Here is a 55,670-nt window from a genome sequence, read left to right as displayed (position 1 = left end):
CTCCACTGGCGGCTGGCGTGAGCCGGCACCGCAGCAGAGCTTCGGTGCGCCCGCGCCACAACAGAACTTCGGCGCGCCACCTCCGGGTTATGGCCAGCAACAAGCGGCCCCGGCAGCCGGCAGCAGCTTCCTCGGCGGCGCCCTGAAAACGGCGGCCGGTGTGGCGGGTGGCGTGATGCTGGCGCAAGGCATCAGCAGCCTGTTCCATCACAACCAGCAGCCGCAGGAAATCGTCGAAGTCATCAAGGAAGAGCCGGCTCAGGTCAACGACCAGAGCAACAACGGCTGGGGCGATGATCAGCGCATGGCCAACAACGATTCCTACGGTAATGACCAGGGCGGCTTTGCCGACACCGACTACAGCGACGACAACTCATCGTTCTTCGATGACGACGATTCCTTCGTCTGATTCACCATTCGTCCGGGGCGCCTGATCGCCCCGGGCCGATTATTCGCGGAACCTTCCTTCGGGCTGGCATACTGAGCGCCTTTTTCGGGCCTGGTGCCTGATCCGGCTCATGCGCGTCAGCGCTCACAGGAACTCCGGTGAAAAAAATCGCAGTGTTCGCCGATGTGCAGAACCTCTACTACACCGTGCGTCAGGCCTATGGTTGCCACTTCAACTACGCGGCGCTGTGGGCGGATGTCAGCCAGCACGGGCAGATCGTCGAGGCCTACGCCTATGCGATCGACCGGGGTGACAGCAAACAGCAGCAGTTCCAGCAGATCCTGCGCAACCTCGGTTTCACCGTGAAACTCAAACCCTACATCCAGCGCAGCGACGGCTCGGCCAAGGGCGACTGGGACGTGGGCATCACCCTCGACATCATGGACGCCGCCGACCACGTCGACGAAATCGTCCTGGCCTCCGGTGATGGCGATTTCGACATGCTGCTCGAACGCATCATCAACAAACACGGCGTGCAAGCGGTGGCCTACGGCGTTCCCGGCCTGACCGCCAACTCGCTGATCCGTGCCGCCAGCCGTTATGTGCCGATCGAAGGCGCACTGCTGTTGAAAAATTGAGCCCTGCTCAAGAATTGATTTGGACGGAGTACCACCCGGTTTGGAACGCATTGCAGTCATCGACTTTGAAACCACCGGCATCTCGCCGAGCAGCAGCTGCCGGGCCACGGAAATCGCCGTGGTCATGCTGGAAAACGGCCGCATCGTCGAGCGTTACCAGAGCCTGATGAACGCCGGCGTCCGCGTCCCGGCCTTCATCGAACAACTCACCGGCATCAGCAACGCCATGCTGCGCACTGCGCCTTCGGCCGAACAGGTGATGAACGAAGTCAACGAATTCGTCGGCTGCACGCCCCTGCTGGCGCACAACGCCGCCTTCGACCAGAAGTTCTGGGACTTCGAACTGGGGCGGATCAAACGTACCCGTTTGCAGAATTTCGCTTGCTCGCTTTTGTTGGCCCGCCGTTTGATGCCGGCGGCGCCGAATCACAAGCTCGGTACGCTCACTACCTTCGCCCAACTGCCGCACACCGGCCAGGCGCACAGGGCGATGGCGGATGCGGAGATGGCGGCGAATTTGCTGGCGCATCTGGCGGATGAGTTGCGGCGCAAGCATGGGGTGCGGGAGCTATCGCACGACTTGCTGTGCAAATTGCAGAAAGTCCCGGCTGCCAAGGTCGGCGAGCACCTCCAGCGCTATCGCTGATTTTCAGGCAAACACATTTCCCTGTTGATCGTTCCCACGTCGAGGCGTCGAACCGTCCGCGTGGGAATGCAGCCCGGGACGCTCCGCGTCCCTTCCAAAGCCGAACGCGGAGCGTCCGTTGAGGCATTCCCACGCAGAGCGTGGGAACGAGCGGGACGGGAAGGTTACTTTCCGTTCCCTTCGATATGCCCCAACGGCACCCGCTTCTCTATCGCACTCGACAACACGATCGACGTCTTGCTGAACCCGAATTTCGCCACCCGGTTGATCAGCTCTTCCAGCTCGGTCATCGAGCCCACGGCGGCCTGCATGATCACGCACGGGTCGCCGGTGACGCGGTGGCATTCGGTCAGTTGCGGAATTCTGATCAGTTCGTCGTACACCTTCGGATTGCCGTGCTGGTTCAGGCGCAGTTCGATGACGCACTGGATCGGCAGGCCGAGCTTGGCCATGTCGACTTTGGCCGAGTAGCCGGTGATGACGCCGCTGGCCTCGAGTTTAGCCACGCGCTCGGCGACGGCAGGGGCGGAGAGGTTCACTTTGCGGGCGAGGTCGGCGTAGGACGCGCGACCGTTTTCGAGCAGGGCGCTGAGCAGCATGCGGTCGTATTTGTCCAAGGTCAGACTCCTGAAATTGCCAGACTTTCGAAATCGCGGTTTTGGCCGTCGATCTCCGTGTTTTCGAAAGTGTACCGGCGCTATAAACAGGTTTTGTAACTTATTTTTAGCGGTTGGCCTTTCTAGAATAATCAATCCCCTGAGTCTGACTTTCGAGCTGCCCATGTCTGCCTTGCGCCGTTTTTCCTTGCCCTTGATCGCCGCGTTTTTTGCGTTGTACGTGATTTGGGGATCGACCTATCTGGTGATCCGCATCGGCGTCGAGTACTGGCCGCCGCTGATGCTCGGCGGCGTGCGCTTCGTGATTGCCGGCACTCTGATGTACGCGTTCCTGCGCTGGCGCGGGGCACCGGCGCCGACCTGGGCGCAATGGAAAGCGGCGGGGATCATCGGGATTTTGTTGCTGAGCTTCGGCAACGGCGCGGTGACCTTGGCCGAGCACAGCGGCGTGGCGTCGGGTGTCGCGGCGCTGGCGGTGGCGACGGTGCCGCTGTTCACTTTGCTCTGCGGTTATCTCTGGGGGGCGCGCAACACCCGCTTGGAGTGGGCCGGGGTGGTGATGGGGATTATCGGTATCGCGATGCTCAACATGGGCTCCAACCTGCAATCGAGTCCGCTGGGCGCGGCGCTGCTGATTTTCGCGGCAGCGAGTTGGGCGTTCGGTTCGGTGTGGAGCAAACACCTACCGCTGCCTCAGGGCGCAATGGCCAGTGCCGTGGAAATGCTGGTTGGTGGGGCGGTGTTGCTGATCGGCAGCGCGGCCAGCGGTGAACACCTGCAGGCCATGCCGCCGCTGGAAGGCTGGTTGGCGTTGGCGTACCTGATCTTCTTCGGCTCGATCATCGCCTTCAACGCTTACATGTATCTGTTGAAAAACGTTCGTCCGGCGGCGGCCACCAGCTACGCCTACGTCAATCCGGCGGTGGCGGTGTTGCTGGGGATCGTGTTTGTCGGCGAGACCATAGGCATCGAAGAAGCGCTGGCAATGCTGGTGATCATCGGCGCGGTGGTGCTGATCAGTCTGCCGCAGTGGCGGCGTCCGGCGCGGTCGCCGGTGGTCAGCGAGCCGGCTGCCGCAGCGAAGGTCATAGCGACGGAGCAGCGTGCGAATTAGGGTAAACTGCGCGCCATCGCATACTCGTTTTGCACAATCTGCTCTGATTTTTCCTACGGTACTCCCATGACTTTCGCCACCCTTGGCCTGATCGAACCCTTGCTGCGCTCCCTCGAGAAGCTCGGCTACCAGACCCCGACGCCGGTGCAGGCGCAAGCCATTCCGGCCGTGCTGGCCGGTCGCGACCTGATGGCCGCGGCCCAGACCGGCACCGGCAAGACCGCCGGTTTTGCTTTGCCGCTGCTGCAACTGCTGGCGATGGAAGGGCCGAAAGTCACCGCCAACTCGGTGCGTGCGCTGATTCTGGTGCCGACCCGCGAGCTGGCCGAACAAGTCCACGAAGCCGTGCGCCAGTACGCTGAAAACCTGCCGCTGCGTACTTATGCAGTGTACGGCGGCGTCAGCATCAACCCGCAAATGATGAAGCTGCGTGGCGGCGTCGATCTGCTGGTGGCGACTCCGGGCCGTCTGCTCGATCTGTTCCGTCAGAACGCGCTGAAGTTCAACCAGCTGCAAACTCTGGTGCTGGACGAAGCCGACCGCATGCTCGACCTGGGTTTTTCCGAAGAGCTGGCGAACATTTACCGCGCGCTGCCGAAGAAACGTCAGACGCTGCTGTTCTCCGCGACCTTCTCCGATGACATCCGCCTGCTGGCCGGGCAGATGCTCAACGATCCGCAGAGCATCGAAGTCAGCCCGCGCAACGTGGCCGCCAACACCGTCAAGCAGTGGGTGGTGACGGTGGACAAGAAGCGCAAGCCGGAACTGTTCGTGCACCTGATGCGCAAGAACAAGTGGAAGCAGGTGCTGGTGTTCGCCAAGACCCGTAATGGTGTGGACGCGCTGGTCGAGAAACTCCAGGGCCTGGGCGTGAACGCCGACGGCATCCACGGCGACAAGCCGCAAGCGACCCGGCAGCGGGCGCTGGATCGTTTCAAACTGAGCGAAGTGCAGATTCTAGTGGCCACTGATGTTGCTGCCCGTGGTCTGGATATCGAAGACCTGCCGCTGGTGGTCAACTTTGATCTGCCGATCGTGGCCGAGGATTACATTCACCGTATCGGCCGTACCGGCCGCGCGGGTTCGACCGGTGAGGCGATCTCGCTGGTGTGTGCCGATGAAGTGAACATGTTGTCGGCGATTGAAATGCTGACCCGCAGCACGTTGAAGCGCGAGGTTGAGCCGGACTTCGTGCCGGAGCACCGTGTGCCGGACACCGATGCCAGTGGTCAGGTGATCAAGAAGCCGAAGAAACCGAAAAAGCCCAAGGCTTCCGGTGGTGGCGGTGGCAAGCGCAATCTGGGCAAGTGGGTGGACAGCGGCGAGACTCAGGCGCCGGAGCCTTCGATCAAGCCTGTGCGCAAGGTGCCGGTGTTCAATACCGGGCCGCGTAAGCGTAAGCCTTAAGCGTCAGACAGGGTCGTTCCCGCGCAATGCGGGAACGATCAGTTACGCTGTTTCAACCAGTCCAGCATTCCAGCTCCGGCCGCCCGGCCACTGGCAAAACACGCCGTCAGCAAATACCCTCCAGTCGGCGCTTCCCAATCCAGCATCTCCCCCGCACAAAACACCCCCGGCAACGCCTTGAGCATCATCCGCTCATCCATCGCTTCAAACGTCACGCCACCGGCACTGCTGATCGCCTCATCCAGCGGTCGGGTTTTCACCAGCGTCAGCGGCAAAGCCTTGATCGCTCTGGCCAACAACGCCGGATCAGCAAACGTCGCCGCATCAGTGAGTTCTCGCAGAAGCGCCGCTTTCACCCCATCAATCCCGACCTGACTGTGCAGATGCTTGGCCATCGAGCGCGAACCCCGTGGTTTGCTCAACGCCGCCTGCAATTTATCCACAGGTCGGCCGGGCAGCAGGTCGATGTGAATGGTCGCGGCACCGTGCACATTGATCGCCTCACGAATCGGCGCTGACAGCGCGTAGATCAGGCTGCCCTCGATGCCGGTCGCGGTGATCACGCATTCACCCAAACGCGGAACATCGTCGTTCAAACCGATGGCGATGTTTTTCAACGGTGCTCCAGCGAATTTGCTGACCATCAACTCGCTCCAGGCCTGCACCTCGAAGCCGCAGTTACTCGGCTGCAACGGCGACAGTCCTACGCCGCGTTGCTCCAGCGGCAGCATCCACGCGCCGTCGGAACCCAGTCGCGACCAGCTGCCGCCGCCGAGGGCGAGCAGGGTGGCGTCGGGGGAAAAGGTTTTCTCGCCTTCCGGGCTGTCGATGCGCAGCGCGCCGTTTTCGTCCCAGCCGAGCCAGCGGTGGCGGGTGTGGATAACCACGCCGCTGTCGCGCAGGCGCTTGAGCCAGGCGCGCAGCAATGGCGCGGCTTTCATGTCGGTGGGGAACACCCGGCCGGAGCTGCCGATGAAGGTTTCGATGCCCAGTTCGTTGATCCAGCGGCACAGTGCGTCGGCGTCGAACGCGCGCAGCAGCGGGGCGATGTTCGGGGCGCGTTCGGCGTAGCGCGAGAGGAATGCCGGGTAGGCTTCGGAGTGGGTGATGTTCATGCCGCCGACCCCGGCCAGCAGGAACTTGCGGCCCACCGAGGGCATGCCGTCGTACAGATCGACGCGGACTCCGGCCTGGCTCAGCACTTCGGCGGCCATCAGGCCGGCGGGGCCACCGCCGATGATGGCGACGTGAGCGGGAAGGGCGGCAGAAGTCTGGGTCATGGCAGCGGCAATAGCGTGGCGGAATAAGCCGCGCATTCTAGCAGCAGCGACCATCGTCAGGCCTGATCAAAAAACAACCAGCGCGCTGCAAGCCATGTTCAGCGTGGGCTGTAGTCCCTTTCGCTCAGGTTATCCACAGGCCGTTCCACAGCCACTGTGGGTAACGCAGCACAACTCAATGACAACCCGATGACTGCCAGACGCGCTGCGCACTGTGATGCAAGATGCCGTGGCGGCGGGCGAGGGCCTGGCGATCCTTGCTGTATCCGCCGCCGATCACGCCGACCACCGGGATGTCGCGGCCCAGGCAGTGGCGCATCACGCTTTCGTCGCGGGCGGCGACGCCTTCGTCAGTCAGTTGCAGATAACCGAGGGCGTCGTCCTTGTGCACGTCGACGCCGGCGTCGTACAGCACCAGATCAGGCTGATACAGCGGCAGCAGATAGTTGAGCGCGTCGTCGACCACTTTCAGGTAATCGGCATCGCCCATGCCGTTGGGCAGCGGAATGTCCCAGTCGCTTTCGGCCTTGCGTGCAGGAAAGTTCTTTTCGCAGTGCAGGGAAACGGTGATTGCTTCCGGGGTGTTGTGCAGAATCCGTGCAGTGCCGTCGCCCTGATGCACGTCGCAGTCGAAGATCAGCACCCGGTTCACCCGGCCGCTTTGCAGCAAATAGTGACTGATGATCGCCAGGTCATTGAAGATGCAGAAGCCGGCGGGGTAATCGTAGTGGGCGTGATGGGTGCCACCGGCGAGGTGACAGGCCAGGCCATGTTCCAGGGCTTTCTCTGCCGCGAGAATCGAACCGCCGACCGCCCGCACCGTGCGTCGGGCCAGGGCTTCGTTCCACGGCAGACCGAGGCGCCGCTGGTCTTCGCGGGACAACTCGCCACTCATGTAGCGTTCGATATAACCGCGGTCATGGGCCAGGGCGAGAATGTCGGCGGGGCACAGTTCAGGGCGCAGCAGGTCTTCGTCGCGGGTCAGGCCGCTGTCCACCAGGTGATCGCGCAGCAGGCGGAACTTGTCCATGGGGAAGCGGTGTTCCGCCGGGAATTCCGGGCTGTAGTCTTCGTGGTAGATCAGCGGCAACGGCATGGTGGACTATTCATAAAGGCTGCAGGAAAGAGTGCAAAGCCTAACAGCGATGTAGACTGACGGCATCAAGCGGAGGGGCGGGATGGAACCGATACTGGAGCTGGAAAGCGCAAGGCTGCTGATGCGCCAATGGCAGGACGAGGATTTGCCGGCGTTCGCGGCAATGTGCGCCGACCCGCAGGTGATGCGCTACTTCCCCGCGCCCTTGAGCCGGCTGGAAAGCGCCGCGTTGATCGGCCGGGTGCGCGGGCATTTTGCCGAGCACGGTTATGGCCTGTGGGCGCTGGAGCGCAAGGACAGCGGCGAGTTCATCGGTTTTACCGGGCTCGGCGTGGTCGGCTTCGATGCGCCGTTCACCCCGGCGGTGGAAATCGGCTGGCGGCTGGCCAAGGAACACTGGGGCCTCGGTTATGCCAGCGAGGCGGCGTGGACCGCGCTGCGCTGCGGTTTTGACCGGTTGGCCCTGAAGGAAATCGTGTCCTTCACTGCGCAGAGCAATCTGCCGTCGGAAAAAGTCATGCAGGCGATCGGCATGCATCACGATCCAGCCGACGATTTTGATCACCCGAAACTGGCGGTCGACCATCCGTTGCGTCGACACGTGTTGTACCGCATCACCCGGGAGCAATGGCTGCAGACCCTGCATGGCTAAGCCGACACGGACGTTTACAATGGCGCGATCAGTGGCTCGCGCCAGAATCTGAATTGGCCGTCGCAGTCAGGACTGCGCGGCATAGCGTTGTGTGAGGAGAGTCTGAATGAGCCAAGTGTTGGAAGATCTGGTGGATCTGCTGACCCTCGAACCGATCGAGGAAAACCTGTTCCGTGGTCGCAGTCAGGATCTGGGCTTTCGCCAGTTGTTCGGCGGCCAGGTATTGGGCCAGTCGCTGTCGGCGGCCAGTCAGACCGTTGAAGAAGCGCGTCATGTGCATTCGATGCACGGTTATTTTCTGCGTCCGGGCGATGCCAAGTTGCCGGTGGTCTACTCGGTGGACCGCGTGCGGGACGGCGGCAGTTTCAGCACCCGCCGCGTGACCGCGATCCAGAAGGGCCACCCGATTTTCACTTGCAGCGCGTCGTTTCAGTACGACGAAGAAGGCTTCGAACACCAGAGCCAGATGCCGCAAGTGGTCGGCCCGGAAAACCTGCCGTCGGAGCTGGAACTGACCCAGCAACGCGCGCACCTGATCCCGGAACACATGCGCGAAAAGCTGCTGTGCCCGAAGCCGATCGAAGTGCGCCCGGTCACCGAAAAAGACCCGTACAACCCGCAACCGGCGGATCCGGTCAAGTACGTGTGGTTCCGCGCCGACGGCGCCTTGGCCGACATCCCGGCGCTGCACAAATACCTGCTGGCCTACGCCTCGGACTTCGGTCTGCTGACCACCTCGATGCTGCCCCACGGCAAATCGGTCTGGCAGAAAGACATGCAGGTCGCCAGCCTTGACCACGCCTTGTGGTTCCACAACGATCTGCGCGCCGATGACTGGTTGCTCTACGCCATGGACAGCCCGTGGGCCGGCAACTCGCGCGGGTTCTCCCGTGGCAGCGTGTTCAACCGCGCCGGACAACTGGTGGCGTCGGTGACTCAGGAAGGCCTGATCCGTCATCGCAAGGACTGGGCATGAGTCTGGCGGATGTGCGGCACTGGGTGTTCGACATGGACGGCACCCTGACCGTCGCCGTGCATGACTTCGCGGCGATTCGCGTGGCGCTGGCGATCCCGCCGGAGGACGACATCCTTACCCACCTCGCGGCATTACCTGCCGATGAAGCGGCGGCGAAACATGCGTGGCTGCTGGAACATGAGCGGGATCTGGCGCTCGGCTCGACCCCGGCGGTCGGCGCGGTGGAGCTGGTGCGCGACCTGCACGCCAAGGGTTATCGCCTGGGCATCCTGACCCGCAATGCGCGGGAGCTGGCCCATGTGACGCTGGAAGCCATCGGCCTGGCCGACTGCTTTGCGGTGGAGGATGTGCTGGGTCGCGAGGAAGCGCCGCCGAAACCGCATCCGGGCGGTTTGCTGAAACTGGCCGAAGCCTGGCAAGTGCCGGCGAGCGAGATGGTGATGGTCGGAGATTACCGCTTCGACCTCGACTGCGGTCGGGCAGCGGGTACGCACACGGTGCTGGTAAACCTGCCGGATAATCCGTGGCCGGAGCTGACCGATTGGCATGCGAAGGATTGTGTGGAGTTGCGGCGAATGTTGTTCGCTTGAAAAAAAACGGGGGCTTCGGCCCCCGTTTTTTATTGCTCGAACAGTGCTTTCTGGCCTTCCGGCGAGGTCAGCATGCCGTCGCCGTTATGCCCGACGCCGGGCACTTCGACCAGGCGCTGATTGACCCCTTCAGGGTGACGACGCAGCAAGTAACCGAAAAACAACTTCCCGCGCTCCAGTCGATAAGCCCCTTGGGCTTTGGCGGCGCAGCTCTTGTCCAGCGCCGGGTGCTGCGGGTCGGTGTCCTGCTGGCCCAGCAGATAAATCACCTCGCGTTTGACGTAACGCCCTTCAAGCTGCGCGGGCGTTTGCCCACCCGAGTAGATCGGTGGATCCACCAGACCGTACTTCCAGCGGTTGAAACCCGGGCACTTGGCATGATCGAAGGCCACCGGACGTTGCTCATTGAAGTAGGCGTAGGACGACGGGTTGGCGACTACATAACGCAAGCGAATGCCTTCGGTCTTGAGCGCCGGCTGTTCCTGGGCCAGCAGCGCATAACGCTGCACCACCTGGGCACCGCCGGAGTGACCGAAGATCACGATCTGCTTCACGTCCGGAAACTGCTTGCGATCGCTCAGCCTTCCGACGATTTCGTCCAGTGCGGCGTAGGAACTGAGCGGGTTCGGCCCTGTGGATAACCCGCCGCCCATCCAGTCGTTGCCTTGCCAGCGCAGCACACTGGCGGGTAACGAGTAGAGCGACACATCGCTTTCGTTGAGAAACTGTGGAGCGATCACCAGGGTGTTGGCGGTTTGCCCGGCCAGTTCCGCCGCGACTTCACCGCTTTTGCGATAGGTCTCGGCGTTGCGCAGGCGGCCATGAATCACGATCAGCACGCGCTCGATTTTCGCCGGCGCCGGGCCGATGCCCACCGCCATTTCGCCGGCCTGCAATTGCAGGCGCCCGGGACTGATTGCGTCGACGCCGGCCGCTTGGGCGGTGCCGCCGATGAACAGTAAAGCCAACAGCCATTTATGCATTTACAGGTTTTTCGCCGCAAAGGTATCGCACTGGCCGACCTGGCCCTGGGCGAATCCGGTTTTAAACCAGCGCACCCTTTGCGCCGACGTACCGTGAGTAAACGAGTCCGGTACCACACGGCCCTGACCCTGTTGTTGCAGGCGATCATCACCGATGGCGTTCGCCGCGTTCAAGGCTTCTTCGATGTCACCCGGTTCCAGCCAGTTCAGACGTTTCTGCGCGTTGTAGGCCCAGACCCCGGCCAGACAATCGGCTTGCAGTTCCTGACGCACCAGCAGCCCGCCGTCACCTTCCATCTGCCGGCCGTGCTGGCGGGCTGTCTGAATTTTCGCCGAGACGCCGAGCAGCGTCTGAACGTGGTGTCCGACTTCGTGAGCGATTACGTAGGCCTGGGCGAAGTCGCCGGCAGCCTTGAAGCGCTGGGCCATTTCCTGGAAGAACGCCATGTCCAGATAGACTTTCTGGTCTGCCGGGCAGTAGAACGGGCCGGTGGCCGAGGTCGCCAGACCGCAGGCGGAATTGACCCGGTTGCTGAACAGCACCAGGGTCGGATCCTTATATTGCCGGCCGGCCTGCTGGAAGATCGCGCCCCAGGTGTCCTCGGTGTCGCCGAGGATCGAACGCACGAATTCGGCCTGTTCATCGTTGGCCGGCGGTGCCTGACGGGTTTGCGAAGTAGGGGCCGATTGTTCGGTCATCTGCCCGGTGAGCTGGCCGAGGATCTGTAGCGGGTCCTGGCCGGTGATCCAGCCGATGCCGACGATCAGCAGGATCGCCCCAAGACTCAGGCCCTTGCCACCGCCGAAGCGCATGCCGCCGCCACCACCCATGTCATCGCCACGGGCATCGACGACGTTGTCACTACGTCGGCCTTTTTTCCATAGCATGTGGGAATCCTCTATCTGTAGGTGGTGATGAGTGTTGCTGGTGTGTGAGTGTGGCGCCAGTCCGGTCGTCCGTCTATTCGCACACACACACACACAAAGGCCCGGCCTCGGGGTGACGAGGTCGGGCCTGTTATTGACGAGCGCGAGCGCCGGGAATTCAATCCGCCGGCGGTTTTCTTTCGCCGGGTCGGGTGTCAGCGGTCGAAGGCATCCCACACCGGCGCGAAGTCCGGGCTCACCTGACGTTCGCGTTTGGACAACGCAGCGATCAGCGCCCGGTCGTCGTCATCCAGTTTGACATTCAGCGAGGCCAGGTTGGCCAGTTGATTGGTCTTGCTGCTGGCCTTGGGAATCGCCGCGACGTTGTCCTGATCCAGCAGCCACTTCAGCGCCACTTGAGTCGGCAGCACGCCGTGTTTTTCGGCGATCTGCTGAATCTGTGGAATCTCCGAGACTTTGTTACGCGCCAGTGGCGTGTAGGCCGTGAGCGCCAGATCATGTTGACGGGCGTAGTCGAGCAGGGCGTTTTGTCCGAGCAGGACGTGGTACTCGACCTGAATGGCTGACAGAGGGATGCCGTATTCCTCGACGACTTTGCGCAGCAGCGGCAGCGGAAAATTCGCTACTCCGATGTTGCGAGCCAAACCTTGCTCCTTGAACGACGCGAGGGTCTCAAGGGTGCGCGGCAGGTCCCAGTCGGTGGTCGGCCAATGGACCATGAACAGGTCGACGTACTCGCTGCGCAATGCCTTGAGGCTGCGATCCAGCGAATGACGCATGGCATCCGATTGCAACTGGTCCCACCAGACCTTGGTGGTGACGTGAATCTGCTCGCGGGGTGTCGGCGTATTCGCCAGGGCCTGTCCGACTGCGTCTTCGTTGTTGTAGGCCGCCGCTGTATCGATGTGTCGGTAACCGAGTTCCAGGGCTTGTTCTACGGCGCGGGTGCATTCGTCACTGAGCATCGGCCAGGTGCCGAGGCCGAGTTTTGGCAGGTTCAGTCCTTGTCTGTTAACGATGTGCTGCATGGTCGATCTCCTGTTCGAAAGCCGTGACGCCCGCCATGTGCCGGGCTGCGATGTAACCGAAAGTCAGCGCCGGGCCGAGGTTGATCCCGCCCGCCGGATAATGCCCGCCCATGATGCTGGCCATGTCGCCACCGGCGGCGTAGAGACCGGCGATGGGCCAGTCTTCGGCGTCGAGCACTTGCGCATGCGGGTTGACCTTGAGCCCGGCGAAGGTGCCGAAGCAGCCCGGCTGCACCTTCACCGCGTAGAACGGGCCGTGTTCGATAGGAGCGACGCACGGATTGGGCTTTTGCGCCGGATCACCCTGTTTGCGGTTGTACGGGGTCGAGCCGCGACCGAACAGCGGGTCTTCGCCGTGCCGCGCGTGGCGGTTGTAGTCGTCGACGGTGGCGCGTAAACCCTTCGCGTCGATACCGCATGCAGCGGCCAATTCCTCCAGGGTGTCGCCGGTTTTCAGATAGCCGCTGCGGATAAAACCTGACACCGGAACCGGAAACGGCCGCGACATGCCGAGCCCGTAACGCCGCTGGAACGCACGGGTGCAGATCAGCCAGGACGCAACCTCTTCGCCTTCTGGGGCGGCGGCGACCATGGCGCTGACGTAGTCGTAATAGCCATTGGCTTCGTTGACGAAGCGCTGGCCGTTGCGCAGCACGCCGATGACGCCCGGTTTGCCGCGTTCGATGATGTGCGGGAAATGGCCGATGCTGCCGTCGGAATGTGGCACCTGCGAGACCGGTGCCCACGCCACAGGAGAGGCCACATCGGTGTTGACCCGGCCCCCGGCGGTTTCGCCCAGTCGCAGGCCATCGCCATTGACTGCCAGCGGAGGCAGCGCCCAATGTTCGTGACCGGTGGGCGTGCGAGGGAACAAGTCCTTGCGCCGCTCGATGTCGTTGGCAAATCCGCCGGCCGCGAGCACCACGCCCTTGCGGGCATGGACATTGACCGGGCCTTTTGTGGTGTGCACGCGAGCGCCGGTGATGCGTGATTCGTCGCGCAGCAGTTCGGTCACCGGCGCCGATTCCCACAGCAGTACGCCGAGGTCTTCGGCGGACTTCGCCAGCCGTGCGACCAGCGCCACACCGTTGACCAGTTGCATCGCCCGGCCGTGCAGCGCCAGGTTCAACAGGTGGCGAGTGAAACGCCGGGTCACGTACCAGGCCGCCGACAACGAGCGGGTCAGATTGAGAAACGCCGACAGGTCCGCGCCGGCCATGATCGGCATGCCCATGAACGATGTTTCGCGCATGGTTGTACGAAGACGCTTGAGCAGGCGCCCGACCTTTCGCCCGTGATAGGGCGCGGCAATCACCGAGCGTCCGCCGGTGCCCGCGCCCGGTGTTTCACCGTGGATGTCGGCGATGGCGTTGCCGTCGGCAAATTGCAGGGCGGTGTGCTGCTCGAAAAACGCAACCATGCGCGGGCCGGCTTCAAGGAAGGCGTCGATCATGGCCGGGTCGTAGTGCTCGCCGAGTTCGTGGCGCAGATAGGTGCGCGGCAGTTCCACGTCTTCCACGATCCCGGCGCGCCGGGCCAGCGGATTGCACGGCACCCACGCCCAGCCGCCGGACCACGCGGTGGCGCCGCCGAACACCGGATCCTTTTCCACCACGATGACCTTCAAGCCATGCCAGGCGGCGGTGACGGCGGCCGACAAACCAGCGGCGCCGGAGCCGACCATCAGAACGTCGCAGTCGATATCGGGAAGGGCAGACATCAGCAAGGGCTCCAGAAATCAGTTGTTTTTAGAATCATGTTCCAGAAAATAACCAGTGCGGGCGAAGCAGATCAACCGACTGACGCCGCAAAGTGGGCGGTTATCGGACGCCGGGTTCCAGATTTCGCATTCCTCGGGATGTCTTCTAGAATCGGCGAAATTTCACCGAGAGCGCATCATGGCCGGCAGTCAAATCGAACGGGTTTTCAGCGTGCTGGAAAGCCTCACCAGTGATCCGCGCGGGCTGCCGATGCAGACCCTGGCCGAGCAACTGGACATTCCGAAGAGCGCGACGCACCGCCTGCTCGCCGAGCTGATCCGCCTGGGTTACGTGCGGCAGAATCCGGAGACGTTGCGTTATCACCTGTCGACCAAACTGGTTGCGATGGGCTTTCAGTACCTGTCGAGCAGCGGGGCCGACATCGTGCAGCCGGTGCTGGATCGCCTGGCCCAGGAAACCGGTGAGCTGGTGCGCCTTGGGGTGATCGACGGCGAGCGCCAGACCTGGATCGCCAAGGCCCAGGGCGCCCGCACCGGTCTGCGTTACGACCCGGACATGGGCCGCGATGCGCCGCTGTTCTACACCGCATCGGGCCATGCGTGGCTGGCGTGCATGAGCGACGCCGAGGCGTTGTCGCTGGTCGAACGCCAAGGCGCGGAGGTGCCGGCGGATATCGGGCCCAACGCGCCGCGCTCCAATATTGAACTGCTCGAACGCCTGCGCGTGGCCCGTGAACAGGGTTATGCCTGTGTGGAAGAAAGCTCGGCGGTGGGCACTTCGGCGATTGCTGCCGTGGTGAAACATCCCGCCGATGGCCGGGTGATCGGCGTGCTCAGCATCGCCGGGCCGAGCGCACGAATGCCGGGGGCGCGATTGCATGAACTGGCGCCGCTGTTGCTGACGTTTACTGAGGAATTGTCGGCAGCCAGTCTGGCCTCGGAGTTATTCGTTTAAGCGAAGCCGTGCGCTGTTCGCCCACTTTTCAGTCGGACGGGTGTGAGAATGTGGAACCGGGTTCTAAATTGTTGATGGAGTGAGTTTTCCCACAACAATCACAAGAGGATCGCACCTTGAACCCGCCCCTTCGAATCGCCCTGATCGGCGCCGGTAACATGGGCCAGCAACATTACCGGCACCTGAAAAATCTCACTGAGGCCACGTTATGCGCCGTGGCTGATCCCGGCCCTCAGGCACCGGCCCTGGCGGCGGAGTGGGGTGTGGCGTATTTCACCGATCACCGTCAGATGCTGGAGCAGAACCGGCCAGACGCCGTGATCGTCGCCAATCCGAATAATCAGCACGTCAGCACTGCGCTGGATTGCCTCGCCGCTGGTGTTCCGGTGTTGCTGGAAAAACCGGTGGGCGTAAACCTGGATGAGGCGCGGGAACTGGTGGCGGCGGTGAAACGCAGTGGCGTGCCGGTGCTGGTTGGCCATCATCGGCGGCACAATCCGTTGATCGTGCGGGCCCATGAACTGGTCAAGGGCGGAGCATTGGGGCGGCTGACTCTGGTGACTGCGTTGTTCCAACTGCGCAAGCCTGACCAGTATTTCGAAACCGCGTGGCGGCGCGAAGAGGGCGCGGGCATGCTGTTGACCAATCTGATTCACGACCTCGATCTGCTGCGTCATCTGTGCGGCGAAGTGCGTTCGGTGCAGGCGATCACCGACCGTGCGTTGCGTGGTTTTGCCAATGAAGACAGCGCGGCGATCCTGCTGCAGTTCGACGGCGGAGCGCTGGGTACGCTGACCGGTTCCGATGCGGTGGCGGCGCCGTGGAGCTGGGAGTTGAACTCCGGGGAAAACCCGGCCTATCCGCGCCAGGCCGATCAACCTTGCTACTTGCTGGCGGGAACGGCCGGAGCCTTGAGCATTCCGCAGCTCAAGCGCTGGCATTACCGCGCCGATCAGGTGGACGCCGGTTGGCACGAGCCGTTGCTGTCGGTCGATGAACCGTTCACGCCTGATGAAGCGCTGCGGTTGCAGTTGCAGCATTTCGTCCGCGTGGCGCGACGGGAGGTTGAACCGCTGGTGAGTGCCGCCGATGCCGCCCGCACTCTGGCGCTGGTCGAGGCCATCCGTGAAGCAGCGGCCAGCGGTCGCGCCACCGAACCTGCGCAGATCGAGGCCTGAACATGAATGAACGAATTCTGTCCCTCGCCAGCCTGACCGTGCTGGAGTTGTCGCCACCCGAGATGGTCGAGGTCGCGGCCCGTGCCGGTTACAGCCATGTCGGCCTGCGTCTGGAGCCGGCGACGCCCGAGGAATATCACTTTCCATTGGTAGCCGATGGCGATTTGCGGCGTCAGACACTGGCGCGTTTGCGTGACACCGGAATCGGCGTGCTCGACGTGGAAATCCTGCGTTTGAAACCGCAGACGGTGGTTGCGGATTTCGAACAACTGCTTAGCGTCGGCGCGGAGTTCGGTGCCAGTGAATTGCTGGTCGCCGGTAACGATCCTGACGAACAGCGGCTCACCGATAATTTCGCGGCACTCTGCGATCTGGCGGCGCCCTACGGTTTGCATCCGCATCTGGAGTTCATGCCATGGACCGATGCGCGCAATCTCGAACAGGCGTTGCGCATCGTCGACAAGGCCGGGCGCGAAAACGGGGCGGTACTGGTCGATGCGTTTCACTTCGACCGTTCCGGATCGCGGCTGGAGGATCTGGACGGTGTGCCGCCCTCGCGGCTGCGCTATGCACAGTTGTGCGATGTTGCCGGGCCGAGGCCGACGGACATGGCCGAGATCTTGCGTCAGGCCCGCAATGAACGACGGTTTCCCGGCGAGGGCGATTGTGACTTGATCGGTTTGTTGCGCAGTCTTCCGGCTAACCTTCCCCTGAGTCTGGAAATTCCCACGGTCAAATTGCTGGAGCAAGGCGTGAGTGGTTTACAGCGGGCGCAAATGGCGATCGACCGGACACGGGAATTGTTGGCCCGGCTATAAGTCTGCTTCAAGGGGCGAGGGCGCACGCGTCCTCGTCACCGTTTATTTTTCATTCAGAGAGAGCCCATGACCGTCAGCACTCCGCTTTCCGGCGTCAACCAACCCTTCAAGGGGATCTTGCTGATTGTCGTGGCAACCTTCCTGTTCTCCAGCCACGACGCGCTGTCGAAATACCTTTCGGGTTTTTATCCGATCGTGATGGTGGTGTGGGCGCGGTATCTGGTGCACACGCTGCTGATGGCGGGGATTTTCCTGCCGCAGTCCGGGCTGCGCGTGCTGCGCACCAAACGTCCGTTGTGGCAGTTGGCGCGGGCGTTGTGCCTGTTGGGCACCAGCCTGTTTTTCACCACAGCGTTGCTGTACATCCCGCTGGCCGAGGCCACGGCGGTCAACTTTCTTGCTCCGGTGCTGGTGACGGCGCTGTCGGTGCCGCTGCTAAAGGAACGGGTGACGCGCGGTCAGTGGATCGCGGTGGTGTGCGGGTTCATCGGTGTGCTGATCATCGTCCATCCGGGCGGTGACTTGTTCACCCCGGCGATTCTGTTGCCGTTCTGCTCGGCGCTGTTTTTCTGCTTCTATCAGTTGCTCACCCGCAAGCTCGCCGAAGTCGACAGCCCGACCACCAGCAACTTTTTCGCCGGGTTGTGCAACACGCTGGTGATGAGTGCGCTGGTGCCGTTCTTCTGGCAGGTGCCGAGCCTGGGGCATGCGCTGTTGATGCTGGCACTGGGCAGTTGCGGGATGACCGCGCACCTGTTTCTGACCCAGGCGTTCCGCCATGCCGCGCCGGCGTTGCTGGCGCCGTTCGGTTACTGCCAGATCGTGTTTGCGGGATTGTTGGGCTGGTTGCTGTTTGCGCACACACCGACCCTGATGACGGTGATCGGGATTGCGGTGATCTGTTGCAGCGGACTGGCGGCAGCGTGGCAGCAGAGCCGGCGCTGAAGACGTGACCGGCCTGAATTCAGGCCGGTCAGTGCAGGAAGGCTACTTAGTATTGAAGGGCTACTCGGTAACGGTAGGAATCTTGCGCGGTGCCATGAAGTACATCCAGGTCAGCGCGATGAAGTACATCGCCGGAATCAGGGTGAACAGCACGGTGTAGTTGTTATTGGTGACGGTCAGGATGTGGCCGACGATCTGGGTCATGAACATCCCGCCGATCGCCGCGCACATGCCGCCGAAACCGAACACCGTGCTCATCATGTGCTTGGGCGTGTAGTCCATCACCAGGCTCCAGATGTTGGCGGTCCAGGCCTGATGCGCGCCGATGGCCAGAGAGATGGCGGCAACCGCGATCCACAGGTTGGCGGAGCCGGCGGCCATCACCACGCCGATGATGCAGCAGGCGAACAGGAACATCGACAGCAGCCGCGCCTTGATCGATTTCATGCCGCGACCGATCAGGAACGAAGACAGAATCCCGCCGCCCACGCTGCCGAAGTCGGCGGTGACGTAGATGATGATCAGCGGAATGCCCATCTGGGTAACGTTGATGCCCAGGTTGTATTGCTGATTGAGAAACGGCGGCAGCCAGTACAGGTAGAACCAGAACACCGGCGCGGTCAGCGAGTAGGCGAGGGCGAAGGCCCAGGTGCCGCGCATGCGCAGGATTTTCGAGAACGGCACGCGGGCCTGTTCCGGTTCGACTTCTTTCTGGATGTATTCCAGCTCCGACTGCTTAACGTTTGGGTGATCTTCCGGGTTGAAATACTTCAGGCCCCAGAACAGCAGCCAGATCCCGCCCAGCGCCGACATGCACAGGAACGCAGCCTGCCAGCCCCACACGTGAAGGATCAGCGGCAGCAGCATCGGGGTGAACATCGCACCGACGTTGGTGCCGGCGTTGAAGATGCCGGTGGCCACGGCGCGCTCGCCGGCCGGGAACCACAGGCGTGTGGTCTTCACACAAGCCGGGTAGTTCGCCGCTTCAGTCAGGCCGAGGATGAACCGGCACACCATGAAGCCCACCGCCGAGGTCGCCAGACCGTGGGCGCCGGTGGCCAGGCTCCAGAGCAGCACCGCGCAGAAGAACACGCGCTTGACGCCGACCCGGTCGATCAGCCGCCCTTGCAGCACAAAGCCGATCGCGTAGCCGACCTGAAACCAGAAGTTGATGTTGGCGTAGTCCATCGCCGTCCAGCTCATTTCCTTGGCGAGGATCGGCTGCATAACGCCGAGGGCGGCGCGGTCGATGTAGTTCAGGGTGGTGGCGAAAAACACCAGCGCCAGCATGCCCCAACGGGTCTTGCCGACGGCCATGGCGCCGCGGATCTTGTCGCCGATGCCACCCGTGGCAGTGCTCATGGCCGGAGCCATGCGGGAAGTCTGTGAAGGAATCATGTGTTCCACCCGTTTTTGGATTTGTTATTTGGTGTGCTTTTCTTGTGCACGCTGCGACCGGTGGTTCAGTTCCGGACTCAAGGTGAGACGGATGTTGGGCAGTGGACGAAAAATCGTCAATTCGCCAAACCGGCATTCTGTTCGATAATCGCACGCAAAACTAACCGGGTAGTACAGTTTAAATTGCTCAATGAAAAACCGGGACCAATAATTCGCTCACCCTATAAAAGCGGCGCAATTTCCGTAGCCGACGTCTCCACCGGGAGTTGAAACATGCAGCGATCCATTGCCACCGTCTCCTTGAGCGGAACCCTGCCGGAAAAACTCGAAGCCATTGCCGCCGCCGGGTTCGACGGGGTGGAGATTTTCGAGAACGATCTTCTGTATTACGACGGCAGCCCCCGGGAAATCCGGCAGATGTGCGCCGACCTCGGGATCGCCATCACGCTGTTCCAGCCGTTCCGCGATTTCGAAGGCTGCCGCCGTGATCGTCTGGACCGTAACCTGGAGCGGGCCGAGCGCAAGTTCGACCTGATGCAGGAACTGGGCACCGACCTGGTGCTGGTCTGCAGCAATGCCTCCCCCGACAGTATTGGCGATCAACAGATCCTCATCGACGACCTGCGCCTGCTGGCCGAGCGCGCCGGCGCCCGTGGCCTGCGTATCGGTTATGAAGCGCTGGCCTGGGGCCGTCACGTCAATACTTATCAACAGGTCTGGGACATTGTGCGTCAGGCCGATCACCCGGCCCTCGGCGTGTTGCTCGACAGCTTCCACACCTTGTCGCTCAAGGGCGATCCACGGGCGATCGCCGAGATTCCCGGTGACAAGATTTTCTTCGTGCAGATGGCCGATGCGCCGATCCTGGCGATGGATGTGCTGGAGTGGAGCCGGCATTTCCGCTGCTTCCCGGGGCAGGGCGAATTCGATTTGCCGGGCTTCCTCGCCCCAATTATTCAGAGCGGCTACACCGGGCCGCTGTCGCTGGAAATCTTCAACGACGGCTTCCGCGCCGCGCCGCCTCGGGCCAATGCGGCCGACGGCTTGCGTTCGCTGCTGTATCTGGAGGAGAAAACCCGCCAGCGCCTGGAGCAGGAAGTGCGGCCTGTGGATAACCGCGACATCCTCTTCGAAACGCCGAAGGCCAGCGAGTACAACGGCATCGAGTTTCTTGAGTTCGCCGTGGATGAAAGCCTCGGCGCCAAGCTGTCGAACTGGCTGGAACGGCTGGGTTTCGTCAAGGCCGGCCAGCATCGCTCCAAGAGCGTCAGCCTGTTGCGCCAGGGCGATATCAATCTGATCCTCAACTCTGAACCCTATTCGTTCGGTCACAGTTTTTTCGAGGCCCACGGCCCGTCGCTGTGCGCCACCGCCGTGCGGGTCAAGGACAGCGCCAGTGCGCTGGCCCGGGCCGTCGCCTATAAAGGTCAGCCGTATCGCGGACTGGTCGGCCCCAATGAACTGGAACTGGCGGCGGTGCGTGCACCGGACGGCAGCCTGATTTATCTGGTGGATCAGGAGGCGGATGTCTACGGCACTGACTTCAATCTGCTGCCAAATGCAGTGGCGCGGGGCGGCCTCAAGCGCATCGACCACATGGCCATGGCGCTGCCGGCAGACAGCCTCGACAGCTGGGTGCTGTTCTACAAGAGCCTGCTGGATTTCGAGGCCGATGACGAAGTGGTGCTGCCCGATCCGTATGGCTTGGTGAAGAGTCGCGCGCTGCGTAGCCGCGACAGTTCGATCCGTCTGCCGCTGAACATTTCCGAGAACCGCAACACCGCGATCTCACACGCGCTGTCGAGTTATCGCGGCTCCGGGGTGCATCACATCGCCTTCGATTGCGACGATATCTTCGCCGAAGTCAGCCGGGCGAAGGAGGCGGGCGTGCCGCTGCTGGACATCCCGCTCAACTATTACGATGACCTCGCGGCGCGTTTCGATTTCGATGACGAGTTCCTCAGCGAGCTGGCGTACTACAACGTGCTGTACGACCGCGATGCACAAGGCGGCGAGTTGTTCCACGTCTACACCGAGCCGTTCGAAGGGCGTTTCTTCTTCGAGATCATCCAGCGCAAGAACGGTTACGCCGGTTATGGCGCGGCCAATGTCGCGGTGCGGCTGGCGGCGATGGCCAAATCACGCAGTGGCGCGATTCGCCAGGCCAAGTTGTAGGAAATTCGTAAACGCGGGATTAAACACGGGTCGCGCGGCTTCCTTCACTGGGGCGCGCGGCCCATAATCGCCAGCCTGTGCAGTGATGGCCGTGAGCCCGCAATGACGATGACTTCAGAACTTTCCGCAGCCCCCGATCTACCAGCGGTAGAGCCGCGCAAAAGTCGCAAGAACAACCCGGAAAAGACCCGCGAGAATATCCTGCAGGAGGCGATCGTCGAGTTCGTCCAGCAGGGTCTGTCCGGCGCTCGCGTCGACGCGATCGCCGAGCGCATCCACACCTCCAAGCGCATGATCTATTACTACTTCGGCAGCAAGGAGCAGTTGTACGTCGAGGTGCTGGAGAAGCTCTACGGCGATATCCGCAACACCGAGAACCGTCTGCACCTGGCCGAACTGCCGCCGGTGGAAGCGATCCGGCGTCTGGTGGAGTTCACCTTCGATCACCACGATCGCAACGTCGATTTCGTGCGGATCGTCAGCATCGAAAACATCCACAACGCCGAGTACGTGAAACGTTCCGACGCGATCAAGGCGATGAACAACACCATCCTCGATTCACTGGGCGAGATTCTGCGTCGTGGTGCTGAAGAAGGGGTGTTCCGTGCCGGGCTCGACGCGCTGGACGTGCATCTGCTGATCAGTTCGTTCTGCTTCTATCGCGTATCGAACCGCCATACGTTCGGTGAGATCTTTCAGATCGACCTGCCGGACGAAAGCATCAAGCAGCGTCATCGCGAGATGATTTGCGAGTCGGTGCTGCGCTACTTGCAGGCGTGACCGAAGTCGAGGGGGCGTCGCCCCCTCACGGTTTTATCCATTCATGCTTTGAAAATGCGCGAGCATTCGCTGCGCATCCGGCACTCTGCCGCTGAACAGTTCAAACGCTTTCACCGCCTGAAACACCGCCATGTTGCCGCCGTCCAGGGTTCGGCAACCCAAGGCGCGGGCGTTGCGCAGCAGTTCGGTTTCCAGTGGGAAATACACGATCTCCGCTACCCACAACTCGGATCGCAGCAACGCCGCCGGCACGGGCATGCCCGGTAATTTGGCCATGCCCATCGGCGTGGTGTTTACCAGGCCATTCGCCTGACTCAGTGTGCTCGCCAGATCATGCCCGGCAACCGCCCGGCCAGCGCCGAAATGCTGGTTGAGGTTGTTGGCCAGGCTTTCGGCGCGCTCTACGTCCACATCAAAAATGCTCAGTTGCTGTACGCCTTCGCTCAATAAGGCGTGGGCCACCGCCGCGCCTGCGCCACCGGCGCCCATCTGGACCACACGTTCGCGGGCGACGTCTGGCAGGCCGCGACGAAAACCTTCGGCAAAACCCAGGCAATCGGTGTTGTGGCCGACGCGTTTGCCGTCCTTCAGCACCACCGTGTTCACGGCGCCGATGCCTCGGGCTTCCGTGGACAATTCATCGAGCAGCGGGATGATTGCCTGCTTGCACGGGAAGGTGATGTTCAGCCCGGTGTAATTCATCCGTTCGGCGGCCTGCAACAGATCGGGCAGGGCGTTGCTGTCCAGTTGCAGTTGATCGAGATCGATCAGCCGGTACAGGTAACGCAGGCCCTGTTCGTCGCCTTCGTGCTCGTGCAGCGCCGGGGTGCGGGAGGCCTGGATGCCGGCACCGATCAGCCCGGCGAGTATCACGTTGTTGCGATTCATGCGGATCACCCCTTCAGCCGCTGGCTGAAATGTTCCAGGGCCAGGCGATAGCCGTGGCTGCCGAAGCCGCACATCACGGCTGTGGCGATGGCCGAGACGAACGAATGGTGACGGAACGGCTCGCGGGCGTGGACGTTGGACAGGTGCACTTCGATCACCGGCAATTCGCTGGCGACCAGAGCGTCGCGGATCGCGACCGAGGTGTGAGTCCAGGCGGCTGGGTTGATCACGATGCCGGCGCAGCGCTGACGGGCGCCGTGAATCCAGTCGAGCAGTTCGCCTTCGTGGTTGGTCTGGCGAAACTCCACGGCCAGGCCGAACTCTTCGGCGGCGCGCCCGCACAGGGCAGAAATGTCGGCCAGGGTTTCGTGACCGTAGGTCGCCGGTTCACGGGTGCCGAGCAGGTTCAGGTTCGGGCCGTTGAGCACCAGAACGATAGGGGGCATGGGGGCAAACTCCACTTATTGTTTTTGGCTTGGGCCGAGGGTTTCGACCTGTGGAGTTAAATTGTACTAGATGGTTACTTTAATCAATTGCTCTGCATCGACAGCCCGGTTTTGTGTGCGGTGATCGCACACTGGTGCAATTCAGTGCGGCAACTTCTCGACCAGAAAATCGATGAAAGCCCTGACCCGCAGCGGCATGTGGCGATTCTGCGGGTACAGCAGCGTGAACGGTCGCGAGCGCCCGTTGTAGGGTTTGAGCACTTCTATCAGCGAGCCGTCGGCCAGTTCTTTTTCGACGATGAAGCGATAAGTCTGGAATAACCCGGCACCGTGCCTGGCCAGGGTCACGCCACCGAGCACATCGTCCGAGCAGCAGAAATTGCCCTCGGCGAGGATTTCCCGTGGCGCGTCTTCGTCGTAAAACAGCCAGGTGATCCGCCGCCCACTGCTGGGTAATTCGTACTGAATGCACTCGTGCTGTTCGAGGTCTTCGAGGGTCTGCGGTGTACCGGCGCGTTTCAGGTAATCGGGGCTGGCAACCATCACCAGCGCCGCATCTTCCAGATGCCGGGCGATCAAACCCGAATCGGGAATCGCCCGCACGCGGATCGCCATGTCGTAGCCCTCGCCGACGAAGTCGATGTTGCGGTTGCTGATGTGCATGTCGACCTTCACCTGCGGGAATCGCGCGCGAAAGGCCGGCAGCAGCGGCAGGATCCGGTGATGGGCGTAAGTCGTAGGAATACTGATACGCAGGATGCCGGACGGTTCCTGCTGCTGGCCCATGACTTCCCGTTGCGCCTCGACCAGTTGCGCCAGTGCCTGGCTGCATTCTTCGTAGTAGCGCCGGCCGCTGTCGGTCAGTTTCACGCTGCGGGTGGTGCGTGCAAACAGCCGCACGCCCAGGCGTTCTTCCATGCGTGATACCGAGCGGCTCACCGCTGCCGGCGTCACCGAAGCCGCCTGCGCCGCGCCGGTGAAACTGCCGCACTCGGCGGCCAGGCAAAACAACTCGATACTGCCCAGCTGAAGATCGTCGAAGTGTCGCTGCATGATTGATTACACCGGGGAATGAGTCTTCGTATGTAGCAAATGCGCGGCCACTGCGAAAGAACTGCTTACCATTTTGCGCGGGGCTTTCCTGAATCCCGCACTAGGCTCGAAAACGTAATGACCATTTGAGGCAGCAATGCCGATGGTCGGAATTGTCAGGGAATGGCAGTTTTCGAAATTCTTTAACCTAACGGATGGGTTAGCATGAAAGTGTGCAGTTACAAGGGATTGTCGGTGGTGATCATGTTGCGAGACGAACATTGTCCGCCCCATGCGCACGTAGATTCAGGTGCATGGAGTGCCCGTTTCAAATTCAGCTTCTGGCACAACGGCGTGGAGTTATGGGATGTGGTGCCCCTGTCGCGTCGGCCACCGATTGCAGTGCTTGAGGGGCTGCGTCAATCGCTGCGTGAAACTGTTCATCTGCGGCGGGCCCGTCGAATCTGGTGGACTCGTCTGCAGACTGCCTGTCTCGATAACCAATGGTGGGACGGGGACTCGAACGAAGTGGCTGTCATGCGCGAAGTCACCGGAGCGACCTTCAGAATCGGATCGGCGTATTACGAACCAGAAGAAAACAAAACCCTGCTGGCCCTGGTTGGTGCTCAGGAAGGTGTGGAGATCGAACTATGAAAACAGTAAAAGCCGGTTTGCATGCTGATCGACCGGTAACGGAAAAGCGTCTCGATGAAGCTGTTGAGCGGGGAGGGCTGCGCCGACGCAGCAGCCTGCAAGCCGTGTCGGTGGCCTTTCAGAAACCATGCCTGGTGATTCACTTCGAGGACGACAGTGGCGTATTGCTGCCAGTAAACCTCTACCGCGAATTCGATGATTTCGAACCAGAAGACTTCAACGGACTGCACGTCGGCTTTGCCGGCACCGCGCTGTGCCATGATGGCAAGGATCTGCAGGTTTCCATCGCCGGCATGATCTCGGCCAGTCAACCATTGATGGCCATGGCCGCCTCGGTGATCGCTTCGCGCAATGGCCGCCAGAGCAGCACCGCGAAAGCCGAAGCTGCCCGGGCCAACGGCAGGAAGGGCGGGCGCCCGCGCAAGATCGATCCCGTGCCATGAACAGGCACAAAAAAGCCGTCGGTGAGGACGGCTTTCTTGTTTCTGGCACCTGCGATCAACGTCGGGTCAGCAGCACGCCGGATTCCATGTGGTGAGTCCACGGGAACTGGTCGAACAGCGCGCAGCGAGTGATGCGGTGCGTGTCGTGCAGTTGGGCGATGTTGGCTGCCAGCGTTTCCGGGTTGCAGGAGATGTACAGGATGTTGTCGAAGCGACGGGTCAGTTCGCAGGTGTCCGGGTCCATGCCGGCCCGGGGCGGGTCGACGAACACGCTGCCGAACTCGTAGCTTTTCAGGTCGATGCCGTGCAGGCGACGGAACGGGCGAACTTCGTTCAGGGCTTCGGTCAGCTCTTCGGCGGACAGGCGCACCAGAGTCACGTTATCCACAGCGTTTTCGGCGAGGTTGCTCAACGCGGCGTTGACCGAGGTCTTGCTGATTTCGGTGGCCAGCACTTTGCGCACGCGGGTTGCCAGCGGCAGGGTGAAGTTACCGTTGCCGCAGTACAGCTCCAGCAGATCGTCGCTGCGATCGTTCAGCGCTTCGTATGCCCAGTTGAGCATCTTCTGGTTCACGGTGCCGTTGGGTTGGGTGAACGCGCCTTCCGGTTGGCGATAGCTGAATGTGCGACCGCCAACTTCGAGTTTCTCGACCACGTAATCGAGGCCGAGCACTTCGCGCTTGCCCTTGGAGCGACCGATGATGCTGACGCCCAGATCCGCCGCCAGTTTGGTCGCCGCCGCATGCCAGTGCTCGTCCAGCGGACGGTGATAGCACAGGGTGATCATCGCGTCGCCGGCCAAGGTGGTCAGAAACTCCACCTGAAACAGCTTGTGGCTCAGCGCCGCGCTGGCCTGCCAGGCAGCCTTCAATTGCGGCATCAACTGGTTGATGCGCAGGCTGGCGATCGGGAATTCCTCGATCAGGATCGGCGTGCGCTTGTCGTCCTGAGAAAACATCGCGTAGTGCCGCTCACCGCCCTCGCGCCACAGGCGGAATTCGGCGCGCAGACGGAAGTTCTGCAGCGGCGAGTCGAACACTGCTGGCTCCGGTGCATCGAACGGGGCCAGCAGATCACGCAAGCGCGTGACCTTGTCTTCGAGTTGTGCGGCGTAGGCCTGGGAATCAAAAGTCATGCGTTGAACCAACCCAGCTTGATCACGAACAGAATCGACAGGATCACCAGCGCCGGGTTCAGCTCACGGGCGCGGCCGGACAGCAGTTTGATTGCAGTCCAGGCGATGAAGCCGAAGGCGATGCCGTTGGCGATGGAATAGGTGAAAGGCATCGCCAGGGCGGTGACCACGACCGGCGCGGCGACGGTGATGTCTTCCCAGTCTATTTCCGCCAGGCCCGAAGTCATCAGCACGGCGACGAACAGCAGCGCTGGTGCGGTGGCGAACGCCGGTACGCTGGAGGCCAGTGGCGAGAAGAACAGCGCCAGGAGGAACAGGATCGCGACGACGATGGCGGTCAGGCCGGTGCGGCCGCCGGCGCTAACGCCCGCAGCGGATTCGATGTAGCTGGTGGTGGTCGAGGTACCCAGCAGCGAACCGGCCATTGCAGCGGTACTGTCGGCGATCAGCGCACGGCCCATTTTCGGCATGTGGCCGTCCTTGCCCATCAGGCCGGCGCGCTTGGCGACGCCGATCAGGGTGCCGGAGTTGTCGAACAGGTCAACGAACAGGAAGGCGAAAATCACGCTGACCAGACCAATGTCCAGTGCGCCCTTGATGTCCAGTTGCAGGAAGGTCGGGGCCAGCGAAGGTGGCATCGAGGTCACGCCGCCGAACGGGGTGAAGCCCATCACGATGGAAACGATGGTCACCGCGAGAATGCCGATCAGCACTGCGCCGCGCACTTTCAGGGCTTCAAGGGCAACGATCAGGGCGAAACCGAGGGTGGCGAGGATCGGTGCCGGTTGTTTCAGGTCACCGAGGCCGACCATGGTCGCTTGGTTACTGACCACGATGCCGGCGTTGTGCAGGGCGATCAGCGCCAGGAACAGGCCGATACCGGCGGCAATTGCCGAGCGCAGCGGCAGCGGGATGCTGTTGATGATCCATTCACGGATGCGGAAGATCGACAGCAGGAAGAAGCACACGGCGGAAATGAACACCGCGCCCAGCGCCACTTGCCAGGTGTGGCCCATGTGCAGCACGACGGTGTAGGTAAAGAAGGCGTTCAGACCCATGCCCGGTGCGAGAGCTATCGGGTAGTTGGCGATCAGGCCCATGACCGTGGAGCCGATGGCGGCTGCCAGGCACGTGGCGACGAACACCGCGCCTTTGTCCATGCCGGTCTCGCCGAGGATGCTCGGGTTGACGAACAGAATGTAGGCCATGGCCAGGAAGGTCGTGACGCCCGCGAGAATCTCGGTCCGCACGTTGGTGTTGTGTGCCTTGAGTTGAAACAGCCTTTCCAGCATGTCTGCTCCCCGTGGCGCGCGTGGCGCCGTGAATGTATCGACCTCAACAGCAAAGCACAGACCGTCGCAAGCGCCTGGAAAATTGTGGTGGGCCGGAAAAAGCCGCGCATCATACCAGCAGCGTGAGGAAGATGGCGGATGTTGGTGTCGATCGTCGGCGAAGTTTTGCACCACGGCCAACTACGCCATACTGCGCGCTGTTTTTTCGGGGATGGATCGCATGAACAAGGGTTGGATGAAGACCGCTGGACTGATGGCCTTGTGGCTGGCCGGTACACCGATGGTACTCGCGGCGTCGGCACCGCCATTGAGCGAGGTGAAAGTCATCAAGGTTCAGTCGTCGTCCTGCGGGCTCGAAGACATTACCGATGGCCAGGTGCAGACCCGTTGCGATCACAGCGCGCCGGGCATCAAGGTCTATGTGCTGGAAATCGGCTACGGCCAGAGCCAGCCTCAGGCTGCACTGGACGGCTTTGAAGTGAACGGCACCCGGAATCCGGTCTGTGCCTTCGATAACGGTAACCTGACCGAATGCACGCCGGGCGCGAAAACCGTCGGTTCGCTGTACACCTTCGATCTGGCGACTCGTCAGGAAGGCACCTTTACCTTCAGCAACACCTCGATCAACGCCCCGCGCAACACGATGTCGACCCAGCTTTACATCAAGTAACGGCTGTCGCCGAACAGGGCAGGGCAAAGCTGACTACGCTTTAAAGATCACCCAGCGGATGGCGCCCATGACCTTTAGAGCCCTGATTACCCTCGCCGAGGGCATCGATGATCTGCAATGCGTGACCCTGATCGACGTGCTGCGCCGCGCCGGCATCGAAGTGGTGGCGGCCAGCATCGAGGGCCGGCGCATGCTGACCTGCGCCCGAGGCACGCGACTGACCGCCGACGGCATGCTCATTGATGTGCTGGCCCAGACCTTCGACCTGATTGTCTTGCCCGGCGGTGCGGTCGGCGCACAACACCTTGCCGCGCACCAGCCTCTGCAACAACTGCTAAAGGATCAGGCCAGTGCCGGACGACTGTTCGCCGCCATCGCCGAAGCCCCGGCCGTCGCCCTGCAAAGCTTCGGTGTATTACGTCAACGCCGGATGACCTGCCTGCCCGTCAGCAGTCATAACCTTTCCGGTTGCACATTTGTTGATCAACCGGTGGTGGTCGACGGTAATTGCATCACCGCCCAGGGCTCCGGCGCCGCGCTTGCGTTTGCGCTGACACTGGTCGAGCAACTGGCGGGCAAGGCCGTCAGAGCGAAAGTGGCGGGGGATTTGCTGGCCTGATAAGGTCAGGCGTGAGCAGCGATTGGTCGAATGGCTGGCTGCTCACGGTGCTCGGCTTGCCAAAGGTCGTAATCGGTTTGAACGCCTAGCCACATGCGAGCCTTGCCAATCCCCGCGCGTTCCAGTCGCACGGCCAGATCCGGGCTGATCGGCGCATGTCCGTGCAAAACGCGAGATAGATGAGGACGAGCGAATCCCAGATGCCGAGCCAATTCGGTAACGCTGATGCCAAGTTCCGGCAATACGTCCATCAGCAGTGTTTCACCGGGGTGTGGCGGGTTGTGCATGGGCATGAGCCTGCCTCCTGTCAGTGGTAATCCAGATAGTCGATCAGTTCGATATCCGAACCTGCAAATCGAAAGATAACCCGCCAGTTCCCGGACACACTGAGTGACCAGTACTCGCAAAGCTCCCCTTTCAGTGGATGCAGACGCCAACCGGGAAGGTCCAGATCCCCGGGAGCCGCTGCGCGATCCATGAACTGCAGCATGCGCGACAGCCGTTTAGCGTGATCGGCACGAATCCCGCGAGTCGAACCGGTTTCATAGAAGCCGCGAAGGCCTTTGTGCTGAAAGGATTTGATCATGCGGCGAGTGTAAGGCGATACATTACACTCAATGCGGTATCTATGTACCGCATCTTTTCGAGCTATTTGTGCTTGGGGGATGGCCCCGCTGGTGGAGCCGGTGTAGCTAGGCCTTCACCTCTTCCACCGGCACATGCATCCGGTCGCGGTTGGCCAGGGTCGGGAACAGTTTGATCCAGGTTCCGGTCACCACCAGCGTGCCGATGCCGCCCATCACCACCGCCGGCACGGTGCCGAACCAATGCGCGGTGAGACCGGACTCGAATTCGCCCAACTGGTTCGAGGCACCGATGAACAGGCCGTTCACCGCGCTGACCCGGCCGCGCATTTCGTCCGGGGTTTCCAGTTGCACGAAGGAGGCGCGGATCACCATGCTGATCATGTCCGCCGCGCCGAGCACCACCAGCACCGCCAGCGAGAACCAGAACGAGGTCGACAGACCGAAGGCGATTGTGGCCACGCCGAACACGCCGACGGCAGTAAACATCACCCGACCGACGTTTCGCTCAACGGCAAACCGCGCCAGGAACAGCGACATCATCAACGCCCCGACCGCCGGCGCCGAGCGCAGCAGCCCCAGCCCCCACGGCCCGGTCAGCAGGATGTCCTTGGCGAACACCGGCAACAGCGCCGTGGCGCCGCCGAGCAGCACGGCGAACAGATCCAGCGAAATCGCCCCGAGAATGTCCGGGCGGCTGCGAATGAAACGAATCCCCGCCAGCAACGAATCCAGCGTCGCCTTGCCTTTGTTCAGCGGAGTTTGTCGCGCGGGCAGGTTGAGCATCAGCGTGCAGGCGATGACATACAGAATGACCGTCGGCCCGTAGACCCACACGCTGCCGAAGGCATAAAGCAGACCGCCGAGCGCCGGGGCGACGATGGTGGCCGATTGCTGTGCAGATTGTGCGGCGGCGACGGCACGCGGGAACAGCGCACTGGGCACGATGCTCGGCAGCAGCGCCTGGGTGGTCGGCATCTCGAAGGAGCGCGCGGCGCCGAGCAGGAACGCCAGGATAAAGACCATTTCCCGGGTGACATGGTCGGTGGCGCTGCCGATGGCCAGTGCCAGGGCGATCAAGGCCTGCAACGACTGACAGATCGCCGCGACCTTGCGCCGGTCGTAGCGATCGGCAACGTGGCCGGTGTGCAGCATGAACATTACGCGTGGCGCGAATTCCACCAGCCCGACCAGACCCAGATCGAGCACGTTGCCGGTCAGTTGATAGAGGTTCCAGCCGATCGCCACGGTAAGCATCTGAAAACCGCTGGCGGTGAAGATCCGGGCCAACCAGAACGCAAGAAAGGGGCGGTGATGACGTAACAGCAAGGGCTCTTGGCTGGGCATTTGCGGGCCGGTCGTGATCGAGGGGAACCGCGAGATTATCACCAGTCTGTAACAGGAAGTTGCTATGACAGAAAATTTAGTTAGCCAGACATCGATTTTTCCCCGCCCGGACACCGATCCCGGCCAGGGATGTATTTCAGGGCGTTGCCATGACTGTGAGGCAACTTGTCACGCGGCAAAAGACCACGCGGTTCCCCGTCGGAAATGGGACTACTCTTTTAACGTTGATTGATCCAGATCAAGACCCATTGCGGAACTGATCCGTGACCCGTTGGCAGACTCCCTGCGTCGCGATGCCTGTAAAAAGAAGAACGAATCCGAGTTCGCCGCACTCCATACCCGTGGGGGCAGTGGTCCAAGGCCGCCAGTCTTGGAACCGTTATCTGATAGAGGAAAGCTTATGTTCGGTTTAGAGGCCCTGGATCTCGCCCGAATTCAGTTCGCGTTCACCATCTCGTTCCACATCCTGTTCCCGGCGATCACCATCGGTCTTGCGAGCTATCTCGCGGTGCTGGAAGGCCTGTGGCTGAAAACCGGCAACGACACCTACCGTGACCTCTACCATTTCTGGTCGAAGATCTTTGCCGTCAACTTCGGCATGGGCGTGGTCTCGGGACTGGTCATGGCCTACCAGTTCGGAACCAACTGGAGTCGCTTCTCGGACTTCGCCGGTTCCGTCACCGGCCCGTTGCTGACGTATGAAGTGCTTACGGCGTTCTTCCTCGAAGCCGGTTTCCTTGGCGTGATGCTGTTCGGCTGGAACAAGGTCGGGCGCAAGCTGCACTTTTTCTCCACGGTAATGGTGGCCATCGGCACGTTGATTTCGACGTTCTGGATTCTCGCCTCCAACAGCTGGATGCAGACGCCGCAGGGCTTCGAGATCGTCAACGGTCAGGTCATTCCGACCGACTGGCTGGCAATCATCTTCAACCCGTCGTTCCCGTATCGCCTGATGCACATGGCGACTGCCGCGTTCGTCGCGACGGCTTTCTTCGTCGGCTCGTCGGCGGCCTGGCACTTGCTGCGCGGCAAGGACAATCCGGCGATTCGCACCATGCTGTCGATGGCGATGTGGATGGCGCTGATCGTTGCGCCGATTCAGGCAGTCATCGGTGACTTCCACGGCCTCAACACCCTCAAGCATCAGCCGGCGAAAATCGCCGCGATCGAAGGCCACTGGGAAAACCATGGCAACGAAGCGACGCCGCTGATCCTGTTCGGCTGGCCGGACATGAAGGAAGAGAAAACCAAGTATGCGGTCGAGATCCCGTACCTCGGCAGCCTGATCCTGACGCACTCGCTGGACAAGCAAGTCCCGGCGCTCAAGGAATTCCCACCGGAAGACCGGCCGAATTCGACCATCGTGTTCTGGTCGTTCCGGATCATGGTCGGCCTCGGCTTCCTGATGATCTTCACCGGCCTCTGGAGCCTGTGGCTGCGCAAGCGCGACACGCTCTACACCTCGCGGCCGTTCCTGTACCTGGCGCTGTGGATGGGGCCGTCCGGTCTGATCGCGATCCTGGCGGGCTGGTTCACCACTGAAATCGGTCGTCAGCCATGGGTGGTCTACGGGCTGATGCGCACGGCGGATGCATCGTCCAACCACAGTTTCATGCAGATGAGCATCACGCTGATCATGTTCGTGGTGGTGTATTTCGCGCTGTTCGGTGCGGGTCTGGGCTACATGATGCGTCTGGTGCGCAAAGGGCCGAAGACCGACGAAGGCAAGGAAACCAACGACGGTGGTCCTGGCCAGAAACGCACGCCGGCCCGTCCGTTGTCCGCTGCCGACGACGATGGCGCCGAACACGACCGCAGCCTGACCAAGGAGATTTGAGTCATGGGTATTGATCTTCCGCTGATCTGGGCCGTGATCATCATCTTCGGGATCATGATGTACGTGGTCATGGACGGTTTCGACCTGGGGATCGGGATTCTCTTCCCGTTCATCCCAGGCAAAGTCGACCGTGACGTGATGATGAACACCGTCGCCCCGGTATGGGACGGCAATGAAACCTGGCTGGTACTGGGCGGCGCTGCGTTGTTCGGTGCGTTCCCGCTGGCCTATTCGGTGGTGTTGTCGGCGCTGTACCTGCCGTTGATCTTCATGCTGATCGGGCTGATTTTCCGCGGCGTGGCGTTCGAGTTCCGCTTCAAGGCCAAGGACGACAAGCGTCACCTGTGGGACAAGGCGTTCATCGGTGGTTCGGTGGCCGCGACGTTCTTCCAGGGTGTGGCACTTGGTGCGTTCATCGACGGCTTGCCCGTGGTCAACCGGCAATACGCCGGCGGCTCACTGGACTGGCTGACGCCGTTCACGCTGTTCTGCGGCGCCGCGCTGGTGGTGGCGTATGCCTTGCTCGGCTGTACCTGGCTGATCATGAAGACCGAAGGCAAGCTTCAGGAACAGATGCATGACCTGGCGCGTCCTCTGGCCTTCGTGCTGTTGGCGGTGATCGGTGTCGTCAGTCTGTGGACGCCGCTGGCCCATCCGGAAATTGCGACGCGCTGGTTCAGCATGCCGAATCTGTTCTGGTTCATGCCGGTGCCGATTCTGGTGCTGGTGACGATGTACGGTCTGATTCGCGCGGTGGCACGTAATGCCAACTACATGCCGTTCCTGCTGACCTTGGTGCTGATCTTCCTTGGCTACAGCGGTCTGGGCATCAGCCTGTGGCCGAACATCGTGCCGCCGTCGATCTCGATCTGGGACGCCGCCGCACCGCCGCAAAGCCAAGGCTTCATGCTGGTGGGCACGCTGTTCATCATCCCGTTCATCCTGGGTTACACCTTCTGGAGCTACTACGTGTTCCGCGGCAAGGTGACCCACGAAGACGGTTATCACTAAGCAAAAACCTGTGGGAGCGAGCTTGCTCGCGATGGCGTCGGGAGCGGCGCCATCCATCTTGAAGAGGTTTAAAGAAAATGACTGGCAAACATTCCCTGCACGACATTGAAGAAGCCGAAAAAAAGCCGCTGTGGCAGCGGCTCGGCTGGTTGGCCATGATCTGGGTCGGCAGCGTCGGTGCTTTGTTCATCGTCGCCAGCCTGATGCGCATGTTCATGAACGCCGCAGGTCTGACCACGCACTGAGACTTCCCATCCCGCTGCCTTGCGGCACGGATTTTTGACCCTCCGACCGGAGGGTTTTTTTTTGCCCGGATTATTTGCGCGCCTTGAGGATCACGAACTTCGGCGTAGCCGCGACTTGCTCGACACCGCGGAACAGTCGCGCCAGTTTGCTGTGATAGCCCAGGTGACGGTTGCCGACGATGTACAGCGCGCCACCTACCACCAGCGCTTCGCGGGCCTGCTGGAACATGCGCCAGGCAAGGAAATCGCCGACCACCTGTTGCTGGTGGAATGGCGGGTTGCACAAGACTACGTCCAGCGATTGCGCTTCCTGGCCGGCCAGACCGTCGCCGGCGCGTACGATCACTTCACGTTCGCCCAGCGCCGCGCGCCAGTTTTCGGCCGCCGATTGCACGGCCATGAACGATTCGTCCACCAGCGTGTAATGCGCTTCAGGATTTTGCAGGGCGCTGGCGATGGCCAGAACGCCGTTACCGCAGCCAAGATCGGCGACTCGTGCCGAACCGAGGTTTTTCGGCAGGTGCGGAAGGAAGGCGCGGGTGCCGATGTCCAGCCCTTCACGGCAGAACACGTTCGCGTGGTTGAGCAGTTCGATGGCCGGCTCGTCAAGACGATAGCGGGTCGGGTAGGGCGAGACGGCGGGTGTCTTGGCCTCGGGCGTGGCGATCAGCAATCGGGCCTTTTTCACAGCCAGCGAAGCCTGAACCGGGCCGATGTAGCGTTCCAGCAGGTCACCTGCGGCACGAGGCAAATGCTTGACCATCGCCGCTGCTACCACCTGAGCGCCGGGTGCCAATTGACCCTGCAAGCGAATCAGTTGTTCTTCCAGGAGTGCCAGGGTTTTCGGGATGCGGATCAGCACCCGGTCGAACGGCCCGACCAAGGGCTCGCTGGCGGGAATACCGCGCAGCGCATCGAATGCCTGACCGTTACGCAGCAGGTTCTTTTCCAGCCCCTGAAACGCCAGGAACGAATCACCGCTGGTGCTGACCTGCACCTTGCCCGAGAGGCTGATGGCCAATGCGCCGAAACTGTCGTTGAGCACCAATACTCGGGTATTCGCCGGCAGATTCTGTTCGGCCAGATGATTGAGCAGGTATTCGTCGGCCGCATCGAAGGCTTGCAGCGGTTCGTTCTGCTGTTCGGGCTGGCGGATCAGATCAAGCTGGGCGAAGGGCGTATCGAGCAAAGGCATGGGGCGGGGACTCTGGGTAATCGACGGATGTCCCGCGGCCCAGGGTGTCGTGCGGCGGAACCGACCGAGTGGACAGCGGCGTGAATGCTCACGACATCACTCAGGAAGGCTGCAAATGGTACGTTTTTTTTGTTGGTAATACTCGTCTGATTTCAGTGCAGTGGAAGAGGGCGGCCTAGAGATATCCGGCCTTGGCGGCGGCGATGACGGCTGACATCTTGTTGCAGGCGTTGAATTTGGTGATCAGGTTCTTGGTGTGATAGTTCACGGTGCTTTCAGCGATACTCAGGATCCGGCCGATTTCCCAGGATGTTTTGCCAAGGGCGCACAGCCTTACGATTTCAAGCTCTCGAGTGGACAATCGCACAGGCGGAGGCTTGGCCAGCGTTGCCGGGCAGGCAATGAGGAACAACTCACACAAATGCTGCAAGACGTATTGCAATACGCCGTACTCGTTGTACAGCTCCAGGGCAAAAATTTCGCAGTGGGTTCGGGCCAGGCTGATTGTGCAGCACAAGTCATTTTTCTCATCGTGATATGACTGCGACCAACCATGTTCCATCCCGTGATTTTGAAGCGCACTCCACATCAGCGGAGCCTTCGAGAAGGCTTTCCTGCTCCAGAGAAACGGCAGCATGGAGCGATCGCAATAGGCTGTTATCGGGTCGTCCTTTGCGTAAGTTTTTTCGTATTCGTCGTTCCACGCCGTTGTGAAGTTATTGATATGGAACGCGTTGAATGACGGGAAGCCAGGCCGGGAAACTTTAATGCCGCAAAACTGAAAGCCGAGGTTCCTGGCAAACGTGCTCAGAATCGGAAATGCATTCTCGTTTTCCTTCGCGCGCGTGATCTGTTCTATCTGGTACTCCTTCCACCTTTCCATTTGAGTGTTCTCCAAAATAATAATCCGCGGGGGGCGCCGTATTGGATCCAATGTGGTGGCACGGAGTCGAGTGTAGGACGCTTCCTACAAAAGTGTTTGGATTTTTTTGTTCTTGGTAAGTGCTCCTATTTGGAATATCTCTGAACAAGTCTTTATATGTGGGAGATCATTTAAATAATTCTGACTTCAGGTTGACTATTTTAGAGTTTTAAAACTAGTGGCACTTTGAGATTCCATCACAAACTATCGGTGTTTCATCGTGCAATTATGCGTAACAATCGAATTATTGTTGATGGAGTGAACCGATGACCGCCAGCAGCGAAAAATTCAGCCGCCAGACATTACTCGATGTGCAACCGCTGACCCCGAACCTGTTCACCCTGCGTACCACGCGGGATGCCGGTTTCCGCTTCCGCGCCGGGCAATTCGCGCGGATTGGCGTGACGCGCCCGGACGGCAGTACGGTGTGGCGCGCCTACTCGATGGTGTCTTCGCCGTTCGATGAGTTTCTCGAATTTTTTTCCATCGTAGTGCCGGGCGGTGAGTTCACCAGCGAACTGAGCCGGCTGAAAGCAGGGGATACCTTGCTGATCGAGCGTCAGGCCTTTGGTTATCTGACGCTGGACCGTTTTGTCGATGGTCGGGATCTCTGGCTGCTATCCACAGGTACGGGGGTGGCACCGTTTCTTTCGATCCTGCAGGACTTCGAGGTCTGGGAAAAGTTTGAGCGAATCATCCTGGTCTACAGCGTGCGGGAGGCTCGGGAACTGGCTTATCAACCGCTGATTGCCGAGCTGACTCAGCGTGACTACCTGGCTGAATATGCGCATAAATTCCAGTTCATTCCGGTGGTCACCCGCGAGCCTTATGCCGGCGCCCTCAACGGACGCATCACGACGCTGATCGAGAATGGCGAGCTGGAGAGGATGGCAGGCGTCGAGCTGACCCCGGAGCATTCGCGGGTCATGCTCTGCGGTAATCCGCAGATGATCGACGACACCCGGGCCTTGCTCAAGCAACGCGGCATGGCCTTGAGTCTGACCCGGCGCCCGGGACAGGTGGCGGTGGAAAACTACTGGTAAGAAAACGGCGCCCTCAGGCGCCGTTTCAATCTTCAAGGCCGGTTGTTCTGGGCCTTGAGCAGATCGCGGATCTCGCCCAGCAGTTCTTCTTCCTTGGTCGGTACCGGCGGCAAGGTAGGCGCCACGGCTTCTTCGCGCTTGAGGCGGTTGATGGCTTTGACGCCCATGAAAATCGCGAAGGCGACGATCACGAAGTCAAGAACGCTCTGGATGAATTTGCCGTAGGCCAGCACCACCGCAGGGGCAGTGCCCTCGGCAGCTTTCAGCGTGATGGCAAGGTCACTGAAGTCCACGCCGCCGATCAGAAGGCCGATGGGCGGCATGATCACGTCGCCGACAAACGACGAAACGATTTTGCCGAAGGCCGCGCCGATGATGATACCGACGGCCATGTCGACCACATTGCCTTTGACCGCGAAGGCCTTGAACTCGCTGAGCACGCCCATAGTTATTTCCTTGTTACAGATGAGTTTGGTGTACGCAGTGTAAATCAGCATAACGCGTCCTGCGCGTAACACCTTCTTACAAAGCCTGTTTTTATCGACACACCATTTCGCAATTAGTTTGCAAAGTGCCACTAATCGCGCGCGGAATACGCCTCAAGCCGCTGATTCCGAAGAAAAAATATTCAATCACGGCGTTGTGATCTTTCTATTTAGGTTTGGCGAATCGAGCTTCTAGCCTCTGTCTGGCGCACCTGGATGCGCCTCAAAAAAACAGAGGAACCTGAAATGAATTCCACACTTGGCTCAGGGATTACTCCCCGTCGCACCGTTGGTGTATTGGCCGCCAGCCTGTTGACCCTTTCCGTGAATGCCGCGCCGCTGACCCGTGACAACGGTGCGGCGGTCGGCGACAACCAGAACTCGCAAACCGCCGGCGCCAACGGCCCGGTACTGTTGCAGGACGTGCAACTGATCCAGAAGCTGCAACGCTTCGACCGCGAGCGCATTCCCGAACGCGTTGTGCATGCCCGAGGCACTGGTGCCCATGGTACGTTCACTGCGACCAACGATCTGAGCGATCTGAGCAAGGCCAAGGTGTTTACCGCCGGCCAGGTCACGCCGGTGTTCGTGCGTTTCTCGGCGGTGGTTCACGGCAATCACTCTCCGGAAACCCTGCGTGACCCTCGAGGTTTCGCGACCAAGTTCTACACCGCCGACGGCAATTGGGATCTGGTGGGCAACAACTTCCCGACGTTTTTCATCCGCGATGCGATCAAGTTCCCGGACATGGTGCATGCCTTCAAGCCCGATCCTCGCACCAACCTTGACGATGACTCGCGCCGCTTCGACTTCTTCTCTCATGTACCGGAAGCCACCCGTACTTTGACTGAGCTGTATTCCAACTCGGGAACCCCGGCCAGTTATCGGGAGATGGACGGCAATAGTGTGCACGCCTACAAGTTGGTCAATGCCAAAGGCGAAGTCCATTACGTGAAGTTTCACTGGAAAAGTTTGCAAGGCATCAAGAATCTCGATCCGCAACAAGTTGTGCAAGTTCAGGGCCGGGATTACAGTCACATGACTCACGATTTAGTAACAAATATTAACAAAGGTAACTTTCCCAAGTGGGACTTGTACATCCAGGTCTTGAATCCGCAAGATTTGTCCAAGTTTGATTTCGATCCTCTTGATGCAACCAAGATCTGGCCAGGTGTTCCGGAGCGAAAAGTTGGACAAATGGTCTTGAACCGCAATCCTGCTAATGTTTTCCAGGAAACCGAACAAGTGGCCATGGCTCCATCGAATGTGGTGCCAGGTATCGAGCCCTCGGAGGACCGTCTGCTGCAAGGTCGGATATTTGCCTATGCCGACACCCAGATGTATCGCCTTGGCGCCAACGCCCTGCAATTGCCGATCAATGCCGCCAAAACCGCCGTCAACAATGGCAATCAGGATGGCGCGATGAATGCCGGTGCGAGCACCTCGGGCATCAACTATGAGCCAAGCCGTCTGCAGCCGCGTGAAGAGACCCCGGCTGCGCGATACAGCCAGACCGCGCTGCAGGGCAGCACGCAACAGGCGAAGATCCAGCGCGAACAGAACTTCAAACAGGCCGGTGATCTGTATCGCTCGTTCAGCAAGAAGGAACGCCAGGATCTGATCGAAAGCTTTGGCGGTTCGCTGGCGGGCGCCGATGACGAGAGCAAGCACATCATGCTGTCCTTCCTTTATAAGGCGGATCCGGAGTACGGCGCCGGTGTGACCAAAGTGGCCAAGGGTGACCTGGATCGGGTCAAGGCCTTGGCCGCCAAACTGGTCGACTGACAGCGACCCTTTCAAGCCCCGGCAATTGCCGGGGACTGACCGGCAGCAGCGCCGTGCGTCTGGCCAGCGGAGAAATCCGTCCCGACGCGCCGCGCTGATCGACGATGGCTGCGTTATCATCGCGGTTTTTGCCGGGGGTTCAGATGGCCAAGGCCAAGCGCATGTATGGCTGCACCGAGTGCGGCGCAACCTTTCCCAAGTGGGCCGGACAGTGCGGCGAATGCGGCGCCTGGAACACCCTGACCGAAACCATGGTCGAGAGCGGCGGTGCCGCCGCCCCGAGCGGGCGCACCGGCTGGGCCGGACAGCAGGCCCAGATCAAGACCCTGGCCGAAGTCAGCATCGAAGAGATTCCGCGTTTTTCCACAGCCTCCGGCGAGCTCGACCGAGTGCTCGGCGGTGGTCTGGTGGACGGCTCGGTGGTGCTGATCGGCGGCGATCCCGGCATCGGCAAATCGACGATCCTCTTGCAGACCCTGTGCAACCTCGCCAAGAGCATGCCGGCGCTGTACGTCACCGGCGAAGAGTCCCAGCAACAGGTCGCCATGCGCGCACGCCGCCTGGGCCTGCCGCAGGATCAACTGCGGGTCATGACCGAAACCTGCATCGAAACCATCATCGCCACCGCCCGTCAGGAAAAACCCAAGGTGATGGTGATCGACTCGATCCAGACGATCTTCACCGAGCAACTGCAGTCGGCACCGGGTGGCGTGTCCCAGGTGCGCGAGAGTGCGGCGTTGCTGGTGCGTTACGCCAAGCAAAGCGGTACGGCGATTTTTCTGGTCGGCCACGTGACCAAGGAAGGTGCGCTGGCAGGGCCTCGCGTGCTGGAGCACATGGTCGATACCGTGCTGTATTTCGAGGGCGAGTCCGACGGGCGATTGCGCCTGCTGCGGGCGGTGAAGAACCGTTTCGGCGCGGTCAACGAACTCGGCGTGTTCGGCATGACCGACAAGGGCCTGAAAGAAGTCTCCAACCCTTCGGCGATTTTTCTCACCCGCGCTCAGGAAGAAGTCCCGGGCAGCGTGGTGATGGCAACGTGGGAAGGCACCCGGCCGATGCTGGTGGAAGTCCAGGCGCTGGTGGATGACAGTCATCTGGCCAACCCGCGTCGGGTCACGCTGGGTCTGGATCAGAATCGTCTGGCGATGTTGCTGGCGGTGCTGCACCGTCACGGCGGCATTCCGACCCACGATCAGGACGTGTTCCTCAACGTGGTCGGCGGGGTGAAGGTGCTGGAAACTGCGTCCGACCTGGCGTTGATGGCGGCCGTCATGTCGAGCCTACGTAACCGGCCGTTGCCCCATGACTTGTTGGTGTTCGGCGAAGTCGGCCTGTCCGGCGAAGTGCGCCCGGTGCCGAGCGGTCAGGAGCGATTGAAGGAAGCCGCCAAGCACGGCTTCAAGCGCGCGATCGTGCCCAAGGGCAATGCGCCGAAGGAAGCTCCGCCAGGGTTGCAGATCATTGCGGTGACACGACTGGAGCAGGCGCTGGACTCGTTGTTCGAGTGATCAGACGTCAATCAGCGCCGCGAGCTCGCGTTCCAGTTCGGTTTCGTCGGCCAGATTGAGTTCGATCAGGCGACGCAGGCGCTGAATCGACTCCAGGCTGATATGCCGACACACGAAACCGAGCTGGCCGTGATCTTCATGAGCCAGTTGCACATCCATCTCGATGTGTACGTCCTCGCTCAGATGAATATCGACGAAAAAATCCTGCTCGGAATTGCCCAGCCAGGGCTCGGGCCGCTCGATCAACAGCCCCTTGAGCGACAGATCGATCAGCTTCACCGGCCAGATGTACTCGCCCTGGCTCAATTCGGTTCGGGCATCGAACGCGATACGTTTGAAGCGGCGACGCTCGGACGGGTGCTCGCTCATGGCGCAATCCTCAGGAAGGTCAGCTGACTATAGACCCGACCGGCGGGGTGTTGCCAACGAATGGACTGTCTAGACCAATGTCGGGGTATGGCCTTTGCCGCCAACAGCGCTAAACTCGGGGTGGCTGTCTTTCTTGTCCACCCTGGCTGGAATAATAAAATGAAAAATAATAATAGCCTGCTACGCCACTTACCCTGGCTGCTGCTGGCAATCGTAGGAGCGTGCGCCCTTGGCGTAGTGGCATTGCGCCGAGGCGAGGCGATCAACGCCTTGTGGATTGTGGTCGCCGCCGTGGCCATTTATCTGGTTGCGTACCGTTACTACAGTCTGTTCATCGCTAACAATGTGATGCAACTCGATCCGCGTCGGGCCACCCCCGCCGTACTCAACAACGACGGTCTGGACTACGTTCCAACCAACAAACACATTCTCTTCGGTCACCACTTCGCGGCCATTGCCGGCGCGGGGCCGCTGGTCGGCCCGGTACTGGCGGCGCAGATGGGCTACCTGCCCGGTACGCTGTGGCTGATCGCCGGCGTGGTGCTGGCGGGCGCGGTGCAGGACTTCATGGTTCTGTTCATGTCGACCCGTCGCAACGGCCGTTCGCTGGGCGACATGGTGCGTGAAGAAATGGGCCGTATCCCCGGCACCATCGCGCTGTTCGGCTGCTTCCTGATCATGATCATCATCCTCGCGGTGCTGGCGCTGATCGTGGTGAAAGCCCTGGCTGAAAGCCCGTGGGGCATCTTCACCGTGATGGCGACCATCCCGATCGCGATGTTCATGGGCATCTACATGCGCTACATCCGTCCGGGCCGCATCGGCGAGATCTCGGTAGTCGGCGTGTTGCTGCTGCTCGGTTCGATCTGGCTGGGTGGGCAGATTGCCGCCGATCCGGTCTGGGCCAAGGCCTTCACCTTCACTGGCGTGCAGATTACCTGGATGCTGGTCGGCTACGGTTTCGTCGCCGCTTCGCTGCCGGTTTGGCTGATTCTGGCGCCGCGTGACTATCTCTCCACGTTCCTCAAGATCGGTACCATCGTCGCCCTGGCGATCGGCATCCTGGTGACCATGCCCGAGCTGAAAATGCCGGCCCTGACCCAGTTCGTCGACGGCACTGGTCCGGTGTGGAAGGGCGGTCTGTTCCCGTTCCTGTTCATCACCATTGCTTGCGGTGCGGTATCGGGTTTCCACGCGCTGATCTCTTCCGGGACCACGCCGAAACTGCTGGATAACGAAACCAACGCCCGTTACATCGGTTACGGCGGCATGCTGATGGAATCGTTCGTGGCCATTATGGCCATGGTCGCTGCCTCGGTGATCGAGCCAGGCGTGTACTTCGCCATGAACAGCCCGGCCGCCGTGGTCGGCGGTGATGTGGTGTCCGTGGCAACTGCGGTCAGCAACTGGGGCTTTGCAATTACCCCGGAAGCCCTGCAAGCCGTGGCGCATGACATCGGTGAAACCACCATCCTGGCCCGTGCCGGTGGTGCGCCGACCCTGGCGGTCGGTATCGCGCAGATCCTGCACAGTGTGCTGCCGGGTGAAAACACCATGGCGTTCTGGTACCACTTCGCGATCCTGTTCGAAGCGCTGTTCATCCTGACCGCAGTCGATGCCGGCACCCGTGCCGGTCGCTTCATGCTGCAGGACCTGCTCGGCTCCTTCGTACCGGCGCTGAAACGCACCGAATCCTGGTCCGCCAACCTGATCGCCACCGCCGGTTGTGTCGCGATGTGGGGCTGGTTGCTGTATCAGGGCGTGGTCGATCCACTGGGCGGTATCAACACCTTGTGGCCGCTGTTCGGCATCTCCAACCAGATGCTTGCCGGTATCGCGCTGATGCTCGGCACCGTGGTCCTGATCAAGATGAAGCGCCAGCGCTACATCTGGGTCACCCTGCTGCCGGCCACCTGGCTGCTGATCTGCACCACGACCGCTGGCTTCATCAAGCTGTTCGACGCCAACCCGGCGATCGGCTTCCTGTCGCTGGCCAAGAAGTACAGCGATGCACTGGCCAACGGTCAGGTGCTGGCGCCGGCGAAAAGCGTCGAGCAGATGCAGCACGTGATCTTCAACGCCTACACCAACGCTACATTGACCGCGCTGTTCCTGTTCGTGGTATTCAGCATCCTGTTCTATGCGCTCAAGGTCGGCATCGCTGCCTGGGGCAAAAAAGAGCGTACGGACAAAGAATCGCCATTCCAGGCCCTGCCGGACGCGTAACCAGAGGATTGCAGCATGTTCAATGACCTGAGTCGCCTCGGTAAATACCTCGGTCAGGCCGCGCGCCTGATGGTCGGCATGCCCGACTACGACACCTACGTCGAGCATATGCAGACCAAACACCCGGACAAACCGGTGATGAGCTACGAGATGTTCTTTCGCGAACGTCAGGAAGCCCGTTACGGTGGCAAGGGTGGGCCGAAGTGCTGCTGAGCCGCTGATCGCGGTTCAGCAGAGATAGGTGGGAGCAGGTCTTTCGGCCTGCTCCCATTTTTATTTGTGCAATTGAAGGAGATCGAGTTTGTCTTCTCCCATCCCGGTCACGGTGCTCAGCGGTTTCCTCGGCGCCGGCAAGACCACCTTGCTGCGCCATCTGTTGAAAGCCGAGCACGGCCTGAAAATCGCCGTGATCGAAAACGAATTCAGCGACGCCGGCATCGACACCCAATTGCTGGGCGACGAGCCGGTGCAAGTCATGACCCTGGCCAACGGCTGCGTCTGCTGCACCATCCACACCGATTTGACCAAGGCCTTGTACCTGTTGCTCGAACGGCTGGACAGCGGCGAAATCGCCTTCGATCGGCTGGTCATCGAATGCACCGGCCTGGCCGACCCGGCTCCGGTGGTGCAGACTTTTTTCATCGACGAAGAACTGCGCGAACGTTATCTGCTCGACGGAATCATCACCCTCGTCGACGCCGCTCACGCCGAACTGCACCTGACCCAGACCATCGCCCAGGCGCAGATCGGTTTTGCCGACCGCTTGCTGGTGAGCAAAACCGATCTGGTGGACGAGGCCGCGTTCACCGCGCTCAGCGAACGCCTGACCCGCATCAACCGTCGTGCACCGATCCGCGTGGTCGAACACGGCAACATCGATCTGGCCGAGTTGCTCGATGTGCGCGGTTTCAACCTGAATGCCGATCTCGGCGGCGGGGTGAGTCTGCGGCCGGTGAGCAAGGCGCCATCCATCGACCGGATTTCCAGTCTGGTGCTGCGTACCGATCAGCCGCTGGATATCGATCAGCTCAGCGAATTCATGAATGAACTGTTGGAAGAGCACGGCAAGCAATTGCTGCGCTACAAAGGTGTGTTGAACATTGCGGGTGAAGATCGGCGGCTGGTGTTCCAGGGCGTGCTGAAACTCTACGGCTTCGACTGGGACACCGAGTGGGCCGAGGGCGAGGCGCGGGAAAGCGTGATCGTGTTTATCGCCGACGATTTGCCGGAAGAGAAGATCCGGGCGGGGTTTGCCAGGGTGGCGGCGAACTGAGTCCGCCGCGCTTTCAGTGAGTGGAGCCGCTGAGAATCGTCTGCTCCAGGTGATCCAGATGACGGTTCATCAGCGACACCGCCTCGCCAGCGTCATCACGCTCGATCGCCTCGACGATCCGGGCGTGATCCTGCCAGCCGCAACAGCTGTGCGTGGTTTCTGTGCATCGCGCAATCGCCAGTGAGGTCAGCGGCACCAACGTGCCGAGGAAATGCGCCAACGGTGCATTCCGCGCCATTTTCGCTACCTGCAAATGAAACTCCCCGGACAAGCGAATCGCCGCCCCGCGCCGATCTTTATCCACAGCCTGACGCTCCCGTTCGATCAACGCTCGCAGGCGCTTCAGATCTTCAGCCTGCGCATGCTGACAAGCCAATCGCACCAGCGTGTTCTCGGCCAGACGCCGAGCGTGCAGGGCCTGACGTGTCTGCTCGGCATCCGGCGCAGCCACTCGTGGTCGATGGTTTGCCCGCAGTACGATGATCTGTTCGTGGGACAGTTGAGTCAGCACCCGACGCACATCGGCGCGGCTGACGCCGAACATCTCCTTGAGACTTTCTTCGGTGAAACGGCTGGCGGCATCGATGCGTTGCTCGAGGATTGCGTCTAACAGGCGCGGATACAGATCCTCCACCGGCGCATGCAGGCGGGAGAAGGGCAGGGCCGTCGAGGTCGGGCGAGGGTGCGACGGCGTGGCAAGACTGTTCATGGCCGGTCTCCAGTGTGAGGCGTTTCAGTGGCTCAGGTTGTCATCCGGAATATTCAGCTCGATACCCATCCGCTGGCCTTCACGCAAAATGTGCCGGCGCATTTCGGCGCTGGCCTGGGCGCTGTTCTTGCTGCGGATCGCGCGCACCACGGCTTCGTTTTCCTCAAGGCGTTCGGCCAGGTGCTCCGGCGAATTGCGCAGCACTTCGGCGCTTTGCTTGAGGGCGTTGCTGGTCTGTTGCACCACGCTCTGGAAAATCGGGTTCGAGGTCAGGGTGAACAGCTCCTCGTGGAACGCGATGTAGGCGCTGACCCCGGCCTCGCTGTCACCCGCTTCGAGGGCTTCGCGCATGTCCATCAGGGTCAGGCGCAACTGCCCGACTTCCTTGCTGCTGATCGACTGCGCTACCAGACCGACAATGAACGGTTCGAGGGTGTAGCGCAGTTGCAGCACGTCTTCGAGGCTGGCGCCGGCCACTGCACTGTCGTGGCTTTGGCTGTCACTGGCCTGGGCGTCGAGCACCACCACGCCTTTGCCCGGCATCGAGCGCACCAGACCGAGGGTTTCCAGCACGATCACCGCTTCACGCAGGCTCGGGCGGCTGATGCCCAGTTGCTCGGCCAGCTCGCGCTGCCCCGGTAGCATCTCGCCGGAGCGCCACTGGCCACGGGCCAGCGCGGCCCGGAGTTTTTCCACCACTGAGTTGACGACGGTTGATGTAGTAATCACGTGTTCGCTCCATGAGCCGTGCCTGCATTGGCGCAGGCACGGCGCTCATTCAGAATTCTTTGGCCGCCGCTTGAGCGACCGTTTTTCTCGGCTGAAAGTTATAGCCCTGCTCGCCGTTGAGCACCTTGTTCGCCCGCTGCACGTCGATGTCCTTTTCCCAGCGGGCGATGGCCACGGTGGCGACGCAGTTGCCGATCAGGTTGGTCAGCGCGCGACCGATGCCCATGAACCAGTCCACCGCCAGCACCAGCACCAGACCGACCACCGGAATCGCCGGGATGGCCGTCAGCGTGGCCGCGAGAATCACGAGCGCCGACCCCGGAATGCCGTGGGCACCTTTGGAGGTAATCAGCGACACCAGCAAAATAGTCAGCAGATCGGTCATGGCCAGCGGCGTACCGGTAGCGTTGGCAATGAATACGATGGCCAGGGTCAGGTAGATCGAAAAACCGTCGAGGTTGAACGAGTAACCGGTGGGAATCACCAGCCCGACGGTCGAGCTGCCGATACCCAGATGCTCAAGCTTGCGCATGATCTGCGGCAGCACGGCGTCGGAGGACGCGGTGCCCATGACGATCAGCAGTTCTTCACGCAGGTACTTGAGCAACGGCCACATGCGCAGGCCGGAGGCACGCATCACCAGACCCAGAATCACGCTGACGAAAGCGATGCAGGTCAGGTAGAACAAACCAACCAGACTGCCCAGGTGTTGCAGCGAATCCAGGCCATATTTGCTGGTGGTGAAGGCGATGGCGCCGAACACGCCGATCGGTGCCAGACGCACGATCATGCCCATGATCCGGAAGATCACGTGGCTGAGCTCGTTGATCAGCCGCGAGATCCCGGAAGCCGCTTCGCCCACCAGATTCAACGCGCTGCCGAACAGCACCGAGAACAGCAGCACTTGCAGAATGTTGTTGTCGGCAAAGGCGCCGAGTACCGAGGTCGGGATCAGGTCCATCAGGAATTGGGTGGTGGTGTGCATGTGCTGGCCGCGTTCGGCGATGTCGCCCATGTCGGCGGCGGACAGCTGCTCCAGATGGATGTTGGCGCCGCTGCCGATCCCGGTGGTGAAGGCGAACACCAGACCGATCACCAGGGCGATGGTGGTCAGCACTTCGAAGTAGATCACCGACTTGAGGCCGATGCGCCCGACCTTCTTCAGGTCGCCGGCGCCGCTGATGCCGCTGACCACCACGCAGAACACGATCAGGCCGATGAGCATCTTGATCAGTTTGATGAAACCGTCGCCGAGCGGTTTGAGCTGGGCCGAGTATTCAGGAAGGGTCAGCCCGCAGACGATGCCGAGCACCAGTCCGAGAACCACTTGGAGGAAGATTGAACGCGAGCACCATCTGAGCATGGGAGGAATCCTGGTCGGTGTCCTGGCTGCCGTGCGCGGGGCGCATCAGATTCAGGACTTAATTATTGTGGTCTTACCGGTATGTCCAGTGCGGGTGCAGTCTAGGCGCTGCTTTTTACGGATCGCAAGTGAAAAATGACGAATTGGCATGACCGGTCTGACCAGTTGGGCGCGAGACCCCGACCTTGAGCCATTTAGCGTTCGAAACTTTTTTGCGGGCGAAAAAAAACCGGCCATCACTGGCCGGTTTTTCATGCTGCGGTTTTAACGTCGCAATTAAGCGCCGTATACCGGCAGTTTCTTGCAGATGGCTTTGACTTTCTCACGAACGGCGTCGATCACCGCTTCGTTGTTCAGGTCAGCCAGGATGTCGCAGATCCAGCCAGCCAGCTCTTTGCACTCTGCTTCCTTGAAGCCGCGAGTGGTCACAGCCGGAGTACCGAAGCGCAGACCGGAGGTGACGAACGGGGAGCGTGGGTCGTTTGGCACGGAGTTCTTGTTTACGGTGATGAACGCTTTGCCCAGAGCGGCGTCGGCGTCTTTACCGGAGATTTCCTGCTTGATCAGCGACAGCAGGAACAGGTGGTTTTCAGTACCGCCCGAAACCACGTCGAAACCGCGCTCGATGAACACGCCGGCCATGGCCTGGGCGTTTTTCACCACTTGTTGCTGGTAAGCCTTGAACTCAGGCTGCAGTGCTTCCTTGAAGCAGATCGCCTTGGCGGCGATCACGTGCTCCAGCGGGCCACCCTGGGCGCCCGGGAATACGGCGGAGTTCAGCTTCTTCTCGATGTCGGCGTTGGCTTTGGCCAGGATCAGGCCACCACGTGGACCGCGCAGGGTCTTGTGGGTGGTGGTGGTCACGACGTCAGCGAACGGAACCGGGTTCGGGTAGACGCCAGCGGCGACCAGACCGGCCACGTGAGCCATGTCGACGAACAGGTAGGCGCCAACCTTGTCGGCGATTTCGCGGAAACGCGGGAAGTCGAGGATCTGCGAGTAGGCAGAGAAACCGGCCACGATCATTTTCGGCTTGTGTTCAACCGCCAGACGCTCGACTTCGTCGTAGTCGATCAGGCCGTTGGCGTCGATGCCGTACTGGATGGCGTTGTACAGCTTGCCGGAGGAGGAAACGCTGGCGCCGTGGGTCAGGTGACCGCCGTGAGCCAGGCTCATGCCCAGGATGGTGTCACCGGCCGACAGCAGGGCCAGGTAGACAGCGGCGTTGGCTTGGGAACCTGCGTGCGGCTGAACGTTGGCGTAGTCGGCGCCGAACAGTTCCTTGGCGCGGTCGATGGCCAGTTGCTCAACGACGTCGACGTACTCGCAACCACCGTAGTAGCGCTTGCCCGGGTAGCCTTCGGCGTACTTGTTGGTCAGTACCGAGCCTTGAGCTTCCATCACCGCTGGGCTGGTGTAGTTCTCCGAAGCGATCAGCTCGATGTGTTCTTCCTGGCGCTGGGCTTCTTGCTCCATGGCGGCAAAAAGATCGGCGTCGTACTTGGCAATAGTCAAATCACGGCTGAACATGGCGGTCCTCAAGGATCGGGGGCAGAAAAGGGGGGCATTCTAACCCATCGGGTTTTGGATGGCATATGAAACGACATCATGTCGCAGACAAGTGGCGTTCATGCGTGGATATACGGTGATTGTGCCGGCCAAATCGCCAGCAGGCTGGCTCCCACAGTAATCGCGATAGCCTGCAAATTCCCTGATCGGCATCAATCCTTGTGGGAGCCAGCCTGCTGGCGATGGCTTCCCCACAAAGTCTCAGTCGAACATGAACAGCGCATCATTGCTGAACTGCGCCTCGAACCGTCCCGCCGGCATCGGCCGCCCGAACAGATAACCCTGAACCTCGTCGCAACCATGCTCGCGCAGGAAGTCCAGTTGTTCATGGGTTTCCACGCCCTCGGCGATCACCGCCAGATTCAGGCTGTGGGCCATGGCGATGATTGCCCGGGCGATCTGCGCGTCCTGCTCGCCGGACGGCAGGCCGTCGACGAAGGTGCGGTCGATCTTCAGCACGTCGATCGGGAATTGCTTGAGGTAGTTCAGCGACGAGTAACCGGTGCCGAAGTCGTCGACCGCGATGCTCAGGCCGAGGTTCTTCAGGCCGGCAAGGATCTGCATCGCCTCGCTGACTTCGCGCATCAGAATACTTTCGGTCAGCTCCAGCTCCAGGCACGCCGGCGGCAGGCCGGTTTCCTTGAGGATGGTGGCGATCCGCGTGCCGAGCTGGCCGTCGGAGAACTGTCGGGCGGAAATGTTTACCGAGACCTTCGGCACGCGCACGCGGCTCTGGTGCCAGGTCTTGAGCTGACGGCAGGCCTCGCTGATCACCCAGTCGCCGACGTCCACCACCAGCCCGAGTTCTTCGAGCACCGGGATGAAATCCCCCGGCGGCACCAGCCCGCGACGCGGATGACGCCAGCGCAGCAGGGCTTCGGCACCGGTCAGGCGTTTGCCGTCGCCGCTGAACTGCGGCTGGTAGTACAGCACGAATTCGTTCTGCTCCAGCGCGTGGCGCAGGTCGCTTTCCAGTTCCAGACGTTCCAGCGCACTGGCGTTCATGTCGGCCTGATAGAACTGGAAGTTGTTCTTGCCGCGCTCCTTGGCGTGGTACATCGCGGTGTCGGCGTTCTTCATCAGCTGGCTGAGTTCGTTGCCGTCCTGCGGGCTCAGGGCGATGCCGATACTGGCGGTGACGAAGAACTCGCGGCCTTCGAGCACGAACGGTCGCACCAGACTGGCAAGGATCTGCTCGGCCACGTGGATCGCACGGTTCAGTGCCATTTCGCGGCTGGAGCGGTGTTGCAGCAACAGGGTGAATTCGTCGCCGCCCATCCGCGCCACGGTGTCGTCATCGTCGACGCAGGCCAGCAACCGCGTGGCCATGTCCTTGAGCATGCGGTCGCCGGCGGCGTGACCGAGGGAGTCGTTGATCGGTTTGAATCGGTCGAGGTCGAGGAACATCAGCACCACCCACGACTTCTGCCGTTCGGCCGATTGCAGCGCGGTGTGCAGACGATCCTGGAACAGCGTGCGGTTCGGCAGGTGAGTCAGGGCGTCGTAGTAGGCGAGGCGGTGGATCCGCTGCTCGCTGGCCTTGCGCTCGCTGATGTCACTGAAGAAGCACACGTAACTGGCGAGGTCGCCCTCGTCGTCGAGCACGGCGGTGATGCCGACCCACGCCGGGTAGTGCTCGCCATTGCGGCGCTTGAGCCAGACTTCGCCTTCCCAGGTGCTGTGCTGATGCAACTGCTTGAGCACGTAGCGCAGGTGCGCGTCCTGCTGTTCGTCGACGGTCAGCATGTTCGGCAACTGGTCGAGCACTTCGCTCACCGCGTAACCGCTGACCCGGCTGAACGCCTCGTTGGCCTGGACAATGTAACCGGCCGGGTCGGTGATCAGGATCGCCGAAGTCGAGTGCTCGAATACCGTGGCCGCCATGCGCAGGTCTTTCTCCGCACGGCGCTGCTGGCTGATATCGCGACCGACCCCGAGCACGCCTTCGAAGGCGCCATGTTCGTCCCACACCAGCACCAGACGCAGTTCGATCGGGATCTTGCGACCGTCGGCGCGCAGGCAGTCGAACAGGAACATCTGGGTCTGCACCTGGCTGCGCAAAATCACCAGTTGCTCGGGTTTGCCCAAGGCTTTGCTGACGCGATCCATCAGGTGATAGATGCCGCTCAGTTGCTGCGGGTTGGCGATGGTCGATTGCCAGCCGTTCTGGAAAATCCACTCGGCGTCGTAACCCAGCACGGCTTGCACCGACGGGCTGACGTAGTTCAGCGACAGTTTGCTGTCGGTGGAGAAGATCACGTCGCTGATGCTTTCGGCGAGCATCCGGTAGCGTTGTTCGCTGTCGCGCAACGATTCGCTGGCTTCGATCTGCTCGGTGATGTCCTTGGCCACGCCGATGATCCGCGTGACCTGATCGTGCTTGTCCCGGGCCAGTGCCTGTTCGCGAATGTCGAAGCGCCGCCACTTGCCGTCGCGATGACGGAAGCGCAGCTGACATTGCAACAACTGGCTGTAACCAGCGTGACGCTGCATCTGCCGCGAGCGATGGTAATAGTCGGCGTCTTCCGGGTGCAGGAGGATTTCCCAGAAGTACTCGCCCATCTGATGCAGTTCGGTGCGGTTGTAACCGAGGGTCTGGCCGAGGTGGTGGTTGCTGAAGATCATCCGCTGGCTGATCACGTCCTGCACATACAGGTGATCCGGCACGGTACGCACCACGTCCGACCAGAAACCTTCGCGCTCCAGCAGCGACAGTTCGATCAGCTTGCGGCTGGTGATGTCGTTGATGCTCAGGATCACGGCCTTGTAGTCGTGCTGTTCCTGCGGCAGGCGCAGCACCAGCCACAGGTGCTGGTCGCGGCCATTGATGTCCGGGAGTTTGATTTCCAGTTCCAGCTGCTTTTGCTGCTGGAGCACGGCGTCGAGCACCTGATTGCCGATGGCGCACTGACTGTGCGGCTGACCGTCGATCAACAGTTGCCAGGCGTGATCGCAGGAATTGACATTGAGCAGTTGCAGCGCGACCTGGTTGACCTCGGTGACCCGCAGTTCGTGGAGCAATTGCTGGCGCTGCGCCGGCTGGTCGAGCCAGGCCTTGAGCTGGTCGCTGGTCTGGATCTGGGCTTTCTCGAAAATCAGCTTGAGCCCCGAAAGATCCAGCACGCACAACGCCACGCCGGTGCCTTCGAAAATATCCTGATAACGCCGACGCCCTTCATGCACCTGACGCTGACGGCGGCGCATATTGAGCAGCGCGATGAACGGCAGCAGCGAGAGCGCCAGGCCCAACAGGCATTTGCCGATGAACGCCGGCAGCAGTTGTTCGAGCACGTGCTGGCGGTCGAACAGGCCACGCAGTTGCCAGTCGCTGCTGCTCAGCGGCACGGTCAGCACGCTGTTGGCCAGATCGTCCGGGGTCAGGACGCTGGTGCTGCCGATGGGCATCGCTTCGTCGCGGCTGATGATCTGATGGTTGATGCGATTTTCCACCAGCCACAGGGGACGGATACCGGTTTCGCCTTGTTTGGTCAGTGCTTTAAAGAAGGTGGGTGTCAGCCGCAGTGCCCAGTAACCGCGAGTGCTGCCACTGGCCTGATGCAACAGCAGATGCACCACCGAGCCGTCGTCGTCATTGCTGAAGTAATGCGCCTGAGCGCGGCTGCGGCGTACCAGATCGCTGAGGTAATCGGCGTCTTGGCTGTCAGTCGCGCTGTCGCTGAGGATTTTTCCGGAGGGGCTGAGCAGGGCCAGGCTGCGCAGGTCGGGCAGCGACTTTTGAAGTTTGCGCAGCAGCGCCTGCTGTTCGTCGGCCGACTGCGGTTGTTCGACGATCGGTAGCAGGTTGAGGGCGATCTGCGCGTTCAACGCCATGTTCAGGCTGACCTGCGCGGCGAGGTCGGCGGTGTAGTCGATGGTGTACTGACGCTGGTTTTTCTGGGTTTCACGCAGTTGATCGAGCAGCTGCCAGAACAGCAGCGCCAGCAGCAAAAGCACCAGCGTCGCCAGCGCGCCTTTCAATGTTCCGCGCAGGGACGAGCCGGGCGCCGGTTGGGTGCTGCTCACAGAGGCTGGCGGAGTGACGTTGGACAAGCTGTAATCCTGCGGTCTGGCTGGACTGGCGCGACGTGCACTATAAGCCGGACGCCCAAGGGCGGCTAGCATGCCTTGAGTTGTGGCGAAGTGCCAGCCCCACTCGGCTGGACTGCCACCGGTCATTCAGGTAGCTTTGCCGGTTACGCGGGAGCGTTCCAGCTCCTAGACTCAGACTTTTTCAGCGCGCACGCATTGATGACCATCAAGTGAACGACGCGCATCGGTCTGGCCGGGCATCGCCTGCGCTCCAATCATTCATCTGTCACTGACCCAAGGTTCTCCATGGCTCAATACGTCTTCACCATGCATCGGCTGGGCAAAGTTGTTCCGCCGAAGCGGGAAATCCTGAAAAACATTTCGCTGTCTTTCTTCCCCGGCGCCAAGATCGGCGTACTCGGCCTCAACGGTTCGGGTAAATCCACGCTGCTGAAAATCATGGCCGGCGTCGACACCGAGTTCGAAGGCGAAGCGCGCCCGATGCCGGAACTGAACATCGGTTACCTGCCGCAAGAGCCGCAACTGGATCCGACCAAGACCGTGCGTGAAGTGGTCGAGGAAGCGGTCAGCGTGATCAAGGATGCGCAAGCGCGTCTGGACGAGGTCTACGCCGCTTACGCCGACCCGGATGCCGACTTCGACAAGCTGGCCGCCGAACAGGCCAAGCTCGAAGCGATCCTGCAGGCCAGCGACGGTCACAACCTGGAGCGCCAGCTGGAAGTCGCCGCCGATGCGCTGCGTCTGCCGGCCTGGGACGCCAAGGTCGAGCACCTGTCCGGTGGTGAAAAACGTCGTGTGGCCCTGTGCCGTCTGCTGCTGTCCGCCCCGGACATGCTGCTGCTCGACGAACCGACCAACCACCTGGACGCCGACTCCGTTGCGTGGCTCGAACACTTCCTGCACGACTTCCCGGGCACTGTGGTAGCGATCACGCACGACCGTTACTTCCTGGACAACGTTGCCGGCTGGATTCTGGAACTCGACCGCGGCGCGGGCATTCCTTACGAGGGCAACTACTCGGGTTGGCTGGAAGCCAAGTCCGATCGTCTGGCCCAGGAATCCAAGCAGCAATCGGCCCACGAAAAAGCCATGAAGGAAGAACTGGAGTGGGTGCGCAAAGGCGCCAAGGCCCGCCAGTCGAAATCCAAGGCACGTCTGCAACGCTTCGAAGAAATGCAGTCGCAGGAATTCCAGAAGCGTTCGGAAACCAACGAGATCTACATCCCGGCCGGTCCGCGCCTGGGCGACAAGGTCATCGAATTCAAGAACGTCACCAAGGGCTACGGCGATCGCGTGCTGATCGACAATCTGTCGTTCTCCATGCCGAAAGGCGCCATCGTCGGCGTGATCGGCGGTAACGGTGCCGGTAAGTCGACCCTGTTCCGCATGCTGATGGGCAAGGAAACCCCGGACTCCGGCAGCATCGAAATCGGCGAAACCGTACAACTGGCCTGCGTGGATCAGAGCCGCGAAGACCTGGACGGCAGCAAGACCGTGTTCCAGCAGATCTCCGACGGTTCCGACCAGATCCGCATCGGCAACTACGAGATCCCGTCGCGTACCTACGTCGGTCGTTTCAACTTCAAGGGCGGCGATCAGCAGAAGTTCGTCAAGGACCTGTCCGGTGGTGAGCGCGGTCGTCTGCACCTGGCGCTGACCCTGAAGGAGGGCGGCAACGTCCTGCTGCTCGACGAACCGTCCAACGACCTCGACGTTGAAACCCTGCGTTCCCTGGAAGAAGCCCTGCTGGACTTCCCGGGCGCTGCCATTGTGATCTCTCACGATCGGTGGTTCCTTGACCGCGTCGCGACTCACATCCTGGCGTACGAAGACGACTCGCAGGCGGTGTTCTTCGAAGGCAACTACACCGAGTACGAAGCCGATCGCAAAAAGCGCCTCGGCGAAGCAGCGGCCCAGCCACACCGGGTACGCCACAAGAAACTGGCCTGATTACGGGTTGGTTGCA

53 protein-coding genes (1 of these 53 cut by a window edge) are annotated in these 55,670 nt (G+C 61.2%); 28 read left to right on the top strand and 25 right to left on the bottom strand.

The features are described from left to right. The 3 genes from C1X29_RS00570 to C1X29_RS00560 form a co-directional block, all read left to right on the top strand. Window positions 1-409: the 3' portion of a DUF2076 domain-containing protein gene (locus C1X29_RS00570; protein ID WP_102716639.1), read on the top strand. The gene continues 350 nt to the left of window position 1, outside the view; only the last 409 of its 759 coding nucleotides appear in the window; the start codon falls outside the window, past its left edge; the stop codon is at window positions 407-409. A 137-nt stretch (window positions 410-546) separates the two neighbouring features. After that, window positions 547-1,026, top strand: coding sequence for an NYN domain-containing protein (locus tag C1X29_RS00565; RefSeq protein WP_007958730.1), 480 nt, complete (start codon window positions 547-549; stop codon window positions 1,024-1,026). 40 nt (window positions 1,027-1,066) lie between these two features. After that, the gene (locus C1X29_RS00560; protein ID WP_039771802.1) at window positions 1,067-1,672 is read left to right on the top strand and encodes a PolC-type DNA polymerase III; all 606 of its coding nucleotides are present in this window, start codon (window positions 1,067-1,069) and stop codon (window positions 1,670-1,672) included. 164 nt (window positions 1,673-1,836) lie between these two features. Here the strand turns inward: C1X29_RS00560 and C1X29_RS00555 are convergent, their stop codons facing one another. After that, on the bottom strand, window positions 1,837-2,289 hold the full coding sequence (locus C1X29_RS00555) for an Lrp/AsnC family transcriptional regulator (RefSeq protein WP_039771800.1): 453 nt from the start codon (window positions 2,287-2,289) through the stop codon (window positions 1,837-1,839). 163 nt (window positions 2,290-2,452) lie between these two features. On the opposite strand from C1X29_RS00555, the gene yedA reads away from it, so the two are divergent. Together yedA and C1X29_RS00545 are read left to right on the top strand one after the other, a co-directional pair. Then, the gene (gene yedA, locus C1X29_RS00550) at window positions 2,453-3,403 is read left to right on the top strand and encodes a drug/metabolite exporter YedA (RefSeq protein WP_085668064.1); all 951 of its coding nucleotides are present in this window, start codon (window positions 2,453-2,455) and stop codon (window positions 3,401-3,403) included. Between the two features lie 66 nt (window positions 3,404-3,469). After that, window positions 3,470-4,810, top strand: coding sequence for a DEAD/DEAH box helicase (locus tag C1X29_RS00545; protein WP_007958742.1), 1,341 nt, complete (start codon window positions 3,470-3,472; stop codon window positions 4,808-4,810). Window positions 4,811-4,848: 38 nt separating this feature from the next. Here C1X29_RS00545 and C1X29_RS00540 read toward each other — a convergent pair whose 3' ends face one another. Together C1X29_RS00540 and C1X29_RS00535 are read right to left on the bottom strand one after the other, a co-directional pair. After that, window positions 4,849-6,090 (bottom strand): TIGR03862 family flavoprotein, encoded by a 1,242-nt coding sequence (locus C1X29_RS00540; protein ID WP_102716638.1) that lies wholly within the window; start codon window positions 6,088-6,090, stop codon window positions 4,849-4,851. Between the two features lie 175 nt (window positions 6,091-6,265). Next, window positions 6,266-7,186: a histone deacetylase gene (locus tag C1X29_RS00535; RefSeq protein WP_102716637.1), complete on the bottom strand. Its 921-nt coding sequence runs from the start codon at window positions 7,184-7,186 to the stop codon at window positions 6,266-6,268. Between the two features lie 82 nt (window positions 7,187-7,268). Between C1X29_RS00535 and C1X29_RS00530 the strand changes: the two genes are divergently transcribed. The 3 genes from C1X29_RS00530 (at window position 7,269) to C1X29_RS00520 (ending at window position 9,404) form a co-directional block, all read left to right on the top strand. Further along, window positions 7,269-7,838: a GNAT family N-acetyltransferase gene (locus tag C1X29_RS00530; RefSeq protein ID WP_064382143.1), complete on the top strand. Its 570-nt coding sequence runs from the start codon at window positions 7,269-7,271 to the stop codon at window positions 7,836-7,838. A gap of 106 nt (window positions 7,839-7,944) precedes the next feature. After that, the gene (gene tesB / locus C1X29_RS00525; RefSeq protein ID WP_007958750.1) at window positions 7,945-8,814 is read left to right on the top strand and encodes an acyl-CoA thioesterase II; all 870 of its coding nucleotides are present in this window, start codon (window positions 7,945-7,947) and stop codon (window positions 8,812-8,814) included. Continuing rightward, window positions 8,811-9,404 carry an HAD family hydrolase gene (locus C1X29_RS00520; protein WP_085747678.1) on the top strand — a complete coding sequence of 198 codons (594 nt, stop codon included), beginning with the start codon at window positions 8,811-8,813 and terminating at the stop codon, window positions 9,402-9,404. Before tesB ends, C1X29_RS00520 begins: the two co-directional genes overlap by 4 nt. A gap of 29 nt (window positions 9,405-9,433) precedes the next feature. Here C1X29_RS00520 and C1X29_RS00515 read toward each other — a convergent pair whose 3' ends face one another. The 4 genes from C1X29_RS00515 to C1X29_RS00500 all read right to left on the bottom strand — a co-directional run bounded on the left by C1X29_RS00515 (window position 9,434) and on the right by C1X29_RS00500 (window position 14,023). Then, entirely contained in the window at window positions 9,434-10,387 is a 954-nt protein-coding gene (locus tag C1X29_RS00515; protein ID WP_085747679.1) for an alpha/beta fold hydrolase, read from the bottom strand. Then, complete coding sequence (locus tag C1X29_RS00510; protein WP_102716636.1) at window positions 10,388-11,275, bottom strand: neutral zinc metallopeptidase; 888 nt, start codon at window positions 11,273-11,275, stop codon at window positions 10,388-10,390. A gap of 194 nt (window positions 11,276-11,469) precedes the next feature. Continuing rightward, window positions 11,470-12,303 (bottom strand): aldo/keto reductase, encoded by an 834-nt coding sequence (locus C1X29_RS00505; RefSeq protein WP_102716635.1) that lies wholly within the window; start codon window positions 12,301-12,303, stop codon window positions 11,470-11,472. Further along, on the bottom strand, window positions 12,287-14,023 hold the full coding sequence (locus C1X29_RS00500; protein WP_173940169.1) for an FAD-dependent oxidoreductase: 1,737 nt from the start codon (window positions 14,021-14,023) through the stop codon (window positions 12,287-12,289). The genes C1X29_RS00505 and C1X29_RS00500 overlap by 17 nt, the downstream gene beginning before the upstream one ends. A 178-nt stretch (window positions 14,024-14,201) precedes the next feature. Here C1X29_RS00500 and C1X29_RS00495 point away from each other — a divergent pair, with 178 nt between their 5' ends. The 4 genes from C1X29_RS00495 (at window position 14,202) to C1X29_RS00480 (ending at window position 17,919) form a co-directional block, all read left to right on the top strand. Then, on the top strand, window positions 14,202-14,978 hold the full coding sequence (locus tag C1X29_RS00495; RefSeq protein ID WP_011336050.1) for an IclR family transcriptional regulator: 777 nt from the start codon (window positions 14,202-14,204) through the stop codon (window positions 14,976-14,978). Window positions 14,979-15,094: 116 nt separating this feature from the next. After that, on the top strand, window positions 15,095-16,156 hold the full coding sequence (locus C1X29_RS00490; protein WP_102716634.1) for a Gfo/Idh/MocA family protein: 1,062 nt from the start codon (window positions 15,095-15,097) through the stop codon (window positions 16,154-16,156). Between the two features lie 2 nt (window positions 16,157-16,158). After that, window positions 16,159-16,974, top strand: coding sequence for a sugar phosphate isomerase/epimerase (locus C1X29_RS00485; protein WP_102686340.1), 816 nt, complete (start codon window positions 16,159-16,161; stop codon window positions 16,972-16,974). Between the two features lie 66 nt (window positions 16,975-17,040). After that, window positions 17,041-17,919 (top strand): DMT family transporter, encoded by an 879-nt coding sequence (locus C1X29_RS00480; RefSeq protein WP_039771776.1) that lies wholly within the window; start codon window positions 17,041-17,043, stop codon window positions 17,917-17,919. A gap of 60 nt (window positions 17,920-17,979) precedes the next feature. On the opposite strand, the gene C1X29_RS00475 is transcribed toward C1X29_RS00480, so the two are convergent. Next, window positions 17,980-19,317, bottom strand: a complete 1,338-nt coding sequence (locus C1X29_RS00475) for an MFS transporter (protein WP_102716633.1) — start codon at window positions 19,315-19,317, stop codon at window positions 17,980-17,982. 273 nt (window positions 19,318-19,590) lie between these two features. Between C1X29_RS00475 and quiC the strand changes: the two genes are divergently transcribed. Then, the gene (gene quiC, locus C1X29_RS00470) at window positions 19,591-21,492 is read left to right on the top strand and encodes a 3-dehydroshikimate dehydratase QuiC (RefSeq protein ID WP_102716632.1); all 1,902 of its coding nucleotides are present in this window, start codon (window positions 19,591-19,593) and stop codon (window positions 21,490-21,492) included. Between the two features lie 102 nt (window positions 21,493-21,594). After that, window positions 21,595-22,272, top strand: a complete 678-nt coding sequence (locus C1X29_RS00465; RefSeq protein WP_102716631.1) for a TetR/AcrR family transcriptional regulator — start codon at window positions 21,595-21,597, stop codon at window positions 22,270-22,272. 33 nt (window positions 22,273-22,305) lie between these two features. Here the strand turns inward: C1X29_RS00465 and C1X29_RS00460 are convergent, their stop codons facing one another. From C1X29_RS00460 to C1X29_RS00450, 3 genes are all read right to left on the bottom strand, one after another. Then, entirely contained in the window at window positions 22,306-23,160 is an 855-nt protein-coding gene (locus C1X29_RS00460) for a shikimate dehydrogenase (protein ID WP_102716630.1), read from the bottom strand. 5 nt (window positions 23,161-23,165) lie between these two features. Further along, window positions 23,166-23,606: a type II 3-dehydroquinate dehydratase gene (gene aroQ, locus C1X29_RS00455; RefSeq protein ID WP_011336043.1), complete on the bottom strand. Its 441-nt coding sequence runs from the start codon at window positions 23,604-23,606 to the stop codon at window positions 23,166-23,168. Between the two features lie 141 nt (window positions 23,607-23,747). Beyond that, the gene (locus tag C1X29_RS00450; protein ID WP_102686336.1) at window positions 23,748-24,659 is read right to left on the bottom strand and encodes a LysR family transcriptional regulator; all 912 of its coding nucleotides are present in this window, start codon (window positions 24,657-24,659) and stop codon (window positions 23,748-23,750) included. Between the two features lie 204 nt (window positions 24,660-24,863). Here C1X29_RS00450 and C1X29_RS00445 point away from each other — a divergent pair, with 204 nt between their 5' ends. Both C1X29_RS00445 and C1X29_RS00440 read left to right on the top strand, forming a co-directional pair. Then, a complete protein-coding gene (locus tag C1X29_RS00445) occupies window positions 24,864-25,292 on the top strand; it encodes a hypothetical protein (protein ID WP_039771768.1) in 429 nt (142 codons plus the stop codon). After that, the gene (locus C1X29_RS00440) at window positions 25,289-25,735 is read left to right on the top strand and encodes a hypothetical protein (protein WP_102716629.1); all 447 of its coding nucleotides are present in this window, start codon (window positions 25,289-25,291) and stop codon (window positions 25,733-25,735) included. Before C1X29_RS00445 ends, C1X29_RS00440 begins: the two co-directional genes overlap by 4 nt. A 55-nt stretch (window positions 25,736-25,790) precedes the next feature. On the opposite strand, the gene trmA is transcribed toward C1X29_RS00440, so the two are convergent. Both trmA and C1X29_RS00430 read right to left on the bottom strand, forming a co-directional pair. Next, on the bottom strand, window positions 25,791-26,870 hold the full coding sequence (gene trmA, locus C1X29_RS00435; RefSeq protein WP_102716628.1) for a tRNA (uridine(54)-C5)-methyltransferase TrmA: 1,080 nt from the start codon (window positions 26,868-26,870) through the stop codon (window positions 25,791-25,793). After that, window positions 26,867-28,162 (bottom strand): NCS2 family permease, encoded by a 1,296-nt coding sequence (locus C1X29_RS00430; protein ID WP_085608719.1) that lies wholly within the window; start codon window positions 28,160-28,162, stop codon window positions 26,867-26,869. Before C1X29_RS00430 ends, trmA begins: the two co-directional genes overlap by 4 nt. 220 nt (window positions 28,163-28,382) lie before the next feature. Between C1X29_RS00430 and C1X29_RS00425 the strand changes: the two genes are divergently transcribed. Both C1X29_RS00425 and C1X29_RS00420 read left to right on the top strand, forming a co-directional pair. Continuing rightward, complete coding sequence (locus C1X29_RS00425) at window positions 28,383-28,832, top strand: DUF4879 domain-containing protein (RefSeq protein ID WP_102716627.1); 450 nt, start codon at window positions 28,383-28,385, stop codon at window positions 28,830-28,832. Between the two features lie 67 nt (window positions 28,833-28,899). Beyond that, the gene (locus C1X29_RS00420; RefSeq protein WP_102716626.1) at window positions 28,900-29,451 is read left to right on the top strand and encodes a DJ-1 family glyoxalase III; all 552 of its coding nucleotides are present in this window, start codon (window positions 28,900-28,902) and stop codon (window positions 29,449-29,451) included. A 5-nt stretch (window positions 29,452-29,456) separates the two neighbouring features. On the opposite strand, the gene C1X29_RS00415 is transcribed toward C1X29_RS00420, so the two are convergent. The 3 genes from C1X29_RS00415 to C1X29_RS00405 form a co-directional block, all read right to left on the bottom strand. Continuing rightward, entirely contained in the window at window positions 29,457-29,744 is a 288-nt protein-coding gene (locus C1X29_RS00415; RefSeq protein ID WP_085747692.1) for a HigA family addiction module antitoxin, read from the bottom strand. A gap of 14 nt (window positions 29,745-29,758) precedes the next feature. Beyond that, on the bottom strand, window positions 29,759-30,037 hold the full coding sequence (locus C1X29_RS00410) for a type II toxin-antitoxin system RelE/ParE family toxin (protein ID WP_085747693.1): 279 nt from the start codon (window positions 30,035-30,037) through the stop codon (window positions 29,759-29,761). A 106-nt stretch (window positions 30,038-30,143) separates the two neighbouring features. After that, window positions 30,144-31,382, bottom strand: coding sequence for an MFS transporter (locus C1X29_RS00405; RefSeq protein WP_102716625.1), 1,239 nt, complete (start codon window positions 31,380-31,382; stop codon window positions 30,144-30,146). A gap of 400 nt (window positions 31,383-31,782) precedes the next feature. Here C1X29_RS00405 and C1X29_RS00400 point away from each other — a divergent pair, with 400 nt between their 5' ends. The 3 genes from C1X29_RS00400 to C1X29_RS00390 all read left to right on the top strand — a co-directional run bounded on the left by C1X29_RS00400 (window position 31,783) and on the right by C1X29_RS00390 (window position 34,475). Then, on the top strand, window positions 31,783-33,219 hold the full coding sequence (locus C1X29_RS00400; RefSeq protein WP_102686333.1) for a cytochrome ubiquinol oxidase subunit I: 1,437 nt from the start codon (window positions 31,783-31,785) through the stop codon (window positions 33,217-33,219). Between the two features lie 3 nt (window positions 33,220-33,222). Next, window positions 33,223-34,230 carry a cytochrome d ubiquinol oxidase subunit II gene (gene cydB / locus C1X29_RS00395; protein ID WP_085747696.1) on the top strand — a complete coding sequence of 336 codons (1,008 nt, stop codon included), beginning with the start codon at window positions 33,223-33,225 and terminating at the stop codon, window positions 34,228-34,230. Window positions 34,231-34,307: 77 nt separating this feature from the next. After that, window positions 34,308-34,475: a DUF2474 domain-containing protein gene (locus tag C1X29_RS00390; RefSeq protein WP_007950992.1), complete on the top strand. Its 168-nt coding sequence runs from the start codon at window positions 34,308-34,310 to the stop codon at window positions 34,473-34,475. 70 nt (window positions 34,476-34,545) lie between these two features. Here C1X29_RS00390 and C1X29_RS00385 read toward each other — a convergent pair whose 3' ends face one another. Further along, complete coding sequence (locus C1X29_RS00385; RefSeq protein WP_102716624.1) at window positions 34,546-35,670, bottom strand: class I SAM-dependent methyltransferase; 1,125 nt, start codon at window positions 35,668-35,670, stop codon at window positions 34,546-34,548. A gap of 175 nt (window positions 35,671-35,845) precedes the next feature. Further along, window positions 35,846-36,553 carry an autoinducer binding domain-containing protein gene (locus C1X29_RS00380; protein WP_102716623.1) on the bottom strand — a complete coding sequence of 236 codons (708 nt, stop codon included), beginning with the start codon at window positions 36,551-36,553 and terminating at the stop codon, window positions 35,846-35,848. A gap of 305 nt (window positions 36,554-36,858) precedes the next feature. On the opposite strand from C1X29_RS00380, the gene C1X29_RS00375 reads away from it, so the two are divergent. After that, window positions 36,859-37,635 (top strand): ferredoxin--NADP reductase, encoded by a 777-nt coding sequence (locus C1X29_RS00375; protein WP_085747699.1) that lies wholly within the window; start codon window positions 36,859-36,861, stop codon window positions 37,633-37,635. A gap of 32 nt (window positions 37,636-37,667) precedes the next feature. Here C1X29_RS00375 and mscL read toward each other — a convergent pair whose 3' ends face one another. Continuing rightward, the gene (mscL, locus tag C1X29_RS00370) at window positions 37,668-38,081 is read right to left on the bottom strand and encodes a large-conductance mechanosensitive channel protein MscL (RefSeq protein WP_085608712.1); all 414 of its coding nucleotides are present in this window, start codon (window positions 38,079-38,081) and stop codon (window positions 37,668-37,670) included. Between the two features lie 285 nt (window positions 38,082-38,366). On the opposite strand from mscL, the gene katB reads away from it, so the two are divergent. Together katB and radA are read left to right on the top strand one after the other, a co-directional pair. Beyond that, window positions 38,367-39,905: a catalase KatB gene (gene katB / locus C1X29_RS00365; RefSeq protein WP_102686330.1), complete on the top strand. Its 1,539-nt coding sequence runs from the start codon at window positions 38,367-38,369 to the stop codon at window positions 39,903-39,905. Window positions 39,906-40,048: 143 nt separating this feature from the next. After that, on the top strand, window positions 40,049-41,416 hold the full coding sequence (radA, locus tag C1X29_RS00360) for a DNA repair protein RadA (protein WP_007950985.1): 1,368 nt from the start codon (window positions 40,049-40,051) through the stop codon (window positions 41,414-41,416). On the opposite strand, the gene C1X29_RS00355 is transcribed toward radA, so the two are convergent. Further along, complete coding sequence (locus tag C1X29_RS00355) at window positions 41,417-41,785, bottom strand: PilZ domain-containing protein (RefSeq protein ID WP_085608710.1); 369 nt, start codon at window positions 41,783-41,785, stop codon at window positions 41,417-41,419. Between the two features lie 159 nt (window positions 41,786-41,944). Here C1X29_RS00355 and C1X29_RS00350 point away from each other — a divergent pair, with 159 nt between their 5' ends. The 3 genes from C1X29_RS00350 to yjiA all read left to right on the top strand — a co-directional run bounded on the left by C1X29_RS00350 (window position 41,945) and on the right by yjiA (window position 45,284). Then, window positions 41,945-44,011 (top strand): carbon starvation CstA family protein, encoded by a 2,067-nt coding sequence (locus C1X29_RS00350; RefSeq protein WP_007950983.1) that lies wholly within the window; start codon window positions 41,945-41,947, stop codon window positions 44,009-44,011. A 15-nt stretch (window positions 44,012-44,026) separates the two neighbouring features. After that, window positions 44,027-44,224, top strand: coding sequence for a YbdD/YjiX family protein (locus tag C1X29_RS00345; protein WP_003228401.1), 198 nt, complete (start codon window positions 44,027-44,029; stop codon window positions 44,222-44,224). A gap of 88 nt (window positions 44,225-44,312) precedes the next feature. Beyond that, window positions 44,313-45,284 carry a GTPase gene (yjiA, locus tag C1X29_RS00340; protein WP_102716622.1) on the top strand — a complete coding sequence of 324 codons (972 nt, stop codon included), beginning with the start codon at window positions 44,313-44,315 and terminating at the stop codon, window positions 45,282-45,284. Window positions 45,285-45,297: 13 nt separating this feature from the next. Here the strand turns inward: yjiA and C1X29_RS00335 are convergent, their stop codons facing one another. The 5 genes from C1X29_RS00335 to C1X29_RS00315 form a co-directional block, all read right to left on the bottom strand. Beyond that, entirely contained in the window at window positions 45,298-45,993 is a 696-nt protein-coding gene (locus C1X29_RS00335) for a GntR family transcriptional regulator (protein WP_085747702.1), read from the bottom strand. A 24-nt stretch (window positions 45,994-46,017) separates the two neighbouring features. After that, window positions 46,018-46,722 (bottom strand): FadR/GntR family transcriptional regulator, encoded by a 705-nt coding sequence (locus C1X29_RS00330; RefSeq protein ID WP_007950980.1) that lies wholly within the window; start codon window positions 46,720-46,722, stop codon window positions 46,018-46,020. A gap of 49 nt (window positions 46,723-46,771) precedes the next feature. Next, window positions 46,772-48,085, bottom strand: coding sequence for a C4-dicarboxylate transporter DctA (locus C1X29_RS00325; RefSeq protein ID WP_085747703.1), 1,314 nt, complete (start codon window positions 48,083-48,085; stop codon window positions 46,772-46,774). Between the two features lie 276 nt (window positions 48,086-48,361). Then, window positions 48,362-49,615: a serine hydroxymethyltransferase gene (glyA, locus tag C1X29_RS00320; RefSeq protein ID WP_102716621.1), complete on the bottom strand. Its 1,254-nt coding sequence runs from the start codon at window positions 49,613-49,615 to the stop codon at window positions 48,362-48,364. Window positions 49,616-49,855: 240 nt separating this feature from the next. Beyond that, window positions 49,856-53,704 (bottom strand): bifunctional diguanylate cyclase/phosphodiesterase, encoded by a 3,849-nt coding sequence (locus C1X29_RS00315; protein WP_085747704.1) that lies wholly within the window; start codon window positions 53,702-53,704, stop codon window positions 49,856-49,858. A 285-nt stretch (window positions 53,705-53,989) separates the two neighbouring features. Here C1X29_RS00315 and ettA point away from each other — a divergent pair, with 285 nt between their 5' ends. Next, window positions 53,990-55,654 carry an energy-dependent translational throttle protein EttA gene (ettA, locus tag C1X29_RS00310; protein ID WP_007950976.1) on the top strand — a complete coding sequence of 555 codons (1,665 nt, stop codon included), beginning with the start codon at window positions 53,990-53,992 and terminating at the stop codon, window positions 55,652-55,654. The last annotated feature ends 16 nt before the right edge of the window (window positions 55,655-55,670 follow it).

Origin of the sequence: Pseudomonas sp. GW456-12-10-14-LB2 (genome assembly GCF_002884345.1) — a bacterium.
Classification (GTDB): domain Bacteria; phylum Pseudomonadota; class Gammaproteobacteria; order Pseudomonadales; family Pseudomonadaceae; genus Aquipseudomonas; species Aquipseudomonas paraglycinae.
Note: the sequence above shows the minus strand (reverse complement) of the source record. Positions and strands in the feature narration are given on the sequence as shown.

Bases quoted from the DNA above. Each gene is read 5' to 3' on its own strand.
- C1X29_RS00410 (WP_085747693.1), bottom strand. From the start codon at position 30,037: ATGATCAAATCCTTTCAGCACAAAGGCCTTCGCGGCTTCTATGAAACC.
- C1X29_RS00485 (WP_102686340.1), top strand. From the start codon at position 16,159: ATGAATGAACGAATTCTGTCCCTCGCCAGCCTGACCGTGCTGGAGTTG.
- C1X29_RS00515 (WP_085747679.1), bottom strand. From the start codon at position 10,387: ATGCATAAATGGCTGTTGGCTTTACTGTTCATCGGCGGCACCGCCCAA.
- C1X29_RS00460 (WP_102716630.1), bottom strand. From the start codon at position 23,160: ATGAATCGCAACAACGTGATACTCGCCGGGCTGATCGGTGCCGGCATC.
- C1X29_RS00480 (WP_039771776.1), top strand. From the start codon at position 17,041: ATGACCGTCAGCACTCCGCTTTCCGGCGTCAACCAACCCTTCAAGGGG.
- C1X29_RS00510 (WP_102716636.1), bottom strand. From the start codon at position 11,275: ATGCTATGGAAAAAAGGCCGACGTAGTGACAACGTCGTCGATGCCCGT.
- C1X29_RS00375 (WP_085747699.1), top strand. From the start codon at position 36,859: ATGACCGCCAGCAGCGAAAAATTCAGCCGCCAGACATTACTCGATGTG.
- C1X29_RS00335 (WP_085747702.1), bottom strand. From the start codon at position 45,993: ATGAACAGTCTTGCCACGCCGTCGCACCCTCGCCCGACCTCGACGGCC.
- C1X29_RS00465 (WP_102716631.1), top strand. From the start codon at position 21,595: ATGACGATGACTTCAGAACTTTCCGCAGCCCCCGATCTACCAGCGGTA.
- cydB (WP_085747696.1), top strand. From the start codon at position 33,223: ATGGGTATTGATCTTCCGCTGATCTGGGCCGTGATCATCATCTTCGGG.
- C1X29_RS00390 (WP_007950992.1), top strand. From the start codon at position 34,308: ATGACTGGCAAACATTCCCTGCACGACATTGAAGAAGCCGAAAAAAAG.
- C1X29_RS00475 (WP_102716633.1), bottom strand. From the start codon at position 19,317: ATGATTCCTTCACAGACTTCCCGCATGGCTCCGGCCATGAGCACTGCC.
- C1X29_RS00505 (WP_102716635.1), bottom strand. From the start codon at position 12,303: ATGCAGCACATCGTTAACAGACAAGGACTGAACCTGCCAAAACTCGGC.
- C1X29_RS00345 (WP_003228401.1), top strand. From the start codon at position 44,027: ATGTTCAATGACCTGAGTCGCCTCGGTAAATACCTCGGTCAGGCCGCG.
- C1X29_RS00380 (WP_102716623.1), bottom strand. From the start codon at position 36,553: ATGGAAAGGTGGAAGGAGTACCAGATAGAACAGATCACGCGCGCGAAG.
- C1X29_RS00420 (WP_102716626.1), top strand. From the start codon at position 28,900: ATGACCTTTAGAGCCCTGATTACCCTCGCCGAGGGCATCGATGATCTG.
- trmA (WP_102716628.1), bottom strand. From the start codon at position 26,870: ATGACTTTTGATTCCCAGGCCTACGCCGCACAACTCGAAGACAAGGTC.
- ettA (WP_007950976.1), top strand. From the start codon at position 53,990: ATGGCTCAATACGTCTTCACCATGCATCGGCTGGGCAAAGTTGTTCCG.
- C1X29_RS00350 (WP_007950983.1), top strand. From the start codon at position 41,945: ATGAAAAATAATAATAGCCTGCTACGCCACTTACCCTGGCTGCTGCTG.
- C1X29_RS00415 (WP_085747692.1), bottom strand. From the start codon at position 29,744: ATGCCCATGCACAACCCGCCACACCCCGGTGAAACACTGCTGATGGAC.
- C1X29_RS00430 (WP_085608719.1), bottom strand. From the start codon at position 28,162: ATGCTGGAAAGGCTGTTTCAACTCAAGGCACACAACACCAACGTGCGG.
- glyA (WP_102716621.1), bottom strand. From the start codon at position 49,615: ATGTTCAGCCGTGATTTGACTATTGCCAAGTACGACGCCGATCTTTTT.
- C1X29_RS00425 (WP_102716627.1), top strand. From the start codon at position 28,383: ATGAACAAGGGTTGGATGAAGACCGCTGGACTGATGGCCTTGTGGCTG.
- C1X29_RS00400 (WP_102686333.1), top strand. From the start codon at position 31,783: ATGTTCGGTTTAGAGGCCCTGGATCTCGCCCGAATTCAGTTCGCGTTC.
- C1X29_RS00325 (WP_085747703.1), bottom strand. From the start codon at position 48,085: ATGCTCAGATGGTGCTCGCGTTCAATCTTCCTCCAAGTGGTTCTCGGA.
- quiC (WP_102716632.1), top strand. From the start codon at position 19,591: ATGCAGCGATCCATTGCCACCGTCTCCTTGAGCGGAACCCTGCCGGAA.
- aroQ (WP_011336043.1), bottom strand. From the start codon at position 23,606: ATGCCCCCTATCGTTCTGGTGCTCAACGGCCCGAACCTGAACCTGCTC.
- C1X29_RS00530 (WP_064382143.1), top strand. From the start codon at position 7,269: ATGGAACCGATACTGGAGCTGGAAAGCGCAAGGCTGCTGATGCGCCAA.
- C1X29_RS00545 (WP_007958742.1), top strand. From the start codon at position 3,470: ATGACTTTCGCCACCCTTGGCCTGATCGAACCCTTGCTGCGCTCCCTC.
- C1X29_RS00535 (WP_102716637.1), bottom strand. From the start codon at position 7,186: ATGCCGTTGCCGCTGATCTACCACGAAGACTACAGCCCGGAATTCCCG.
- C1X29_RS00440 (WP_102716629.1), top strand. From the start codon at position 25,289: ATGAAAACAGTAAAAGCCGGTTTGCATGCTGATCGACCGGTAACGGAA.
- mscL (WP_085608712.1), bottom strand. From the start codon at position 38,081: ATGGGCGTGCTCAGCGAGTTCAAGGCCTTCGCGGTCAAAGGCAATGTG.
- katB (WP_102686330.1), top strand. From the start codon at position 38,367: ATGAATTCCACACTTGGCTCAGGGATTACTCCCCGTCGCACCGTTGGT.
- C1X29_RS00445 (WP_039771768.1), top strand. From the start codon at position 24,864: ATGAAAGTGTGCAGTTACAAGGGATTGTCGGTGGTGATCATGTTGCGA.
- C1X29_RS00405 (WP_102716625.1), bottom strand. From the start codon at position 31,382: ATGCCCAGCCAAGAGCCCTTGCTGTTACGTCATCACCGCCCCTTTCTT.
- C1X29_RS00540 (WP_102716638.1), bottom strand. From the start codon at position 6,090: ATGACCCAGACTTCTGCCGCCCTTCCCGCTCACGTCGCCATCATCGGC.
- C1X29_RS00520 (WP_085747678.1), top strand. From the start codon at position 8,811: ATGAGTCTGGCGGATGTGCGGCACTGGGTGTTCGACATGGACGGCACC.
- radA (WP_007950985.1), top strand. From the start codon at position 40,049: ATGGCCAAGGCCAAGCGCATGTATGGCTGCACCGAGTGCGGCGCAACC.
- C1X29_RS00495 (WP_011336050.1), top strand. From the start codon at position 14,202: ATGGCCGGCAGTCAAATCGAACGGGTTTTCAGCGTGCTGGAAAGCCTC.
- C1X29_RS00500 (WP_173940169.1), bottom strand. From the start codon at position 14,023: ATGTCTGCCCTTCCCGATATCGACTGCGACGTTCTGATGGTCGGCTCC.
- C1X29_RS00450 (WP_102686336.1), bottom strand. From the start codon at position 24,659: ATGCAGCGACACTTCGACGATCTTCAGCTGGGCAGTATCGAGTTGTTT.
- C1X29_RS00355 (WP_085608710.1), bottom strand. From the start codon at position 41,785: ATGAGCGAGCACCCGTCCGAGCGTCGCCGCTTCAAACGTATCGCGTTC.
- tesB (WP_007958750.1), top strand. From the start codon at position 7,945: ATGAGCCAAGTGTTGGAAGATCTGGTGGATCTGCTGACCCTCGAACCG.
- yedA (WP_085668064.1), top strand. From the start codon at position 2,453: ATGTCTGCCTTGCGCCGTTTTTCCTTGCCCTTGATCGCCGCGTTTTTT.
- C1X29_RS00385 (WP_102716624.1), bottom strand. From the start codon at position 35,670: ATGCCTTTGCTCGATACGCCCTTCGCCCAGCTTGATCTGATCCGCCAG.